The organism is Streptomyces polygonati (assembly GCF_042650325.1).
GTDB lineage: Bacteria > Actinomycetota > Actinomycetes > Streptomycetales > Streptomycetaceae > Actinacidiphila > Actinacidiphila polygonati.
In genome coordinates this window covers 37,999-95,669 of the sequence record NZ_JBHSBB010000012.1, presented here as the reverse complement: position 1 = coordinate 95,669, position 57,671 = coordinate 37,999, and the positions used below count along the sequence as shown (strand labels likewise).

Annotated in this window: 41 protein-coding genes and 3 pseudogenes (1 of these 44 running past the window's edge); 25 read left to right on the top strand and 19 right to left on the bottom strand. The window is 72.6% G+C overall.

The window, feature by feature from the left end; translation table 11 throughout:
- Nucleotides 1-270, bottom strand: partial view of a hypothetical protein gene (locus ACFO3J_RS17665; RefSeq protein ID WP_386430396.1) — the 5' portion only. It extends 129 nt beyond the left edge of the window; only the first 270 of its 399 coding nucleotides appear in the window; the start codon lies at nucleotides 268-270; the stop codon falls past the left edge of the window.
- 465 nt (nucleotides 271-735) lie between these two features.
- Between ACFO3J_RS17665 and ACFO3J_RS17660 the strand changes: the two genes are divergently transcribed.
- The 8 genes and pseudogenes from ACFO3J_RS17660 (at nucleotide 736) to ACFO3J_RS17625 (ending at nucleotide 11,983) form a co-directional block, all read left to right on the top strand.
- Nucleotides 736-1,902, top strand: a complete 1,167-nt coding sequence (locus ACFO3J_RS17660; RefSeq protein ID WP_386430395.1) for a DNA gyrase subunit B — start codon at nucleotides 736-738, stop codon at nucleotides 1,900-1,902.
- A 342-nt stretch (nucleotides 1,903-2,244) separates the two neighbouring features.
- Nucleotides 2,245-3,108, top strand: a pseudogene (locus tag ACFO3J_RS17655) (glycosyltransferase family 2 protein); the annotation flags it as partial.
- A gap of 623 nt (nucleotides 3,109-3,731) precedes the next feature.
- Nucleotides 3,732-4,274 carry a DUF308 domain-containing protein gene (locus tag ACFO3J_RS17650; protein WP_386430394.1) on the top strand — a complete coding sequence of 181 codons (543 nt, stop codon included), beginning with the start codon at nucleotides 3,732-3,734 and terminating at the stop codon, nucleotides 4,272-4,274.
- Between the two features lie 157 nt (nucleotides 4,275-4,431).
- Nucleotides 4,432-6,066: a tannase/feruloyl esterase family alpha/beta hydrolase gene (locus ACFO3J_RS17645; RefSeq protein WP_386430393.1), complete on the top strand. Its 1,635-nt coding sequence runs from the start codon at nucleotides 4,432-4,434 to the stop codon at nucleotides 6,064-6,066.
- Nucleotides 6,067-6,300: 234 nt separating this feature from the next.
- On the top strand, nucleotides 6,301-9,024 hold the full coding sequence (locus ACFO3J_RS17640) for an AAA family ATPase (RefSeq protein WP_386430392.1): 2,724 nt from the start codon (nucleotides 6,301-6,303) through the stop codon (nucleotides 9,022-9,024).
- 122 nt (nucleotides 9,025-9,146) lie between these two features.
- Nucleotides 9,147-9,590 carry a VOC family protein gene (locus ACFO3J_RS17635; RefSeq protein WP_386430505.1) on the top strand — a complete coding sequence of 148 codons (444 nt, stop codon included), beginning with the start codon at nucleotides 9,147-9,149 and terminating at the stop codon, nucleotides 9,588-9,590.
- Nucleotides 9,591-9,678: 88 nt separating this feature from the next.
- Nucleotides 9,679-10,737, top strand: a complete 1,059-nt coding sequence (locus ACFO3J_RS17630) for an alpha/beta fold hydrolase (RefSeq protein WP_386430391.1) — start codon at nucleotides 9,679-9,681, stop codon at nucleotides 10,735-10,737.
- Nucleotides 10,738-10,879: 142 nt separating this feature from the next.
- Complete coding sequence (locus tag ACFO3J_RS17625) at nucleotides 10,880-11,983, top strand: aldo/keto reductase (protein WP_386430390.1); 1,104 nt, start codon at nucleotides 10,880-10,882, stop codon at nucleotides 11,981-11,983.
- A 162-nt stretch (nucleotides 11,984-12,145) separates the two neighbouring features.
- Here ACFO3J_RS17625 and ACFO3J_RS17620 read toward each other — a convergent pair whose 3' ends face one another.
- Nucleotides 12,146-12,694: a TetR/AcrR family transcriptional regulator gene (locus ACFO3J_RS17620; protein ID WP_386430389.1), complete on the bottom strand. Its 549-nt coding sequence runs from the start codon at nucleotides 12,692-12,694 to the stop codon at nucleotides 12,146-12,148.
- 115 nt (nucleotides 12,695-12,809) lie between these two features.
- On the opposite strand from ACFO3J_RS17620, the gene ACFO3J_RS17615 reads away from it, so the two are divergent.
- Nucleotides 12,810-13,895, top strand: coding sequence for an amidohydrolase family protein (locus ACFO3J_RS17615; RefSeq protein WP_386430388.1), 1,086 nt, complete (start codon nucleotides 12,810-12,812; stop codon nucleotides 13,893-13,895).
- Nucleotides 13,896-13,941: 46 nt separating this feature from the next.
- On the opposite strand, the gene ACFO3J_RS17610 is transcribed toward ACFO3J_RS17615, so the two are convergent.
- Nucleotides 13,942-14,706: a GNAT family N-acetyltransferase gene (locus ACFO3J_RS17610; RefSeq protein ID WP_386430387.1), complete on the bottom strand. Its 765-nt coding sequence runs from the start codon at nucleotides 14,704-14,706 to the stop codon at nucleotides 13,942-13,944.
- 564 nt (nucleotides 14,707-15,270) lie between these two features.
- On the opposite strand from ACFO3J_RS17610, the gene ACFO3J_RS17605 reads away from it, so the two are divergent.
- A complete protein-coding gene (locus ACFO3J_RS17605; protein WP_386430386.1) occupies nucleotides 15,271-18,447 on the top strand; it encodes a discoidin domain-containing protein in 3,177 nt (1,058 codons plus the stop codon).
- A 71-nt stretch (nucleotides 18,448-18,518) separates the two neighbouring features.
- On the opposite strand, the gene lanL is transcribed toward ACFO3J_RS17605, so the two are convergent.
- Entirely contained in the window at nucleotides 18,519-21,269 is a 2,751-nt protein-coding gene (gene lanL, locus ACFO3J_RS17600; protein WP_386430385.1) for a class IV lanthionine synthetase LanL, read from the bottom strand.
- Nucleotides 21,270-21,282: 13 nt separating this feature from the next.
- Nucleotides 21,283-21,444 carry an SflA family class IV lanthipeptide gene (locus ACFO3J_RS17595; RefSeq protein WP_386430384.1) on the bottom strand — a complete coding sequence of 54 codons (162 nt, stop codon included), beginning with the start codon at nucleotides 21,442-21,444 and terminating at the stop codon, nucleotides 21,283-21,285.
- Between the two features lie 233 nt (nucleotides 21,445-21,677).
- Between ACFO3J_RS17595 and ACFO3J_RS17590 the strand changes: the two genes are divergently transcribed.
- Nucleotides 21,678-22,739: an aldo/keto reductase gene (locus ACFO3J_RS17590; RefSeq protein ID WP_386430383.1), complete on the top strand. Its 1,062-nt coding sequence runs from the start codon at nucleotides 21,678-21,680 to the stop codon at nucleotides 22,737-22,739.
- Between the two features lie 23 nt (nucleotides 22,740-22,762).
- Here the strand turns inward: ACFO3J_RS17590 and ACFO3J_RS17585 are convergent, their stop codons facing one another.
- Nucleotides 22,763-23,614: a helix-turn-helix transcriptional regulator gene (locus ACFO3J_RS17585; RefSeq protein WP_386430382.1), complete on the bottom strand. Its 852-nt coding sequence runs from the start codon at nucleotides 23,612-23,614 to the stop codon at nucleotides 22,763-22,765.
- 86 nt (nucleotides 23,615-23,700) lie between these two features.
- Between ACFO3J_RS17585 and ACFO3J_RS17580 the strand changes: the two genes are divergently transcribed.
- From ACFO3J_RS17580 to ACFO3J_RS17565, 4 genes are all read left to right on the top strand, one after another.
- On the top strand, nucleotides 23,701-24,483 hold the full coding sequence (locus tag ACFO3J_RS17580) for an SDR family NAD(P)-dependent oxidoreductase (RefSeq protein ID WP_386430381.1): 783 nt from the start codon (nucleotides 23,701-23,703) through the stop codon (nucleotides 24,481-24,483).
- A gap of 537 nt (nucleotides 24,484-25,020) precedes the next feature.
- A complete protein-coding gene (locus ACFO3J_RS17575) occupies nucleotides 25,021-27,177 on the top strand; it encodes an FUSC family protein (RefSeq protein ID WP_386430380.1) in 2,157 nt (718 codons plus the stop codon).
- Nucleotides 27,178-27,264: 87 nt separating this feature from the next.
- Nucleotides 27,265-27,432 (top strand): hypothetical protein, encoded by a 168-nt coding sequence (locus ACFO3J_RS17570; protein ID WP_386430379.1) that lies wholly within the window; start codon nucleotides 27,265-27,267, stop codon nucleotides 27,430-27,432.
- A 158-nt stretch (nucleotides 27,433-27,590) separates the two neighbouring features.
- The gene (locus ACFO3J_RS17565) at nucleotides 27,591-28,352 is read left to right on the top strand and encodes an SDR family oxidoreductase (RefSeq protein WP_386430378.1); all 762 of its coding nucleotides are present in this window, start codon (nucleotides 27,591-27,593) and stop codon (nucleotides 28,350-28,352) included.
- A 36-nt stretch (nucleotides 28,353-28,388) separates the two neighbouring features.
- Here ACFO3J_RS17565 and ACFO3J_RS17560 read toward each other — a convergent pair whose 3' ends face one another.
- The gene (locus ACFO3J_RS17560) at nucleotides 28,389-30,674 is read right to left on the bottom strand and encodes an ATP-binding SpoIIE family protein phosphatase (protein WP_386430377.1); all 2,286 of its coding nucleotides are present in this window, start codon (nucleotides 30,672-30,674) and stop codon (nucleotides 28,389-28,391) included.
- A 339-nt stretch (nucleotides 30,675-31,013) separates the two neighbouring features.
- Between ACFO3J_RS17560 and ACFO3J_RS17555 the strand changes: the two genes are divergently transcribed.
- The 5 genes from ACFO3J_RS17555 to ACFO3J_RS17535 all read left to right on the top strand — a co-directional run bounded on the left by ACFO3J_RS17555 (nucleotide 31,014) and on the right by ACFO3J_RS17535 (nucleotide 36,831).
- Nucleotides 31,014-32,426, top strand: a complete 1,413-nt coding sequence (locus ACFO3J_RS17555; protein ID WP_386430376.1) for a peptidase S8 — start codon at nucleotides 31,014-31,016, stop codon at nucleotides 32,424-32,426.
- Nucleotides 32,427-32,480: 54 nt separating this feature from the next.
- Complete coding sequence (locus ACFO3J_RS17550) at nucleotides 32,481-33,038, top strand: hypothetical protein (RefSeq protein ID WP_386430375.1); 558 nt, start codon at nucleotides 32,481-32,483, stop codon at nucleotides 33,036-33,038.
- A gap of 88 nt (nucleotides 33,039-33,126) precedes the next feature.
- Nucleotides 33,127-33,579 carry a VOC family protein gene (locus ACFO3J_RS17545; protein WP_386430374.1) on the top strand — a complete coding sequence of 151 codons (453 nt, stop codon included), beginning with the start codon at nucleotides 33,127-33,129 and terminating at the stop codon, nucleotides 33,577-33,579.
- Between the two features lie 185 nt (nucleotides 33,580-33,764).
- Nucleotides 33,765-35,306 carry a carboxylesterase/lipase family protein gene (locus ACFO3J_RS17540; protein WP_386430373.1) on the top strand — a complete coding sequence of 514 codons (1,542 nt, stop codon included), beginning with the start codon at nucleotides 33,765-33,767 and terminating at the stop codon, nucleotides 35,304-35,306.
- A 217-nt stretch (nucleotides 35,307-35,523) separates the two neighbouring features.
- Nucleotides 35,524-36,831 (top strand): family 16 glycosylhydrolase, encoded by a 1,308-nt coding sequence (locus ACFO3J_RS17535; protein WP_386430372.1) that lies wholly within the window; start codon nucleotides 35,524-35,526, stop codon nucleotides 36,829-36,831.
- 97 nt (nucleotides 36,832-36,928) lie between these two features.
- On the opposite strand, the gene ACFO3J_RS17530 is transcribed toward ACFO3J_RS17535, so the two are convergent.
- The 4 genes from ACFO3J_RS17530 to ACFO3J_RS17515 all read right to left on the bottom strand — a co-directional run bounded on the left by ACFO3J_RS17530 (nucleotide 36,929) and on the right by ACFO3J_RS17515 (nucleotide 42,494).
- On the bottom strand, nucleotides 36,929-39,085 hold the full coding sequence (locus ACFO3J_RS17530) for a beta-galactosidase (RefSeq protein ID WP_386430371.1): 2,157 nt from the start codon (nucleotides 39,083-39,085) through the stop codon (nucleotides 36,929-36,931).
- Between the two features lie 295 nt (nucleotides 39,086-39,380).
- The gene (locus tag ACFO3J_RS17525; protein ID WP_386430370.1) at nucleotides 39,381-40,199 is read right to left on the bottom strand and encodes an SAM-dependent methyltransferase; all 819 of its coding nucleotides are present in this window, start codon (nucleotides 40,197-40,199) and stop codon (nucleotides 39,381-39,383) included.
- 148 nt (nucleotides 40,200-40,347) lie between these two features.
- Nucleotides 40,348-41,190, bottom strand: coding sequence for a GH25 family lysozyme (locus tag ACFO3J_RS17520; RefSeq protein WP_386430369.1), 843 nt, complete (start codon nucleotides 41,188-41,190; stop codon nucleotides 40,348-40,350).
- 380 nt (nucleotides 41,191-41,570) lie between these two features.
- A complete protein-coding gene (locus ACFO3J_RS17515; protein WP_386430368.1) occupies nucleotides 41,571-42,494 on the bottom strand; it encodes a hypothetical protein in 924 nt (307 codons plus the stop codon).
- A gap of 437 nt (nucleotides 42,495-42,931) precedes the next feature.
- Here ACFO3J_RS17515 and ACFO3J_RS17510 point away from each other — a divergent pair, with 437 nt between their 5' ends.
- Entirely contained in the window at nucleotides 42,932-43,381 is a 450-nt protein-coding gene (locus ACFO3J_RS17510) for a hypothetical protein (RefSeq protein ID WP_386430367.1), read from the top strand.
- 61 nt (nucleotides 43,382-43,442) lie between these two features.
- Here the strand turns inward: ACFO3J_RS17510 and ACFO3J_RS17505 are convergent, their stop codons facing one another.
- The 6 genes and pseudogenes from ACFO3J_RS17505 to ACFO3J_RS17480 form a co-directional block, all read right to left on the bottom strand.
- On the bottom strand, nucleotides 43,443-44,030 hold the full coding sequence (locus ACFO3J_RS17505) for a DUF305 domain-containing protein (protein ID WP_386430366.1): 588 nt from the start codon (nucleotides 44,028-44,030) through the stop codon (nucleotides 43,443-43,445).
- Nucleotides 44,031-44,180: 150 nt separating this feature from the next.
- Nucleotides 44,181-45,015: pseudogene (locus ACFO3J_RS17500) on the bottom strand (DUF1996 domain-containing protein).
- Between the two features lie 38 nt (nucleotides 45,016-45,053).
- Nucleotides 45,054-45,491 (bottom strand): annotated as a pseudogene (locus tag ACFO3J_RS17495) (discoidin domain-containing protein); the annotation flags it as partial.
- A 507-nt stretch (nucleotides 45,492-45,998) separates the two neighbouring features.
- Nucleotides 45,999-47,015 carry an NADPH:quinone reductase gene (locus tag ACFO3J_RS17490; protein ID WP_386430365.1) on the bottom strand — a complete coding sequence of 339 codons (1,017 nt, stop codon included), beginning with the start codon at nucleotides 47,013-47,015 and terminating at the stop codon, nucleotides 45,999-46,001.
- Nucleotides 47,016-47,127: 112 nt separating this feature from the next.
- Nucleotides 47,128-48,021, bottom strand: a complete 894-nt coding sequence (locus ACFO3J_RS17485; protein ID WP_386430364.1) for an aldo/keto reductase — start codon at nucleotides 48,019-48,021, stop codon at nucleotides 47,128-47,130.
- Nucleotides 48,018-48,575, bottom strand: a complete 558-nt coding sequence (locus ACFO3J_RS17480; RefSeq protein ID WP_386430363.1) for a TetR/AcrR family transcriptional regulator — start codon at nucleotides 48,573-48,575, stop codon at nucleotides 48,018-48,020. The genes ACFO3J_RS17485 and ACFO3J_RS17480 overlap by 4 nt, the downstream gene beginning before the upstream one ends.
- 872 nt (nucleotides 48,576-49,447) lie before the next feature.
- On the opposite strand from ACFO3J_RS17480, the gene ACFO3J_RS17475 reads away from it, so the two are divergent.
- Entirely contained in the window at nucleotides 49,448-50,566 is a 1,119-nt protein-coding gene (locus ACFO3J_RS17475; protein ID WP_386430362.1) for a globin domain-containing protein, read from the top strand.
- A 189-nt stretch (nucleotides 50,567-50,755) separates the two neighbouring features.
- On the top strand, nucleotides 50,756-51,898 hold the full coding sequence (locus ACFO3J_RS17470; RefSeq protein WP_386430361.1) for a nitric oxide synthase oxygenase: 1,143 nt from the start codon (nucleotides 50,756-50,758) through the stop codon (nucleotides 51,896-51,898).
- 113 nt (nucleotides 51,899-52,011) lie between these two features.
- Here ACFO3J_RS17470 and ACFO3J_RS17465 read toward each other — a convergent pair whose 3' ends face one another.
- Nucleotides 52,012-52,230, bottom strand: coding sequence for a hypothetical protein (locus ACFO3J_RS17465; protein ID WP_386430360.1), 219 nt, complete (start codon nucleotides 52,228-52,230; stop codon nucleotides 52,012-52,014).
- A 586-nt stretch (nucleotides 52,231-52,816) separates the two neighbouring features.
- Between ACFO3J_RS17465 and ACFO3J_RS17460 the strand changes: the two genes are divergently transcribed.
- On the top strand, nucleotides 52,817-54,232 hold the full coding sequence (locus tag ACFO3J_RS17460; RefSeq protein WP_386430359.1) for a cellulose binding domain-containing protein: 1,416 nt from the start codon (nucleotides 52,817-52,819) through the stop codon (nucleotides 54,230-54,232).
- Between the two features lie 318 nt (nucleotides 54,233-54,550).
- Here ACFO3J_RS17460 and ACFO3J_RS17455 read toward each other — a convergent pair whose 3' ends face one another.
- Nucleotides 54,551-55,750 (bottom strand): cellulose-binding domain-containing protein, encoded by a 1,200-nt coding sequence (locus ACFO3J_RS17455; protein WP_386430358.1) that lies wholly within the window; start codon nucleotides 55,748-55,750, stop codon nucleotides 54,551-54,553.
- A 419-nt stretch (nucleotides 55,751-56,169) separates the two neighbouring features.
- On the opposite strand from ACFO3J_RS17455, the gene ACFO3J_RS17450 reads away from it, so the two are divergent.
- Nucleotides 56,170-57,651 carry a glycoside hydrolase family 6 protein gene (locus tag ACFO3J_RS17450; RefSeq protein ID WP_386430357.1) on the top strand — a complete coding sequence of 494 codons (1,482 nt, stop codon included), beginning with the start codon at nucleotides 56,170-56,172 and terminating at the stop codon, nucleotides 57,649-57,651.
- The last annotated feature ends 20 nt before the right edge of the window (nucleotides 57,652-57,671 follow it).

Here is a 57,671-nt window from a genome sequence, read left to right as displayed (position 1 = left end):
TTCCAGACGCGGCAGGATGGCAGCGCACTGGACAGGAGAGAGGTCTCCCTCGTCGTCCGGGTGATCGAGGAACGGTGCCAGAGTGGTGTCGACGTCGCTCCAGGGGCGCTGTCCGCCGAAGCCGATCATCCCGGAGAGGTCGAACCCCTCGGCCAGCGCCAGCCATCGCCGGAAGTCCCCGAAGCCGTTGTAGGACCAGGAGATGTCCGCGCTGGTGATGTCTCCGTCGTCCGGGAACAGATTGAGCCCCACCACGTCCTCCTCGGCCACCGAGTACGCAGCATCATCCGCGCTGCGGGGCGGTGGCAACTGAAATGATCTCCGTGTGGCTGGTGCGATCACCGGTGCGGAGCCTTCCTGGACACCCCGCCGGGCCCGTTCGCAGACGAAGTCACGCAGTTGCGAGGGCGTGAAGCGAGTGGTGAGCACGTCGTTGGGGGCCGGCCCGGCACGGGTCGCACCGGGTCGCTTCGGCGAATCGCTGTCACAGCCGAGTCCGGCGGCCGCGGTCCGCTCCTCGACCCCTACGATCGCTCGGTCCTGCCCGGCCCCGGAGGCGATCCTCCCGGAGGTCAGTGGGGAACACTCCGGCTCGCGGTTTGCGCGAGGACGAGGTCATGAAATCGGTCCCATTGGGAGCCAACGCCCCCGCCATACCCGATCTGACCTGGTGCCTTCCGAGGATTCACCTAGGCTGAGCAGCTGTGCCGTACACGTTCGGAGGGGGACTTCGTGATGAGTGACGCCAGCAAGTACGACACCACCCGAGCCACCGAGCTGCGCGGGATGGAGGCCATTCGGAAGCGGCCCGGAATGTGGGTGGGCTCGACCGATGGACGCGGCCTGCACCAAGTGGTGTTCGAGGTTGTGGGCCGGGCGGTGAACGAGGTCCTGGCCGGCTGCGCCGGTTCCGTCGACGTCACCCTCACGCCCGACGGTGGAGTGCGGGTCGCCGACGACGGACCGGGTGTCCCCGTCGAGGCCGCCGGCGACAGCGAAGGTCCCTGTCTGGAAGCCCTGTTGACTCGGCTGCACGCCGGGGTGGAGTCCGGGGGCCGCAACGTGGTCGCCATGGGTCGGGCCGTCACCGTCGAGCCCAGTATCACCAATGCCCTGTCGAGTCGCCTGACGGCCGAGGTTCGGCGCGACGGGGCCCGCTGGGTCCAGGAGTACGCGCGCGGGGTCGCGCTCATGCCACCCGCGAGGGTGGGGACGGCAGCGCGCAGCGGGACCGTCATCACCTTCCAGCCGGACCCCGACATCTTCGGGACCATCGAGTGCTCTTTCGCCGTGCTGGCGGAACACTTCAGGGAGCTGGCTTTCCTGAACCGGCGCCTGGACATCTCGCTGACCGACGTGCGGGCCTCCGGCGAGCCCCGATCGGTTCGCTTCCGGTTCCCGGGTGGAGTGCGGGACTTCGTCGCCTTCCTCGACGCACATGTGAGGACGCCCCTCCACCCTGACGTCATTGCCTTTGACATGGAGGACGAGCGGATGGAGGGAGCCGCGGAGGTCGCCCTGCGGTGGTGCACCTCCCGCGAGGAGCGGGTCCGCGGCTTCGCCAACAGCCGGCCCACCCACGGGGGCGGATCACACGTGGTCGGCTTTCTCGACGGGGTATCCGGCGCGGTCAACGAGTACGCCCGGAAGCGGCAGCTCCTGACGTCGGCAGACCCCCACCTCAGCCTCGAACGGATCAGTGAGGGCCTGACGGCGGTCGTGTCGGTGAAGCTGCACCGTCCCCAGTACGAGGGCGCCACCCACGGGATACTGGGCAACACCGCCGTGCACACCTGCGTCGGGGAAGCCGTCCGGCAGCGTCTCGGCGCATGGCTGGAGAACCACCCGGAGCAGGCCGCAGCCGTCCTCGGCCGGATCATCCGTGGCGCCGGCCGGGACTGAGCGGCGGCTGGACCGCCCCGCTGCCTTGCGGGAGACAGGTGGCGGAATGCTGAGCCAGGCTCGTCGTGAGTGTCGCGGCGCTGGTGATCGGGAAGCGCCGGAAACGCGCCGGGCCTGGCCGTCACCGGCAGGTGTCGGACGAGACGGGCACGGCGAACCAAGTCGTGCCCGATAAAGACGCGGTTACCTGGCATGGGAAGGAAATCGCTATACTTGCCGGACTCGGTGCGTTTCACCCGATTCACCGGAGCGCTTACCGGTCCATCATCTGATGACTGGGCAGGCGGCGGGCAGCCGGTTCGCGCGACGTCGGTGTGCTTCGGGTCGTGGGTGCCTCGGACGATGGGCGCGGGTAGCGTGAAACTGGGCGTGGCGATCCTGACCATGGGCACTAGGCCGGACGAACTGATCAGGCTGCTGGCCTCGATTGCGGCGCAGAGTGTCCCGGTGGCGCGGACCGTGGTGGTCGCCAATGGCTGCCGACTGCCGGAACTGCCGCATTGGGTGGAGACAGTGGAGCTGCCGGACAACCTCGGGGTCACCGGCGGCCGGAATGCCGCCCTCGGCCGGCTGCGGGACCTTGATTTGGTGCTCGATCTGGACGACGACGGCCTGCTGGTCGCCGACGACGTGGTCGAGCGGATCGCCGCGCTGTACGCGCGGCATGGGCGGCTGGGGATTGTCGGCTTCCGGATCGTGGACGAGACGGGGACGACCCAGCGCCGCCACGTCCCCCGCCTGGGAGCCGCCAGTCCTCTGCGCGGCGGCTACGTGACGGGCTTCCTCGGCGGGGCGCATGTCCTGTCGACCAGGATGCTGGAGGATGTCGGCGACTGGCCGGATCAGTTCTTCTTCGGCCACGAGGAGACCGACATGGCCTGGCGGGCGGTGAACGCGGGGTGGCGAGTGCTGTACGAGCCGGGGCTTGTGCTCCAGCACCCGAGGACCTCACCCACCCGGCACGCCTTCTTCCACCGGTTGAACGCCCGCAACCGGGTCTACTTGGCCCGCCGGCACCTGCCGGCGCCACTGGTACCAGTCTATCTGGGCACCTGGGTGGCACTCACGCTGGCCCGCACCCGCACGGCCGCTGGGCTGAGGGCGTGGTTCGGCAGGTTCGCGGAAGGCTGGCGCACACCCTGCGGACCCCGCCGGCCGATGCGCTGGCACACCGTGTGGGCACTGACCCGCCTGGGCCGTCCCCCCCGTGGTGTGACCGGTCGCAGCTTCGACGAGCCTCCACGCCGGGACCGCCTGCACACGTCTGCTGTTGCATGTCCGGGACGGCGGGCACCCCGTGGACGCCGGTCTGTACGGGACATACACCGAGCGCTGCGCCGATCAACCGGACGGCAGCCTCAACGCCGCCGAGGCGGTGCCCTCTCAGAGAGCGACTCGGCTCAGGGTGGCTGCCGACCCCGAGGTCACCTGGGCGGTTGCAGTCGGTTGGAACCATTCTGGGAATCATCCGCGATAGGGCTGCCGCAAGGCCGACGAAAGCCGTGTCTCGTATTCGCCCGCCGCACGGCCGGCGGATTCGGCCCTACTTCTTCTTCTCGGGCTCGCCCGCTCGCTCCCAGAAGCCGTGATGGCGCCTGCACAGCCCTTGACGGGCTGCACCGTAGCGGCAGTCGGCGACCCCCGGGCCGTCAGTTCGATCCTGCGAACCGGACCGGGGCCGGGATCGGCGGCGTCCAGGACGGCCATGGCGCGGGAGCGGCCTCCCTCGCCGGACCAGGGGTCCGCCCAGTGGTTTCCCCTGGGGTCCCGGGGCGGGGCGGGCGGGGAGAGTGGCTCGCGTACCCAGGGCTGAAAGAAGGCGAATCCCCATGTCCAACCTGCTGCGCATCCATCTTGTCCGCGGCCTTGCCGCGATCGCCTGGGCGGTGGGCTTCGCCACCGTGCGCGATTCCCTGTCCGCCGCGTCGGTCGTGCTGCTCATCGCCTATCCGCTGATCGACGTGGCGGCCTCACTGCTCGACGCGCGGGACGCTTCCGGCACCCCGGCCCGGACGCTTCAGCTGGTCAACACCGCGCTCAGCGCGGTGGCGGCCGTGGGCCTGGGCGTCGCGGCCGTCAGCGGCCAGGCCGCGGTGCTGTGCGCCTTCGGGGTCTGGGCCGTCGTCTCCGGCGCGGCGCAGTTCACGGTCGCGCTGCGCCGCCGGGGCTCCGAACTGGGCGGGCAGTGGCCGATGCTGATCGCCGGCGCGCTGTCGGTGATCGCGGGGGCGACGTACCTCGTCGCGGCGGCGGGGGAGCACCCGGACCTCGATGCCCTGATCACCTATACGGCCGCCGGCGGCACCTTCTTCGTCCTCCAGGCCGCGGCGTCCGCGTGGCGGCGGCGCCGGACGCGGGGCCTCCCGGCCTGAGCGAGCCCGCCGCCAGGGCTGCGCCGGGCCGAGACCCCGGTCGCCGAGATCCCCGCCGCGGCCGCGGCCCCAAGGACCCGCCGTCAGACCGCAGCACCCCCGAGCCGTGCGGCACCCCGCCCGGCCGGCCGACCATGCTCGAAACGTAGAGGGGACAATGAAACCACCACTCGTAGCCCTGATGTCCGCGCTGGCATTGTCCGTGCTGCTCCCCGTATCGGCGGGCGCCGTCACCCCGTCGCCGAAGCCGGCCGCGCACCCCGCTCAACACGGCTGCGCCCAGCCGCACGTCGCCGCCCCGGCCGGCGCCGTGGTCGAGTCCGTGACGGCCTCCCATCAGCCGGGCGGCACCGTGACCTTCCCCGCCGTACCGCCCCTGCCGGCCCCGCCCCCGGCGGAGGACGTCCCCGCGTACTGCGACATCACCGTCACCTTGACCCACCCGGGCGCCCACGACTACGAGCACCTCAGGATCTGGCTGCCGGACACCGGGTGGACCGGGCGCTTCCAGGCGGTCGGCGGCAGCGCCTACGCCGCGGGCGACTTCGGGTCCGGACTGGCCGCCGCGATCAAAGGCGGCTACGCCGCCGCGACGACCGACGCGGGCGTCACCCCGGCGTATCTGGATGTCGGCGCATGGGCGCTGGATCCCGACGGCACGGTGAACAAGCCCCTGCTCAAGGACTTCGCCTCCCGGTCCCAGCACGATCTGGCGGTCGTCGGCAAGGAAGTGACCGCCGAGGTGTACGGCCGCCCGGTCGGCTACTCCTACTTCAACGGCTGCTCGACCGGTGGCCGGCAGGGCTACATGGAGGCCCAGCGGTACGCCGGCGACTACGACGGCATCCTCGCCGACGCTCCCGGCACGAACTGGGACGAGTTCGAGGTGGCGACCCTGTGGCCGCAGGTGGTGATGAACCAGGAGCACACCTTCCCCACCTCCTGCGAGTTCAGCGCGTTCACCGACGCCGCGGTGAAGGCCTGTGACACGCTCGACGGAGCCCCCGACGGCCTGATCGCCGAGCCCGAGAACTGCGCCTTCGATCCCCGTCGGCTCATCGGCAGGACCGTCGTGTGCGACGGCGAAACGCTGCGGATCTCGGCGGCCGACGCCGAGGTCGTGCGGAAGATCTGGGACGGACCGACGAGTCCGTCTGGCAGGAGACTCTGGTACGGGATCCCGGTCGGAGCGAGCTTCGACGGGCTGGCCGGCACCCGGACGAACAGCGACGGCACCCGGTCCGGCACACCCTTCGACGTACCGGCCATCTGGGTCTCGACCTTTGTGGCGCACCAGCCCGCGTTCGACACCTCCGCCATCACGTACCGTCGGTTCGCGGAGATCTTCCGTCAGTCGCAGGAGCAGTACGACGGTGTCATCGGCACCGACGACCCGGACCTGTCCGCCTTCCGCGAGGCCGGCGGCAAGCTGCTCACTTACCACGGGGACGCCGACCAGTACATCCCCACGCAGGGGACCGTCGACTACCGCCGGCGGGTCGACCGGCTCATGGGCGGGACGAAGAAGGTCGACGACTTCTACCGGCTGTTCCTGGCGCCGGGTGTCGGCCACTGCGGCGAGAGCGGTACCGGTCCCGTGCCGACCGACCCGTTGGGCGCCCTGACGAACTGGGTGGAGCACGGCAAGGCGCCGGACACGCTGCCCGCCGCGACCACCGACGCCACCGGCCGGACGATCAGCCGTGACCTCTGCCGCTACCCGCTGATCTCCCGCTACGACGGGCACGGGGACCCGGCGGCGGCCACCAGCTACCGGTGCGCCGCTGCCTGAACCCCCGGGCGGAAACCGGCCGGCACCGGGCAGGACGGGGTGGCGGCTCCGGGCATACGGAGCCGCCACCCCGTCCGAGCCGTGCGCGACGAGCACTCGCGCCGCCGCACCAAGGGCGCTTGCGCACCAAGGGCGCGGCTGACCGGAGGGACTCCGCCGGTCGACTGATCTACGCTGGATCCTCCGCTGTGCCAGGTGGCCGGACGGCTCGCCCGGGGGAAGAGGATCGTGGACGTGGTGCGCACGAGGACCGGGGGCTTCGAGCTGCGCGGGCGCCGGCGGGAGCGGGACACGCTCGACCGCCTGCTGCGCGACGTACGCGACGGGCAGAGTCGTGTGCTGATCCTGCGGGGAGAGGCGGGCACCGGCAAGACCGCTCTGCTCGACTACCTGATCGAACGCGCACCGGCCGGCCGGGTGACCCGCACCGCGGGAGTCGAGCCGGAGTCCGAGATCGCGTACGCGGCGCTGCAACAGCTCTGCGCGCCGCTGATGGACCACCTCGACCCGTTGCCGGAGCCGCAGCGGCGCGCACTGTCCGTCGCCTTCGGGCTGACCGCCGGCGACCCGCCGGGAGCGCTGCTCATCGGCCTGGCCGTGCTCGGCCTGTTCGCCGAGGCCGCCGCGCGCGGACCCCTGGTCTGCGTGGTGGACGACGTGCAGTGGATCGACCGGATGTCCGAGGTCATCCTCACCTTCCTGGCGCGTCGGCTCGACGCCGAGTCGGTCGCCCTGGTGCTGGCGGCGCGCAGCCCGGGGGACGAGCAGGTGCTCACCGGCCTGCCGGAGCTGCGTGTCGGGGGGCTGCCCGACACGGACGCGCGCGCCCTGCTGGACACCGTGCTGACCGGGCCGGTCGACGCCCGGGTACGCGACCGGATCGTCGCCGAGACGCGCGGCAATCCGCTGGCGCTGATCGAGCTGCCGCGGGGCCTCACCCCGACCCAGCTGGCCTTCGGCTTCGGCGCGCGGAGCGCCGCGCCGCTGACCAGCCGGGTCGAGGAGGGCTTCCAGCGGCGGATCGCGGCCCTGCCCGCCGACACCCGCCGCCTGCTGCTCACCGCCGCCGTCGAGCCGGTCGGCGATGTGACCTTGCTGTGGCGCGCGCTCGACCGGCAGGGCATCGGACCGGAGGCCGTCGCGCCCGCCGAGGCCGCCGAGCTGATCGAGCTCGGCACCCGGGTCCGCTTCCGGCATCCGCTGGTGCGTTCCGCCGCGTGGCGGTCGGCCGGAGCGGCCCAACTGCGCGCGGCGCACGCCGCGCTCGCCGAGGTGACCGACGCGGAGCACGATCCCGACCGCCGCGCCTGGCACCGGGCGCATGCGGCGGTCGGACCCGACGAGGAGGTGGCCGGCGAACTCGAGCAGTCGGCCGACCGGGCCCTGGCCCGCGGCGGCCGCTACGCCGCGGCGAGTTTCCTGCAACGGGCCGCCGAACTGACCTCCGACCCGAGACGACGGGCCGCGCTGGCCCTCGCCGCCGCGCACGCCCGCTTCGCTGCCGGGTCCCCGGCCCTGGTGCCGGACCTGCTGGCCGCGGCCGAGCTGGGCCCGCTCGACGTACTCCAGCGGGCCGGCCTGGAGCGGCTGCGGGCCCAGGTCGCCTTCGCGCTCGATCCCGGACGGGGAGCCGGCCCGCCGCTGCTCGCGGCCGCCCGCCGGCTGGAGAGCCTGGATCCCGCGACCGCCAGGGAGACGTATCTGTCCGCGCTGGGCGCGGCCGTGCACGCCGGCCGGCTGGGCGGCGACCTGCGCCGGACGGCCGAGGCGTCCCGGGCGGTGCCGGCCGGCGAGGACGCGGCCGGTCTGCTGCTGACCGGGCTGGCGGACTGGAGCCTGGACGGGTACGCGCCGGCGGCGCCGACGCTGCGCCGGGCGCTGGAAGCGCTCACCTCGGACGAAGACCCGGGCCTGCTGTGGCTGGCCGGACCGGTGGCGCACGAGGTGTGGCAGAACGCGATCTGGCAGCGGCTCACCGAGCGGGCAGTGGAGTCCGCCCGCGCCACCGGGGCGCTGTCCCTGCTGCCCACCGCGCTGGTCTTCCGCGCCGGGGCGCTGGTCTTCGCCGGCCGGTTCGCCGACGCGTCGGACCTGCTCGACGAGGCCGACAGCCTGGAGCGGGCCACCGGCCTCGCCGCGCGCCCCTCCGCCCTGCTGACGCTGGCCGCCCACCGCGGCCGGGAACTGCCGGCGCTGGAGCTGATCGAGGCGACGGTCAAGGACGCCGAGGCACGTGGTGAGGGCCGGCTGCTCGGCCTGGCCGGCTATGCCAAGGCGGTGCTGTTCAACGGGCTGGGCCGCTATGCGGCGGCACTGGAGGCCGCCCGGCAGGCCACCGAGTACGAGGACCTCGCCCTCTGCAACTGGACGCTCGGCGAGCTGGTCGAGGCGGCGGCGCGCGCCGGGGAGCCCGCCGTCGCGGCGCGGGCGCGCGACCGACTGGCGGAGCGGACCGCGACCGCCGGGACGGACTGGGCCATGGGCGTCCAACGCCTCGCTGACGCGCTCGCCGGTCCGCCGGGACAGGCCGAGGAGCACTACCGCGAGGCCGTCGAGCGCTTGTCCTCCGAACGGCTCGGACTGCCGCTGGCCCGGACCCGCCTGCTCTACGGCGAGTGGCTGCGCCGGGAGAACCGCCGGGGCGACGCCCGAGCCCAACTTCGGCTCGCCCACCAGGAGTTCAGCACGATGGGCGCGGAGGGGTTCGCCGAGCGGGCCGGCCGGGAGCTGGCCGCCACCGGTGAGACCGTCAGCAAGCGGGTGCCGGGAGCGCGCGAGGAACTCACCCCGCAGGAACTGCAGATCGCCCGGCTGGCGATGGGCGGCCGGACCAATCCCGAGATCGGCGCCGTGATGTTCCTCAGCCCGCGCACCGTCGAATGGCATCTGCGCAAGCTCTTCATCAAGCTGGGCATCGGCTCGCGCCGCGAGCTCGCCGCGGCGCTGCTCGACCGGTGACCCCAGGGGCGGCGCCAGGGAGTCTCCCTGGGTCGACGGCCCGCTCCCTCAGCGATCGTTGGTCCCGGATGCCGGACGGCATCCGGGACCAACGACGAGAAGGGACACCGGGAATGGACACGCTGGAGTACAAACTCGAAGTGCTCGTGCTGCCGGTGGCGGATGTCGACCGGGCGAAGGACTTCTACGAGCGGATCGGCTTCCGGACCGACCTGGACCACACCGACGGTGCGGACTTCCGCGTCGTGCACGTCACCCCGCCCGGTTCGCCGTGTTCGATCGTCATCGGCACCGGGGTCACGACGGCCCGGCCGGGCTCGGTGCGGGATCTGCATCTGGTCGTGGCCGACATCGAGAAGGCACGGGCGGATCTGATCGGCCGCGGCGTCGAGGTGAGCGAGATCTTCCACGACGAGGGCGGCGTCTTCCACCACGCGGGGACCGAGAAGCGGGTACGCGGCCTCCAGCCCGAACGGCGCTCTTACGGCTCGTTCGCCTCGTTCAGCGACCCCGACGGCAATGGATTCCTCCTCCAGGAGATCACCGAGCGGCAGTCCGGCCGCTGAGCGGGAACGCGGGCGATCCGCCGCCGCGGGGACGCTCCCCGGCCCGAGCGGATCGCGATACGTCCAGGTGAAACGGAATACCGAAAGGGTGAGAACGATCGACAGGCGTACGTTTTCCCAGGTGATCACCGCCGGGGCGGCCGCGGTCGCGGTGCCCCTCGGCACCGCCGCCGAGGCCACCGCGGCGACCTCCCCGGGCGACCGTCCGGCGGCAGCCCGGCCCGAGCTCCTCCCCTCGGCCGACATCGCCTTCGGCACACTGAAGCGGCTCGACGCGGGGGAGTTGGAGATCGCGTACGTGGAGGCCGGTCCGCCGAACGGCCCGGTGGCCGTGCTGCTGCACGGCTTCCCCTACGACGTGCGGAGTTTCTCCGCGGTCACGCCGCTCCTCGCGGACGCCGGATACCGGGTGATCGTCCCCTACCTGCGCGGACACGGCCCGACGCGCTTCCGTTCGGACCGGACCTTCCGCAACGCCCAGCAAGCGGTCATCGCTCTCGACATCGTGGCGCTCCTGGACGCCCTGCGGATCCGCCGGGCGGTGCTGGCCGGTTTCGACTGGGGCTCCAGGACGGCCGACATCATCGCCGCGCTCTGGCCGGAACGCTGTACGGCGCTCGTTTCCGTCTCCGGCTATCTCGTCACCAACCGGGCGGCCAACGCGTCGCCGCTGCCGCCGGCCGCCGAACTCGCCTGGTGGTATCAGTACTACTTCGCCACCGAGAGGGGCGAACTCGGCCTGACCGAGTACACCCACGACTTCGCGAAACTCATCTGGACCAACGTCTCGCCGACCTGGCACTTCGACGACGCCACCTTCGAGCGCACCGCGGCGTCCTTCACGAACCCCGACTGGGTCCCGGTCGTCATCCACAACTACCGCTGGCGGCTCGGACTCGCCGCGGGCGACCCGCGCTACGACCGCCTGGAGAAGCGGCTGGCCGACCGCCCGAAGATCGCCCGGCCCACCATCGCTCTCGACGCCGCGGCGGACCCCTTCACCACGGCTCCCGGTGACGGGTCCGCCTACCGGGACCGATTCACCGGCCCGTACGCCCACCGGCGCTTGGCAGGCATCGGCCACAACGTCCCGCAGGAGGCCCCGGCGGCATTCGCCCAGGCCGTCCTCGACGTCACCGCGCTCTGATTCCCCGGCATTTCTGGACTTGCTGGTCCAAAAAATCCTCTTTACGGTGGCCGACGTCCGACCGTTTCCGCCGGCCGCGGAAACTCCCGCCGGCCGCGGCGGCGTCGGCGAGCGACAAGCATCCAGAAGGGGGCACCCAACCATGTCCATGGACACCTACTACCTGCTGGGACGGTCCGGCCTGCGCGTCAGCAGAATCGCGCTGGGCACGATGAATTTCGGTGTCGACGGTTTCCACGCCGCCTACGGAAAGACCGAGGAGGAAGCCCGCCAGATCTTCGGCCGCTACCTCGAAGCGGGCGGCAATTTCATCGACACGGCGGATTTCTACACGGCCGGCCAGAGCGAGATCATTCTCGGCGATCTCATGACGCGGGCCAAGGTCCGCGACCGGGTGGTGCTGACCACGAAATTCACCAACAGTGTGGACCCCGGCGACCCGAACGCGGGGGGTAACGGCCGCAAGCACATGATCAGGGCCGTCGAGGCGTCACTGCGCCGGCTGCGCACCGATTACATCGACCTGTTCATGCTGCACACCTGGGACCGGATCACCCCCGTCGAGGAAGTCATGCGGACCTTCGACGACCTCACCAGGGCGGGAAAGATCCGCTACGCCGGCCTGTCCGATGTGCCCGCCTGGTATGCCGCGCGCGCCCAGACATACGCCGAGGCACACTCCCTCGTACCGGTGATCAGCCTCCAGCTGCCCTACTCCCTCGTCGGCAGGACCATCGAGCAGGAGCACGTCGCGATGGGCCGGACGCTGGGGATGGGCATCACCGCGTGGAGTCCCCTCGGCGGCGGTTTCCTGACCGGCAAATACCGGCAGGCCGAGAAGGGGCTGACGGGCGAGGGCAGGCTCGGCGGCTCCGGAGCGTACGGGACCACCTGGGCGGACCGGGACTGGCGGCTGCTGAAGACACTCGAAGGCGTCGCCCGCGAGATGGGGGTGACGATGGCCCAGGTCGCCATCAACTGGGTCGCCACCCAGCCCGGAATCGCCTCCGCGATCATCGGGGCCAGCGGCGTGAGCCAGCTCGACTCCAACCTGGCCGCACTCGACTTCGAACTCCCCGCCGCGCTGCGCGCCTCCCTCGACGAGGCGAGCGCCGTGCCGCTGCGCCCGCAGTCGGTCTACGGAATGTTCACACCGGCCTACCAGAGCTGGCTGGTCAGCCCCGAGGCCAAGGTCGGGGACAAGCCCGCCGGATACGACCCCGCCGTGCTCAACTGGACGGCCTGACCCCGCTCCCGCCGGAATCCTCCGGGGTGGCGGTCGGCAGGGCGGCCCGCCGACCGCCCGGGATGCGGTCGGGCCGCAGGCCCGGCCCGCGCCCGCTGTCCGGGTCGGGCGGTGCCCCGGCGGATCCCGGCCGGGCCGGACCCGGCGGAGTGCGCGGGGCTGTCACCCGGAGGCGGGGTCGACTCCGGTGGTGACCCACGGCCGGGCGACACGGGCGATGTCGGCGTCGGAGGCGGCGGTGAACGCGTCGAGTTTCAGGAAGTGGCGGGCGATGGTCAGCCCGAGGATGCTGCTGACGATCAGCGCTGCCCGCAGTTCGGCATCCTCGCCGCCCATGGCGCGGCTCAAGTTGGCGACCCGCTCGTTCAGGAACGCGCTCATCGAGGCTTCCGCCTCGGGTGCGGTGAGCATCGACCGGACCAGGGCCCTGGTCTCCGGGGGCAGGGCGCCGAGACGGACGTCCAGGACATCGTGCAGATGGGCCTCGACCTCCTCCGGCGCGGACTCTCCCAGCTCGATGGCGACGGCGAAGAGGGCGGCCTTCGATCCGTAGTGCTGCATGACCAGGGACGGGTCCACGTTCGCACGCGCCGCGATCCGGCGGATGGTCGTCGCCTCCATACCGCGCTCCCCGAACTCCGCACGCGCCGCGTCCAGGATGCGCTGCGCGGTGGCGGCACGTTTCTCGGCTCTGCTCATCGGCTCGCTCACCCTCGTCACTCTACCTTCGCTCTACCCTTGTTGAGCGAATGATGTACGGTTGGCTCAACAAGCAATGAGCGAGATGTGCCGTGGGCGGTCCGCCGTCGGAGACCGAGGAGCGGCCGTGGCGGCACCCCGGCGACAGGACCGCTCCGATCGTCGGCGGATCGCGCGGCCGCACGCGCGGCACATCGGCCCCGCCAGTGACGCCTTGGAGAACACCGACGTGAAGATCATCGCCATCGAAGAACACTGGAACAGCGCCGCCGTCCGCGACGCGCTCGACCGCCTGCCCGAGGGGGCGCGAGACGAAAGCGTCGCCTTCAACACCATGGGCGACAACCAGGCCCGGCTGGAGGACATCGGCCAGGGCCGTATCGAGGCGATGGACGCCGCCGGGATCGACATCTCGATCCTGTCGGTCGTCACCCCCGCCACCCAGGCGCTCCCCGCCCCGGAGGCCGTCGCCCTGGCCAGGGAAGCCAACGACGAGGCCGCGGACGCCGTCCGCGCCCATCCGGCCCGCTTCCGCGCGTTCGCGACCCTGCCGACCGGCGATCCACAGGCCGCGGCCGCGGAACTCGAACGGTGCGCCACCCGGCTGGGGCACGTCGGCGCGATGATCCACGGCCGGACGGGCGCCCGCCCGCTGGACGATCCCGCCTACGACGACCTTTTCGCCACGGCGGCCCGCTTGCGCCAGCCGGTCTTCATCCACCCGCAGATCCCGTCGAACGAACTGCGCGACGCCGCCTACCGAGGGCTGGACCCACTGACCGACCTCGGGCTGGCGAGCTTCGGCTGGGGCTGGCACATGGACGCGGGTTTGTCCGCGCTGCGGCTGATCCTGCGCGGCACTTTCGACCGGCACCCCGATCTTCAGCTCGTCCTCGGTCACTGGGGGGAGATGCTGCTGTTCTGGATGGACCGGGTCGACAGCCTCTCCTCGGTCGCCAAGCACCTCGAACGCCGGGTCTCGGACTACATCACGACCAACATCCACATCACCAGCAGCGGGATGCTCCAGGAGCGGCTGCTGCGCCACACCCTCGACTTCACCAGCGCCGACCGGGTGCTGTTCTCCACCGACTACCCCTTCCACCGGCCCGACGCGGCGGCGGTCGCGCGGTTCTTCGACGCCGTCCCCGCCCCGTCGGACCGCTCCAGGATCGCTTCCGCCAACGCGGAGGCGTTGTTCCGGCTGGCGTAGTTCCGCCGCTGCGGGACGCCGGCAGGAGGCCCCTGCCCGGTGCGCCCTACTCCGGAGCGGCGAAGGACGTCAGCATCTCCGCGGTGCGGAAGCCCGCCGACGCGTACACGTGCTCAGCCGATCCGCTGGAGTAGAGGTACGCCGTGGTGGCGCCGATCTCCTGGCCCGCGCGGACGATCTCGGTCGTGATGGCCCGCCCGTGGCCCTGCCGGCGGTGGCCCGGCAGCACGGCGATGTTGTAGACACCCAGCAGATCACCGGAGACCGCGGCCATGCCCGTCCCCACGGGGACGCCGTCGACCCACGCCAGGTAGTAGGTGATCCCCTCCATGCCCGGCAGGCCCGGGGGGACGAGGGTGTCGAATACCTCGCGGGGCGCCTCGAAACCCTCCGCGAGCGTGGTGACGTAGAGGTCGAACTCGTCATCACGCAGGGGGACCACCCGCGGGGAGCCACCCGTCGTCCGGGCCGGCACTCCCGCGTCCGGCCGCCTGATCATGAGCGGCTGCGTGGTGACGCGGGTCAGGCCGTGCCGGTACGCCACCTCCGTGACGCGCTGTCCCGGCACGCCGCGCACCTTGATGCTCCAGGGAAGGCCCGTCGGTCCGGCGCCGGCGGCCAGCTCCTCGATCACATCGGGGTCCGGGTCGAGGTCCGGGCTGATGACCGCGTTCAGCGCGGCGGCGGGCGCTCCCGAGACGGCCAGGACGGTGCCGTCGCGGTCGCGTATGCAGCTGCCGGTCGCAGTGGCCGACAGGGCCTCGCAGACGGCCGTGTACGCATACACGACCGGCCGGAGGGGGTCGTTCATCGGTGTCATCGATCGCTTTCGGGAAGGGGAGTGCCGCGCGGCGCGCGGCGCGGACCGGCCGCGACGCGGGTGGGAGGAGCGCCTTGCGGCGGGACGAATGTGTTCGCCCGGGCATCAGGGCTGCGGACGGCGCCTCCTCGACGGTCCCTGGCGGGAGCATGCCGTCCCGCGTCTCGACGCGGATCCTGCCCGGTCCGGGCCCGGTCGGCGCTGACGCGCGCGTCGGCCCACCGGTCGCCGGCCGTGCCCGCGGACCACGCTCCGACCACGGCCCGTCAGCAGCGCGGAGGCCGAGCGGAGATGCCGACCGCCCACACACCCTACCGGCCCGTTCCCGGGCAGTCCCGATGAACACCCGTATCAGCAGGCGCCGTTGTAGCCAGCGGCTGCGGCAGGGATCCCGCGGTGACTCACCGAGCCCGCCACCGAACTCGACATACCGGCCGCCGGCCTGCTCGTTGTCGCGGGCCACCCGGAAGATCCCGGCCGGATGCTTGACCGGTACACGGATCTGCGAGAACAATGACCAGGCCTGACAACGTTGTCGGATTGAGAGGTCCTCCCGTGTCCCACGACTCCGCCGGTCTCGGCAGACGCCGCTTCGCCCAACTGGCCGCCCTCACCGCCCTCGGCACCGCCGCACCGCTCTCGCTCGGCGCCGGACGGGCCGCCGCCGCCCCCGCGGACCAGGAACGCGGCCCGGGGCGCGGCCACGGCCACGGGCAGCCGCACCCCGACGCCGTGGCCGCGGCCTACTACCAGGCGCTCCTCACGCACACCAAGTGGGCCGAGGCCCAGTGGGACGCCGCCGCGGGCCACTACGCGGCGGCCGACTTCAACTTCGCGGTCGTCCTCGGCAACGCCGTGCTGCTGACCCGCGGGACCTACGACGCGGAGCAGGCCGGCGTCGACCTGGAGACGCTGCGCGCCCATACGCTGGCGACGGTGCGGCACTTCGCCGCCTCCAACCGGCTGACCGGCGGCACCGAATGGGGCAGGACCCTCTTCTTCGACACCACCTTCCAGCTGTACTTCGTCCTCGCCGCCCGCCTGCTCTGGGACCAGTTGGACCCGGCCACCCGGCAGGCCGTCGACACCCTTGTACGCGAACAGGCCGCGTACACCGTCTCGTTGGGCACCGCCGCCGACCCGCTGTCGGCCGGCTGGACCACCAACGGCCTCAAGGGCGGCTTCGTCGGCGACACCAAGCTGGAGGAGATGGGGGTCTACGCGCAGTCCCTCGCCCCCGCTCTCGCCTGGGCCGCCGACGACCCGCGACACGCCGACTGGGCCGCCTCGTACGGGGTGTGGAGCCGCAACGAGACCGGCCTGCCCGCGGCCGACCTGGCCAACCCGGCGCTGGTGGACGGCGTCCCGGTGAGCGCGAACACCGCGCAGAACCTGTACGACACCTTCCTCGTGGAGAACCACAACTCCTTCGGCCCGCACTACCAGGAGGAGTTGTGGCGCACGTCCGGCCGCAACGCCATCCACTTCATCACCGCGGGCAGGCCGCTGCCGGAGGTCCTCACCGCCCAGCCGAACGCCGACCGGCTCTGGCGCACCATCCGGATGGTGATGAGCGACGCGGGCGAACCGCTGATGCCGATGGTGGCCGACCGCGAGCACCTCTACGGCCGCGATGTCATCCCGCTCGCCTTCCTCGCCCAGGTCGGCGGCGACCGCGCCGCCGCATGGGCCGAGGCCGCCATGGCCGCCCGGCTCGCGCCGTATCAGGCGTACCCCCCGCTCTACCAGCTGGCGAAGTTCTCCGGCGAGGCGAAGTACGAGCCCGAGGCCCGGGCCGAGGTCGCCATCAGCTACCTGCTGCACGAGTGGCGGGCCGCGCACGGCGGTGTCGTCCAGCCGCTGTCGGACCGCGAGATGTTCGACCAGGCGTCCGGCGTACGGGACTTCGGCACCGGCCCGGGGCTGGTCGCCCACCAGACGCCCGGCGCCTGGGCGGCGGCGGTCACCAAGCCGGGCTTCGTGAAGTTCGCCTGGCAACCCGCCCACGACGACTGGCTGTTCGCGCTCAGCGGCGCCACCCCGATGTTCCTGCCCACCGTGGGGGCCAAGGTGCTCACCCGCCGTGCCACCCTGCAACGCACCGCCCGCGACGGCCTCGACACCAGCGCCACCCTGCTCACCCTGGACACCGGGTACGCCGGGTTCACCACCCTCCCCTCCGGCGCGGTGGTCTACGCGACCACCGGCACCGCCCCCGGCGAGGGCCACCTCCAGGTACAGAACCTCACCATGCCCGGGGTCGCCGGACTCGACGGCAGCCGGACCTACACGGCCGCCGAGGGCCACGCCTCGGTCGCCTCCCAGGACAGCGGCAACGCCGGCGTCGGCCCCGGCCCCCGGGTCGACACCGTCACTTTCCCGCGCGCCAGCTGGCGCCACGTCCGGATGCAGGGCGTCGCCGGGCACCCGCAATACGGCTACTCCCTCTATGCCCTCGAGGTCCGGGACGGCGAAGGCGGCGCCGACCTCGCTCAGGGCGCGGCCGCCACCGCCTCCTCCGCCGACACCGGCAAGGGCCCCGAACTGGCCGTCGACGGCAACGGCGCCACCCGCTGGGCGGTCGCCGTCGCCCAGCGGACCCGGCCCGACAGCTGGCTCGCCGCGGACCTCGGCGCCGACCGCTCCTTCGACCGGGTCACCCTGCGCTGGGAGACCGCGGCGGGCAGTGCCTACCGCGTCCAGGGCTCGGCCGACGGACTGACCTGGACCGACCTCGTCCGCTTCCCCGAGGCGGACCTCACCAGCACCGGCGGCTGGCTGAGCGTCGACGGGCGCGCCGGCCTGGTCGTACGCGGCGCCGCGAACCCGCTGTCCGTCTACGGCGACCTGGTGGTCCTCTCCGACGGGCCGGCCGAGCCGCTGCTCATCGAGGGACTGCCCTCCGGCGACCCGAAGAGCCTCGCCGCCGCGGCACGGCGGCCCGGTCCGAGCGCGGCGCACGCGGCCGTCGCGGCGAGCACCGCGGGCGGCCACCTCAGCCTGTTCAACCTCTCCGGCGGCGCGGTCACCACGACCGTGTCCGTCCCCCAGGACCGCTCCCGCCTCACGCTCTTCGCCGGCGCCCAAGTGGTGACCGCCGACGGCACCGACTGCACCGCGGTGCTCGACGCCGCCTCCGCCCAGGTCGCCGCCGCCCGGTTCACCGTGCGGCCGGCCGCGGGCGGCCGCGTCCCCACCGGGGTGCGGGCCGAGGTCGTCGACGCGGCGACCGTACGGCTCGGCGGGCCGCGCACCCGGCTGATCCTCACCACACCGGACGGGCGGGCCGTGACCGCCGACATACGGCCGGGCCGCACGACCGAGGTCACGGTGCCGCACACCACGCCCTATCCGCTCCCCGACGCGGCGATCGGGCGGGACACCTTCCCGTCCGCGCCGCTGCCGCCGGGGATGAGCGACCCCGCCGCCGCGGTGGACGGGAACCCCGCCACCTCGTGGCGGCCCGGCCCGGGCGGCCGGATGGTGGTGGACCTGGGGGCACCCACCGCGCTCAGCGAGATCCGCACCGAGTGGACCGGCTCCCGGGTCCCCGACGCCTCGATCGCCCTCAGCACTGACGGCCTCGCCTACCAGGACGCGGGAAGCCTGCGCGGCCACGGCCGCACGGCGTCGCTCACCACCGCCGCCACAGCCCGCTATGTCGCACTCACCGTCTCCACCCGCCGCGTCCCCGATGCCCGGCTGACCACCCTGACGGTGACGCCCGCCTAGAAAGCGCGCGCCGATCCCGGGGCCCGGTCCTGCCGCCCGAGCGGCAGGACCGGGCCGCCGAGGAGTGCCCGTCACCGTCCGAAGGACGACTGGGCCGCGGGCGGCGCGCTGTCGGTCCACAGGCGCGGGCCGCCGCGGTCGCGCAGGCGGCGCAGGAAGGACAGGACGCCCGCGCTGCCGGTCGCCCATCCCAGTCCCGACGCCGCGAGGGTGTTGTCGGGGAACAGGGGGCGCCGCAGGGTGCCGCCGCTGCGGGTGAGGATCAGCCCCGCCACGTCCTGGGCGGCGCGGTACAGCGTGTCGTCGCCGGTCGACGCCGCGGCGTCGATGAGCAGTTCGCCGACGCCGGACAGTCCGCAGCACTGGGAGACCGGGCTCATCCGGGGCGCGAGGTCGCGGCACGCCCGGGCGCAGCGCACCCCCAGGTCGATCGTCCGCGGGTCGTCCTCGTGCCCGCCGGCCTCGATCAGCAGGGTCCCGATCCCGGCGAGTCCGCGGCACCAGGAACCGTAGCGCCGGTGTGCCTCGGGGCGAGCCGCCAGAGCGAGCAGTCGCGGGGTGTGCGAGACGAGTCCGGCCAGGCCCCGGCGGGCGGCCGCGCCGGCGGCCGGGTCATGGGTGAACCGGTGGTAGCTGTGCAGGAAGTGGACGACGCCCGCCCGGCCGTGGGCGAAGCCGAAGGCGAACGCCGCCTCGGACGCCGCCGCCGAACCCGGCGGTTCCGGGTGCTCCCGCTCGCCGTCGGCGGCCAGCAACGCGCGGACGCACTCGCCCGCCGCGGCCAGTCGGGCGTCGGCTTCCTCCGTCCGTCCCGCCGCGTAGGCGCGCCGGGCCAGCGCCAGCAGCCCGGTCCCGGCGCCCGCCGCGCCGCTGATCTGGTCACCGGTGTCGTCGTACGGGCGCGGACGCGGGCCCGGACCCGGCGATGGCGGAGGCGGGGGCGGGAACGTACCGAGCGCGGCGGCCGAGTCGAGGAAGAGGTCGACGCCGGTGCGGCCGATGTGGAGCGCGGCGGTCAGGCTCGGCAGGGCGGGGTGGCGGGCGGTGCGACGGGCGAGGCCGGCCACGGCCTGGCGGACGCCCGGCTGCTCCATGTGGTGCAGGAGTTCCAGGCCCAGACCGGCCGCACCGTCGTAGAGCGTCAGCCCGAAGTGCTGCTGCCCGGGCGCGGGCCGCGGTCCCGCGGGCAGCTCGGCGGCGGCGGTCGCGCAGGTCGCGGCGGTGTGCGTGATCAGCTCGTCGAGCAGGCCGGGGGTGATCCTCGGCGGCGCCGGGAGCCGGCGCGCCGGGGCCGCCGGGGACTCCTGGTTCCGCCACCGCTGGGCGCAGGCGGCCCGCCGTACGGGGTCGGCGTCCAGGAGTCCGGCGACGAGTTCGCGGGCCGGCCGGTGCGCGGCGCCGGGGAGCGCGGCGGCCAGGCAGGCAAGTGTGCGCTCGCGGTTGACGGCGTGGTCGCGGTCGACGACCACCGGGTCCATGCCGGTCAGCGCGAAGTGCAGGGTCGCACCGAGCGCGTACAGGTCGTCGGCCGGTCCGGGGGGTCCGCCGGCGCGATACACCGGCATCGAGTAGCCCGGGGTCGCGCCCGCCGGCCGGTCACCGTGCAGTGCGCTGATCCCGAAGTCCACGAGGTAGGCGGTGCCGTCGCCGAGCACCACATTGGACGGCTTGAGGTCGCCCACCACGACACCGCGGGCGTGCACATCGTCGAGCACGGCCAGCAAACGGCCTGCCAGCGCGGTGATCCCACGGCTGGTGGTGACCCCGTCGGCCGTTCCGGAGCGGCTGGGGGCGGGCGTGACATCGGACTGGTACGGCCCGTGGCCGAGGACATCGCGGCGCAGGTCCTGAGGACCGCAGTCGGTGGTGACCAGATACTCGTCGTCGCCGTGCCGGAGGTGTTCGCGGACCCGGGGGACCCCGTCGACACCGGACAGAGCGGCCAGCACGGCGTGCTCATGGCGCAGGCGGCCGCGGGCGTCGACACCGTCGGCGTCCTCACCGGCGTAGGCCCTCGCCTGTTTGACGATCATCCGCTCACCGGAAGCGTCCACGGCGCGGTAGACATCACCGTGCGGGGAACGGGCGATGCCCGCGGTGATCCGGTAGCGACCGCCGATCAGACGGGCCGCGCGTTCCACAGGTGGCGCGGCCGTCCGGAACGGGTCGGCCGCCCACGGCGGCTGACGGTAGCGGGTGCCCGCGCGCCCGGGAAAGCGCACCCCGTCGAGGCCGGTCATCACCAGCGCGGCCTCGTCGGCGCCCGAGACCCGGAACGGTCCGTAGCGGTAGTAGACGGGGGCGTCGGGCCGGATCCGCCGGTCGCTGAGCACCCGGGGGCCCGGCCAGCCGGCCAGCAGCTCGGCGAGTTCACCGCCCAGTGCCGTCACGTCCTCCGGGCGCGGATAGACGGTGACGGCCTTCCCGACGAGCGCCGCGTCCCGTTCGCCGGCGTTCATCGCCCGCAGCTCCGAGGCGCCGCGGGCGAACTTGGCGTCGCAGGCGTACCGCAGCAGTACGGGGACGACCAGGTCCACGACCCGTGACAGATCCTCCGCGCGGGCGGAGACATGCAGCTTCCAGCCGTGGCCGGGGAGTTCGCCGGCGGAAGGCCCGGCGGCGAAAAGGCACAGCCACGGATCGTCGGCGACCAGACGCCGCCCGCCGCCCGCGATCAGCCTCTCGAGCCGCTCCTCAAGGCCGCGTTCGGGGCCGGGCGCCGCGGTCTCCCGCCCGCCGGACCTGACACGGCCCGCGCCGTGCGGTCCCGAACCGCGCACAGCGGACCCGTCCTCGTCGGCCGGGCCGGGTCCGGTGCTCACGCGAGGTTCCCGCCTACTCGCAGGCGACCCGGGTCGTCGCCGTCGGCCAGGGCTCGGGCAGACACGCCTCGATACGGCGACCCGGGTCGATGTCGTCCTCGAACGTGATCTCTTCTTCCTCCACGGCCACTTCGAGTGGGCCGGCGTCACGGATCTGCAGTGCCAGGGGGCTCATGGCGGTCCTTTCGTTACGAAGAAGGGGAATTCATCCTTGCCCTGGTGCCGGAGTCGTCGTCCTCCGCCAGTCTCGCCAGGGCCGGTCACGGGGACAAGAGCGCCTTTTTGGACATACGGCAGAACGCCGCCGGGGCGGTCGCGTTGTCGTATGTCGAGGCGGGCTATCCGCCCCGGGTCACGCTAGGTTGTGGACGATCAGTCCGTCCGCCCGACCGAGGAAGGCAGAAAGCATTGGGACTCGACTCCTATCGCACCCTGGGCCGCTCAGGCCTGCGGATCAGCCCGCTCACCTTGGGGACGATGACATTCGGTGACGCCAGCTGGGGCGCCGACACCGACACCTCCCACCGCATCATCGACCGCTATGTGGAGGCGGGCGGGAATTTCCTCGACAGCGCCAACGGATACAACGGCGGCAAGTCCGAGGAAACCATCGGCAGTTACCTCGCCCAGCACCCCGGCCTGCGGGACCGCCTGGTTCTGGCCACGAAGTTCGGCGGGAACATGTTCCCCGGCGATCCCAACGGCGGCGGCGCGGGCCGCAAAGCGATCATGCAGCAGGTCGAGGCGTCACTGCGCCGCCTCGGCACGGACTACATCGACCTCTACTGGCAGCACAACTTCGACCGCCACACCCCGATCGAAGAGACCATGTCGGCCCTGCACGACCTGGTGCGCGCCGGCAAGATCCGCTACATCGGGCTCTCGGACACCCACGCCTGGGAAGTCGCCCGCGCCGGCACCATCGCCGAATTCCGCGGCTGGGCACCCGTGACCGCGATCCAGGTCGAATACTCCCTGCTCCGGCGCACGGTCGAAGGCGAACTCTTCGGCGTCGCCCGCGAACTCGGCCTCGGCGTCACCCCCTGGAGTCCGCTGGCCAGCGGCGTGCTGTCCGGTAAGTACTCGCGGAGCAACCCCGCGCCCGAAGGCTCCGGCCGCGCCCAGTGGGCCGCCGCGCACCTCTCCGAGGACACCTTCACGCTGCTGGACGTCCTGCAGCGCGTCGCCGACGAGCTGAACGCCTCGGTCGCCGCGGTGGCGCTGGCCTGGGTGCGGGCCAGGGCGGAGATCACCTCCACCATCATCGGCGCCCGTACGGTGAAGCAGCTCGACGACAATCTGGCCTCCCTGGACGTCACCGTCCCGGACGAGCAGCTGGCCGAACTCAGCTCACTCACCGCGCCGAAGCTCGACTTCCCGGCGGATTTCGTCATCGAGACGGCGATCCCCTGGCAGCAGGGCGGAACCACCGTCAACGGAGTGCCGTCCGAGCCGTTCGGCCGCGGTTGACCGGCACCCTCATGACCGCCCCGCTACCGCGGACAATGACCGGCCTCCGCTCCGATCACCTGCAGAAGAGCCAGCGCCTCGGCATCGCGTGATCCCGGTGGCGCGCTGTAGAGCACGAGGTGTTGGTCGCGTTCCGTGAGCGCGAGCGAGTCGCAGTCGACGGTGATCTCCCCGACGACCGGGTGGCGGAAGGTCTTCGTGAGCATCGGGGCGGCCTGCACGTCGTGCCGCTCCCAGAGCCGGGCGAACTCGGGACTGGCGCTCCGGAGCTCGGCGACGAGGCCGGCCACCCTTGGATCCGCCGGGTAGCGGGCGACGGTGGCACGCAGTTCCATGACGACATGGTGGCGGAACTCCGCGGCGTCGGAGATCCCGTACAGCGCCGGGCCCGGCCCGGCCGGCCCGAGGAAGGCCCGGCGCGCGAGATTGCGGTCGTCCGGGGCGAGTTCGGCGAAGTCCTCCATGAGCGCGGCCGCGAGGTCGTTCCACGCGAGCACCTCGAACGCGGCGGACGTCACGAACGCCGCCGTCTGCGGCAGCCGGTCGAGGAGCGCGAGGATGCTCGGGCGGACCTCGCGCCGGAGCAGCCGGGTGCGGGTCGGCGCGGTCCCCGCGAGGACGTGGAGGTGATCGGACTCGGCGTCCGTGAGGCGCAGCGAGGCCGCGATCCCGGCGAGGACCTCGCCCGAAGGCCGCGGCGCCCTGCCCTGCTCGAGCCGGACGTAGTACTCCGTGGAGATGTGCGCGAGGACGGCGGCCTCCTCACGGCGCAGACCGGGTGTCCGGCGGCGTGGTCCGGACGGAAGGCCGACGTCCTCCGGCCGGAGCCGCTCGCGACGGCTGCGGAGGAACGCCCCGAGCTCCTGCTTGTTCATACCCCGAGTCTGCACCCTGCTCGGCGACGGATCCTGGTACCGCCTGTGCCTGTATCCGGTCCGGAGGGCGGACCGACACTTCCGGCATGACGAACGACACCGACATCGCACCCATCGGCCTGCTCACCGGCAAGGTCGTGTTCATCACCGGCGCCAGCCGCGGCATCGGGGCGGCCGCGGCCCGGCTCTTCGCCCGCGAGGGCGCCGCCGTCGTGCTCGCCGCCCGCAGCACCGACGCCCTCCAGCGGATCGTCACCGAGGTCCGCGCCGACGGAGGCGTCGCCGACGCCGTCACCCTGGACCTCGCCGACCGTGCGAGCGTCCGCGCGGCGGTCGACCGTGTCGGGGAGCTGCACGGGCGGCTCGACGGCGCGTTCAACAACGGCGCGGTGATCCAGCAGCCCGGCCCGCTCGACACGACGAGCGACGAGGACATCGACGAGCAGTTCGAGGTGAATTTCCGCTCGCACTGGACCGCCATGACCGCCCAGGCCGCACTCATGCGACGCAACGGCGGCGGGGCCATCGTCAACACCTCGAGCATCGGCAGCCGCCGTGCGAACCCCGCCCTCCCGGCATACGGCGCGATGAAGCGCGCCCTCAACAGCATCACCGAGACCGCGGCCGTGACCTGGGGCCGTGAGGGCATCCGGGTGAACGCCATCACCCCCGGCGGCACCGCCACGGAGATGATCGAGGCGTGGGAGGCGCGGTCCCCGGGCATCATCGAGCGCAACAAGGCGGCGACTCCGCTCGGCCGCATGGCCGACCCCCGCGAGGTGGCCGAGGCGGCCGCATGGCTGCTCAGCGACCGCGCCTCGATGGTGACCGGCGCGATCGTGCCGGTCGACGGTGGCGCCGGGGCCTGAAGGACGGAGCCCGGGCGGGAACCGGACCGGATCCTCCCCGGCTCGGCCCGGCTCGGCCCGGCTCGGCCCGGCCCGGGCCGGGCCGGGCCGAGCACCCGTGCGTCTCCCTGGCCGACGCACCTCCCGCGTCACCCAGCTCGCCGGGCTCGTGCGGAAACGCCCACGGCATGGTGAATCCGGCACCGGGATACACGGCGGCTGATCGGATCGGGCTCCCACACCGGCGCGATTCCCCTCTGGAGGAGACGTGCGCAACCGCACCACGCGCGGTACTACCGGCGCCGCCGCCGTTCCTGGCCGCTGCCGCGGTCTCGGCAGGGGCGCGGTGCGCGCTTCGACCTCTCCTCCGCCGAGCTCCGTCCGCCCGCACCCCTGGCAGGACAGCGCCGCCGGGGATGACGGATTCCCCTGGCGGTGAATCGCCGCACCGGCCGGCCAGGTACTCAAGGGGCGGCTCCGCGCCCTGCCCTGCGGTGGCTCCAGGGGCGGGACCCCGGGCTGTCGTCGCTGCGCCGGGCGCTTCGCGCCGCGATCATCATGCCCGGGCTCTTCGCCCTCGCGGAGAAGGTCCTCGACAATCCGACGCTTGCCGTCTTCGCGGCGTTCGGTCCGCTGGTGATGATGCTGTTCGTGGACTTCGGCGGTCCGCTGCGTCAGCGAGTGGCGGCCCAGATCGCCCTCGTGCTGGCCAGCGCGGTCCTGGTGGTGCTGGGCACACTGGCCGCCCAGGTCGTCTGGGTCGCCGCGGTCGGCACGCTGGTGGTGTCGTTCGCCGTGCTCTTCGTGGGGGTGGTCAGCTCGGTGCTCGCCGGGGCGACGACCACCCTCCTCATCAGCTTCGTGCTGCCGGTCTCGCTGCTCGGTCCGGTGAGTTCGGTTCCGGACCGGCTGGCCGGCTGGCTGCTCGCCGGCGCCGCGTCGGTGATCGCGGTCGCCTTCCTGTGGCCGGCGCCGACGCGTGAGCCGCTGCGGCTGGCGACGGCCCGCGCGTGCGTGCTGCTCGCCCGGCGGCTGCGGGCCGAGGTCGAGGTCGCCCGCGACATCTTCGGACCTCAGCGGGCGGAGCTGCTGCGGCCCGCGTCACAGCAGGCAGCCGACGGCGTGGCAGCGCTGCGCCGGTCGTTCTTCGGAACGTTCCAGAGGCCCACCGGACTGTCGACGGCGGCGCGCACCCTCGTACGGCTGGTCGATCAGATGGTCTGGCTCGCCGCCGTCATCGAACGAACCCCCTCCGCCCGCCCGGCTCCCTCCACGGAGGCGGCGGTGTACGAGGCGAAGCTGGCGTCACTGACGCTGCTGGAGCGAGGCGCGGAACTGCTGGAGTCGGCGTCGGGCGATCCCGGCCGGCTGGCCCCGGACGTACGCAGGCTGTGGCAGGCCCACGAGGCTCTGGAGCAGGCGGTGACCACCGTCATCCCGCAACGCCCCCAACTCCCCCAACGCCCGCACGGGGCCGCCGAGTCGCGGCCTGCTCCGGAGGACGCCTCCGGCGCGCGGGCGGCGGAGTTCATCGGCTCGCTGGAGCCGAGCTTCCGGGCGAAGGAGATGGGCTTCGCGATCTCGGCCGTCGCCGAGAACATCGGACTCACGGTCGCCGCCCGGCAGCGCGGCTGGTGGCAGCGGGTGCTGGGCCACCATCCCGCGGACGTGGCCTCGGCCCTGATGTCCGCCCGCGAGCGGGCGGGCGCCCACCTGGAACGGGATTCGGTGTGGCTGCACAACAGCCTGCGCGGAGCGGTCGCGTTGAGCCTGGCGGTGCTGGTGGCCCGGCTGACCGGGGTGCAGCATTCCTTCTGGGTGGTGTTCGGCACCCTCGCGGTGCTGCGGTCCAACGCGGTGAACACCGGTCAGACCACGGTGCGCGCCCTGTCCGGGACCGTGGCCGGCTTCATCATCGGCATCGCGCTCATCCTCGCCATCGGCGACCACACCACTGTCTTCTGGGTGCTGCTGCCGGTGACGGTCGCCTTCATCGGCCTGGAACCGGCTGTCACCTCGTTCACCGGGGGACAGGCGGGATTCACGATCGTCCTGCTGATCCTGTTCAGCATCATCCAGCCCGCCGGCCTGGAACTCGGTCTCGCCCGGGTCGAGGACATGGGCATCGGCTGCGGGGTGGCCCTGCTGGTGGGCCTGCTGTTCTGGCCGCGGGGAGCGGGGTCGGCACTGGGCCGCACTCTCAGCGAGGCCCTCACCGAGAGCGCCCGGTATCTCGGCGGCGCCGTCGCCTTCGGGCTCACGCGGTGCGACCAGGCTGTGTCCGCCGCGCCCGCCCCGGATGAGGAAGCCCGGCGGGCCGCGGCGGCGGCCGGCCGACTCGACGACGCCTTCCGGGAGTTCCTGGCCGAACGCGGCACCAAGCACCTCTCCTTGGAACATGTGACGGGGCTGGTCAACGCGGTCGCCGTCGTCCGGCTCACCGCCGACGCCGTGCTCCGGCTCTGGGCGCGCCAGGATCCCGCAGCGGCCGGTGACCGCGCCGCGGCACGCCAGGAGATCCTCGACGTCGCAGCGCCGCTCGTTACCTGGTTCGAGACGACGGCCCACGCCTTGACAGGTCCGGACCGGGTGCCCGGCCGGCAGGAACGCGGCGCCGACGCGGAAGCGGCGATCCTCGGCACCGTCCGCCGCGACCTCACCGGCGCGGGGGGGCGAGGGCACCGCGACGGCGGTACGGGTGATCTGGACCGCTGACTACCTCGATCAGGTCCGCCGACTGCAAGCCGGCATCGTCGGCCCCGCCGAGGCTGCGGCGAGGGCGACCCGCGGCCCATCACGCCTGTGGCCGAGCCGGAGATGACCCGGGAGCTGTTCATCCACCGATTGCTCGGTGGCGGTGTCCCTCGCGCCGACGGGATCGCCGGTACGCCGTTCACGATCTACCACGGTGAGGTGAGCGGGGACAGCGACGGCCCGGTCGAGGTCGGGATCGGCGCCCCGTTCGCCTGAGCGTCTCAGCAGCGGCGCCCCCGGTGCCTCCCGGCCGAGAGGCGGACATCGGGTCGGGGCGTGAGGATGGGACTGGAGTTCGGCCCCTTGGAGGTAAGGATGACAGGCAGCACACCGGATCGCCGCCTCCCGGCGACCGCCGACCGGGCAGGCGCGCGGTGAGCGCCGATCGAGGAGTCCCGGGGACGCCGCGCCCGGCCGGCATCGCCGGCCAGACCGTGGTGGTGATCGGGGCCAGCGCGGGAATCGGGCGGGAGACGGCCCGGCAGGTGCGGGCCGGCGGCGGGCAGGTGGTTCTGGTCGGACGGAACGCCGAACGCCTTCAGGACGCGGCACGCGAACTGGAGCCGGTCGCCACGGCCGCGTTCGACGCCGGCGACACCGGCCGCCTCCTGCGGTTCTTCGAGGAACTGCCCGGTCCGGTCGACCATGTGCTGCTCACCGCCGGCAGCCCGGCCTACATGCCACTGGACGGCATGGACCTGGCAGCCGCGACTCAGGCCTTCGCCCAGCGCATGTCGATGACCCTGGCGGTCGCTCTCGGTAGTCGCGACAAGGTGCGGGCCGGCGGCACACTCCTCTTCGTCGGGGGTACCGGCGGCCTGCGACCGGGTGTCGGCCTGTCCGTCATGACCGCCATGACCGCGGCCCTGCCCGCCCTCACCGCCAACCTCGCCGTCGAACTCGCGCCGATCCGGGCGAACCTCATCGCGCCAGGATTCGTCGACACGCCCTTGTCCGCCTCGCTCCTCGGCGACCAGCTGGAGCAGCGACGCGAGGAACTGCGCAGGACCCTGCCCATCCGCCGGGTCGTCGGCCCGGAGGATGTGGCCGCCCTGGCCCTCCACATCATGTGCAACGAGGCGCTCACCGGCGCGACCTACGCGGTCGACGGCGGCCAGCAATTCGTCGCGCCCTGACCGCGTCCCCCAGGCCGTTTTCCGGTGCGCGGTGCCCTACGCCGTCCCCGCCGGCTGCTCCGCCCAGACGGTCTTCCCCCGCGCGTGGAAGCGGGTGCCCCACTGGTCCGCGAGAGTCGCCATGATGAACAGCCCCCGGCCGGTCTCGTCGACGGTGCGGGCGTGCTGCACGTGCGGGGCGCTGGTCGCGCCGTCGCTGACCTCGCAGGTCAGCATCTTCCCGAGGATGAGGCGCAGGCGCAGTGGCGGTGCGCCGTGCCGGACGGCGTTGCCGACGAGTTCGCTGACGATGAGTTCGCTGGTGAACGCGGTCTCCTCGTCCACTCCCCACTGGTCCAGCTGGTCGCGGGTCGCCTTCCGGGCGATCGGTGCGGCCTCGGGGTCCGCGGGCAGGGCGAGCGTCAGAACGTGGTCGCGGGGCAGCGCCTTGGTCCGCGCGAGGAGCAGCAGCGGCTCGCCAGCGCGGTGGCCGGCGTCCAGCTCGGGGCCGATGGTGTCGCACAGGTCCTGCAACGGCCTGGTGGCGGCGCCGTCCAGAAGGGGGCGCAGCGGACCGGACGGTGCCAGCAGCTCATGGGCGACGACGGCGGTGCCCAGGGCCAGGACGCTCCCTTCCGGGAGGTCGACGGTCGCCGCGGGGAACGGGGCCCTGCCCGGATCGGCGAGCGGGGGCCCCGGCGGGACGGACAGGTTGGCGGAGGTGCCGTCGGGGAAGACGGCCAGCGGTTCCGCGATCCCGGCGCAGGCGACCGTACAGGTGAGATCGACCGGATCGTAGATCGCGACGGCGCAACTGGCGGTCAGGGGTTCCTGGTCCGGGAGATCCCCGGGGGCGTAGCCGGCGGCGAGGCGGGTCGCGGTGTCGTTGAGGCGCGCCAGCAGTTCGTCGGGCCGCAGGTCCATGGCGGCGAGGGTGTGGATGGCCGTCCGCAGGAGTCCCATCGTGATCGCCGCGATGATGCCCTCCCCCGCCACGTCACCGACGACCAGTGCGGTCCGTGCGCCGGGCAGGGCGATCGTGTCGAACCAGGCGCCGCCGCCGTCGGGGTGCGGAAGATGCAGCGAGGAGACGTCCAGGGCGGGCTGTGCGGCCGGTTCCTGGGGGAGCAGCCGGCGCTGCACGGTCTGCGCGACGACCCACTCGCGCATGTAGCGGGTCACGTTGTCGACGCACAGTGCGGCATGGGCGCAGCTGCCGGACGCCACGGTGAGGTCGTCCTCGTCGAAGGGGTCCACCCGCCGGTCGCGGTAGAAGCTGACCACGCCCAGCGCCAGGCCGCGCAGGACCAGCGGTGCCACGATCAGCGAGCGGGCGCCGCACCGTCTGATGATCTCGGCGCGGGCCGGATCGGCGTCCAGCCACGGAGTGTCGTCCTCGATCGCGAGCAGGCGCGGCCGGAGATCGGCGAGGACGTACGAGAAAGGGGTGTCGGCCGGCATCGGGCGCACCTCTCCGACCGGGTAGGCCGGATCGGGGCCCTGGAAGGCCGCCCGGCGCAGGAGGACATCCTGCCGGACCGGTACGGCAGGCGGCTCCTCACCCCGCACGATGTCCTCGATCACTTCGACGACGGCGGTGGTCGCGAAGGAGGGCACCATCGCTGCCACCAGCTCCCGGCAGACGGCCGCGAGGTTCAGCCCGTGTCCCACCCGGGCGCGGACCGCGTCCAGGAGCGCCAGGCGACGCTGCGCGTTCTCGCGCTGGGTGACGTCCATCTCGGAGGCCATCAGCCCGCGCACATCGCCGTCCGGGCCCTCCAGGCGGAAGTAGGAGACCGAATGCGTACGGTGTCCGGGCTTGCCCGGCACCCGCACGCCCCGGACGAGCCGGTTCACCACCGGCTGACCGCTCTCCAGGACCCCGCGTGCGACCGCGGTCTCCGCCTCGGAGCCCTCTCGCTCGAACAGCTCGGTGAAACGACTGCCCACCGGATGCCCCGCGGGCAGATAGGGCCGGCCGCGGGTGGCGGTACTCCGGCGGACCACCCGCAGCTCCTCGTCGAGGACGTGCAGTCCCACCGGGGACGGTGCGAAGAGGACATTCAAGATCGCCACGTCCCGCCCCGGCACGGAGTCCTCCGCCACGAGCACCCGCCACACCACGGACGCACCGAGCAGTATCGGCTTGACCAGCACCGACGTGGCTTCCGGGAACCCTTCCCCGCGCAGTTCGTCGTCGGCCGCGGCCTCCGGCAGCAGCGCCGTCACCTCCCGGCCGACGGCCTCCTCGGCTGACCACCCGAGCAGCGCCTCGGCCGGAGGCCCCCACTCGATCACCCGGCCGTCCTCATCGACGAGTACGAGCACGTCACCGCTGGGCATGCGCAGCCACCTCCGCCTCCATCCCTGCCCGCCGCGCCCGGACGCCAGGCCCGCGCACCGGACACCTGCACCGATCGGCTCAGTCCGCCGCTGCGGCGATACGCACCCGGTGACGACCGCACGCCGCCGGGGCTCCGGTCGCCGCCACGCACCAACTCCTCCCGGCCAAAGACCCGTTGAGCGACAGGCGTGATCACCGTCACATAACCGGGTGGTGCTGCCGTACGTCATGGGTTCGACACCCCGGGCCGCTCGGCGGCTTCGGCTCTTCGCGCTTCACCGGGGGCGTCCCCGCAGGGAAGAAACACCCCCGCCAGGGAAGAAAGGAAGCACGAACAAGTGAACGACATACGGTCGATCCGTGCGGTACGGAGGTCCGGCCAGCGGTCCCGGCGCGCCCGCGGCCTCGCTGCCGCGGCACTCGCCGCCGCCTCGATGGCCCTCCCCACCGCCGCGGCGGCGGCCCCCGCTCCGCCCCCCTCGCACGCGGCGGACGGCGCCGCCGGCACCACCAGCGCCGCCGGTACCGCCAACACCGGCGAGAGCGTCACCGCCCTGCACCAGCAGATCCGGGCCGGATCGCTCCTCCGTTCCCACGGCACCGCCGCCGTCTGCCCCCGGTGCGACGCCCGCGTCGTCACCACCGGGGTCGGGGACACGACCCCGCTGCGCGCCGCCGCGCCGGCCGGCTACGGCCCCGCCGACCTGAGCCAGGCGTACGGACTGCCCGCGGCCTCGAAGAGCACCGGCACCATCGCCATCATCGACGCGGGTGTCTACGGCACCCTTGAGCACGACCTCACCGCCTACCGGAAGAAGTTCGGCCTTCCGGCCTGCACGACCGCGTCCGGCTGCCTGACGCTGAAGGACTACACCGGCGGCGCCCAGCCGACGCCGCAGCCCACCGGACAGGGCGCTTTCGTCGAGGAGGAGGTGGCGGTCGAGACCGCCCTCGACCTGGACATGGCCTCCGCGGCGTGCCCCTCGTGCCACCTCCTGGAGATCTCCGTCCCGTGGCAGGACGCCCAGGACGACAACGACGTCTCCACCGGCGACTTCGCCCAGGCCGTCAACACCGCCGTGGCGAGCGACGCGTCGGCGGTCAGCATCAGTTACGGCTACAGCGCGGACGTCACCAACACCCGGGGCTCCATCCTGGCGGCGCTGAACCACAAGGGCGTCGCCATCGCCGCGTCCACCGGTGACTCGGGCTTCAACGGCGGCGTCCACCAGTCGTGGCCGTCCGACCTCCCGTCCGTGATAAGCGTCGGCGGTGTGACGCTGCCCGCCACCGGCGACCCGACCGCCTGGTGGAGCGGCGGCAGCGGCTGCGAGACCGACTTCGCCGCCGCCACCGGGCAGCCCGCCGCGGTGACGGCCGCCTGCGGGCACCACCGGGCCGCCGCGGACGTGTCCGCCGACGCCGACCCGGCGACCGGGGTGTCGGTCTACGACACCTACGCGCCGAGCGACCACGAGCCCGGCAAGTGGCTCGTCGTGGGCGGTACGAGCGCCTCCGCGCCGTACATCGCGGGACTCTTCGTCCGGGCCGGGCACCTCGCACGGGTGAACGGGCCGAAGTCGCTGTACGGCGCCCCCGCGGCCGACTTCACCGACATCGTGTCGGGCGACAACGAGAGCTACCACCTGTGCGCCGACTACAGCGGCGTCAGCGCGTCCCTCTGCACGGCGGGACCCGGCTGGGACGGACCCACGGGCCTGGGCATGCCCCACGGCCTGGGCGCGTTCTGACCCGTCCGACGGCGATCGATCCGCACACCACCACACCATGAGGAAGGGACTCCCATGCGGAAAACCCGTACCGCGGCGCTGACCGCCGCGGCCGTCGCCGCGCTCGGCACGGCGACACTCGTCGGCCTCGGGCCGGCCAGCGCCGCACCCGCGGCCGACACGAAAGCCACCGCCGGCGCCGTCGCCCGGCCGTGCGGTGTCAACGACGTGTCGTTCTACTTCGGCGGCCTGAGCGCCGGACTCGGCCAGCGCAGCTTCCAGATCACCCTGCTCGCGCACGACGGCGTGACCTGCGCGCTGACCGACACCCCCCTGGTGTCGGTCAGCGGCCCCCCGGACCAGAAGAAGCCGATTCCGGTGACCGTGAACGGCCGCGGCGGCACGCTCGTGCTGCGCACCAACTCCCCCCTGCACACCACGGTCTTCTACTCCGCGCCGGACACCACCGAGCACACCCTCAAGGTCACCACACTGACCCTCGCCATGCCGGACGGGACGAGCCGCTCGGTGAACTTCCTGTTCCCCGGCGAGACCGACATCTACTCGGGCGGCGTCTCCCTCACCTCATGGACCACCGGGATCGGCCTCGGCGAGGGCGAAGAGGCGTTCTGACCCCCGGCTCGGCCCGAGTGCCCGGACCCGACACGGACATCCCGCCGGGTCCGGGCCGCCGGGCCGAGGCCCGGATATAACCGGCGGCATGCCACTGAACTGGAAGCTGGTAGTCGACAGCAGGAACGCGCCCGCGCTCGCGGACTTCTGGGCGGCCGCGCTGGAGTACGAGGTGGAGGACGCGAGTGTCCTCATCGGCCGGTTGCTGGCCGCGGGCCGGATCGGCGAGGAGGCCGTGGCCGAGCACCGGGGACGGCGGAATTTTCGCGGCTACGCCGCGATCCGGCACCCGGACGATCCGTTCGACGAGGTCAGTGGAGTCGGCGGCGGCCGGCGTCTGCTCTTCCAGGAGGTGCCCGAGGAGAAGACCGTCAAGAACCGCCTGCACATGGACCTCCACAGCGAGCCCGGCGGCCGCGACGCCCTGGTGAACCGGCTGGAAGCCCTGGGCGCGACCCGGGTCCGCGAGATGGACCAGGGCCCGGCGGGACATTGGTGGATCATGCGGGACCCGGAGGGCAATGAGTTCTGCGCGAGCTAGCCACCATGGAGCGGCCGAGGTTCCGTCCGTTCAAAATCGGGTGGCCGTCGCGCCGGTGGGGTGGCATGCTCCGCGAGCCGGGTCGTTCGAGCCCGCGGTGAGGGTGTGCCGCCGGCCGCGCCATGGCGCGCGTCCGCGCGGACGAGGCAGCGGACCGCGCATCACCTGCCGGAGAGGAAGCAGCAGTGAGCCCAGCCCTGTCGAGGCCGTCGGAGTCGGAGTCGGAGCCGGAAGTCCGTACGGCCGCCGGAGTCGTGCGCGGCAGCCGGGAGGCAGGGGTCGCGGTCTTCCGCGGTATCCCCTTCGCCGAACCGCCGGTCGGTCCGCTCCGGTTCGCCGCGCCGCGGCCGGTGCGGAGTTGGGACGGCGTCCGGACGGCGGTGTCGTACGGACCGCCTCCTCCGCAGCCGAGCGTCCTCGGCATGGGCGCGCGGGAAGAAGACGCGGCCGGGGACAACTGGTTGACGGTCAACGTCTGGTCGCCCGAGCCGGCCCCGGGAGCGGGTCTGCCCGTGATGGTGTGGATCCCCGGTGGCGGATATGTGATCGGCGCGTCCAGCCTCCCTGAGTTCGACGGACGACGGCTGGCCCTGGGCGGAGCCGTCGTGGTGACCCTCAACTACCGCCTCGGCGCGGAGGGTTTCGCACTGATCGAAGGGGCGCCCGCCAACCGGGGACTGCTCGACCAGGTCGCCGCCCTGGAGTGGGTGCGTGACAACGCCGTCGCGTTCGGCGGCGATCCGGACCGGGTCACGGTCTTCGGCCAGTCGGCGGGCGGCGGTTCGGTCGCCGCGCTGCTGGCCGTGCCGCGGGCGGCCGGGCTCTTCCGCCGGGCGGTCGCGCAGTCCGCGCCGGGCACGTTCTTCTCGCCGGAGCTGGCTGCCGAGATCGCCGCCGCCTGCGCCGCCGAATTGGGGAAGCTGCCCACGGTGGCCGACCTGTCCGAGGTGGATCCCTGGCTGCTGCCCACGGCGGGCCAGGCCGTCTCCTCGAAGATCGGCCAGTGGCGGGAACGCTGGGGGCAGATCACGCACCGGCCCATCGTGTTCGCACCCGTCGTCGACGGCGACGTGCTGCCCGCCACTCCCTGGCAGGCCCTGGCCGACGGCGCCGGCCGTCACATCGAGCTCCTGATCGGCCACACCCGCGACGAGCACCGCCTGTTCAGCCTGATCGACGGTCTGCTCGGCCAGGTGACGCAGGAGCAGGCCGACACGGCCCTGGAGCAGCTCGCCCCGGGGCCGGACGGCGCACGGCGCTACCGCGAGGGCTTCCCCACCGCCGGACCGGAGGAACTCTACGAACTGGTCAACGGCGACTGGCTGTTCCGCATGCCGAGCCTCCACCTGGCGCAGGCACACAGCGCGGCCGGCGGCCGGACCCATGTCTACGAGCTGACCTGGCCCGCCCCGGGCCTGGGAGGCACCCTCGGAGCCTGCCACGGCCTCGACGTGCCCCTCGTCTTCGGCAACCTGACCAGCGGGCAGCCCGCCCTCCTGATCGGCGAACCCCCTTCCCCGGAGGCGGACGCGCTGTCCACGCGACTCCGCGCCGCCTGGATCGCGTTCGCCACCGATGGCGACCCCGGCTGGCCCGCGTACGACACCGGCCGGCGTCTCGTCCAGCTCTTCGACACCCGGCCGGCGGTCACCGCCTACCCGGAGGAGACCTCCCGGCTGCTGTGGCGGCACCACACCTTCGCGGCCCTTCCGCTGATCGGCGGGTAGGCCGCGGACAGGGAACGCACCGGCGGGACACAGGCGGTACACAGTCGGACAAAGGTACAGACCTTTGCCCGAGGCATTGACGGGCAGCGGCTCCGCCATTTAAATCACGTCCTGAACTAAGACCCAAAGGAAGTAGCGGGCGCGAGGCGTCCGCCTTCCTCCAGCGGTACGACCGCTTCCGGTGTCCTGCCCTCTTCGAGCAAGGAGCCCCGTTTCCATGTCGGCATCTCCCCCCACCCGACGTATCCGCCCCTTCGCGCTGGCCGCCGCGGCCGCCCTCCTGCTGGGCGGCCTGCTCCAGCAGACCGCGTTCGCCGGCCCGGCGTCCACCACCGCCACCACCGCCAACGTCGCGGTGGCCGCCGTGCAGCCCGCGGCGGCCACCGCGACGTTCACCGACGACTTCAACGGTTCGGCCGGCAGCGCCGTCGACAGCTCCAAATGGGGCTACGAGACCGGCGACAACGTCAACAACCACGAGCGCGAGTACTACACCAGCGGCAACCACAACGCCGCGCTCGACGGCCAGGGCGACCTGGTCATCACTGCCCGCAAGGAAAACCCGTCCAATTACCAGTGCTGGTACGGCACCTGCCAGTACACCTCGGCCCGGCTGTCCACGCCGCAGAAGTTCACCCAGGCGTACGGGCACTTCGAGGCGCGGATGAAGCTGCCGCGCGGTCAGGGCATGTGGCCCGCCTTCTGGCTGCTCGGCAACAACATCGGCAGCGTCGGCTGGCCCAACAGCGGCGAGATCGACATCATGGAGAACGTCGGCTTCGAGCCGGGCAGCGTGCACGGCACCATCCACGGCCCCGGCTACTCCGGTTCGGACGGCATCGGCGCCGGATACACCCTGCCGAACGGCCAGAGCTTCTCCGACGCCTTCCACACCTTCGCCATCGACTGGTCGCCGAACTCGATCTCCTGGTCGGTCGACGGCCAGGTCTACGAAACCCGCACCCCGGCCGATCTCAACGGCCACACCTGGGTCTACGACCACCCCTTCTACATCATCCTCAACCTCGCGGTCGGCGGTTACTGGCCCGGCGACCCGAACTCCGGCACGACCTTCCCGCAGCAGCTCGTGGTGGACTACGTCCACGTCACCACCGGCGGCACCGGCGGCGGCACGGGCGGGGGCACCGCCCACCCGATCACCGGCCTGGCCGGCAAGTGCGTGGACGTGGCGGGCGCCAACACCGCCAACAGCACCCCTGTGGACCTCTACGACTGCAACGGCACCGCCGCCCAGTCCTGGACGGTGGGCTCGGACGGCACCATCCGCGCGCTGGGCAAGTGCCTGGACGTCGCCAGCGCCGGCACCGCCGACGGCAGCAAGGTCCAGCTCTACGACTGCAACGGGACCTCGGCCCAGAAATGGACCGTCTCCGCGGCACACGACATCGTCAACACCGGCGCCAACAAGTGCCTGGACGTCACCGGCAACACCTCCGCCAACGGCACCCGCCTGCAGATCTGGACGTGCGGCGGCGGCGCCAACCAGAAGTGGACGGTGAGCTGACGCAGCCGCACACCGGCCCCCGCCCGGGACCAACCGGGCGGGGGCCGGAGCGGGGAGCCACCCTCCAGGAGGGCGGCTCCCCGCTGTGGTCAGACGGTCAGTGGCCGCCGGTGCCGGTGGACCACAGGGCGGCCCCGGTCGCACTGGTGATGACCACGTTGCCGTCGTTGCCGACGACCAGCTTCGCGCCCGCGTTGCCCGCGGTGTTGCTCGCCCAGACCGGCGCGCCGGCGGCGGTGTAGACGACGAAGTTGCCGTCGCCCTGGAGGATCGCGCGGGTGCCCGACGTGCCCGAGGTGTTGGAGGCCCACAGCGCCGTGCCGCCCTGGTAGAGCACGAGGTTGGCGTCACCCTGCAGGATCAGGTCGAACCGGCCGTCGCACGAGTACAGCGACTGGTTGACGGCGAGGGACTGATTGGCCGTCAGGGTCCCGCAGGGCGTGGGCACGGAGGCGGCGCAGTTGCCCGGGGCCGGGGTGCCGGACGGGATCGCCCCGGCGACCAGGTGCCATTCGGCCAGTGAGGCGGGTTGGAGGCTCGCGGCGGCGCACAGACCGCCGGACACGGCCTGCTGCGGCACCGCCGCACCGGCGGCGTTCACCAGGTGGTAGCTGCCCGACGCCACGCCCAGACCGTTGTAGTGGAAGGTGATGCTGCTGTTGTACGCCGTGCCGGAGGTGACATCGGCCAGGGTGATCGCCGCGCTGTTGCCGGCGCCGGAGATCGTGGGCACCACCTGGAGCACACCGCTGTTGGCGAGGGTGGCGTACGGCGGGGCGTACTGGGACAGCTGGGAGCCGGCGGTCAGCAGTGTTCCGCCCGCCTTCTGGTAGGCGGTCAGGTTGGCGTCGGTGCCGTTCACCGGGAACACCGCCTTGTAGCTGGAGAGTTTGACCACCCCGGCGTTGACCTCCTGGCTGGTGACGACCGCGAAGCCCGCCTGGTTCGCGTCCCACAGGCTGGTGATCGCGTCCTCGGGGCTGCCGAGGTTGCCGCCGGAGGCGTTGCCGTACGCCTGGGAGAAGTCGATGTAGACGGCGGCCGGCTGCTGCGGATAGGAGCCGGAGAGTCCTTGCAGATTGCTCACCCAGCCGGTGTAGATCGGCCAGCCGACGGTGTCCTTCTGGGTGCCGTCGTGGATGAAGAAGTCCTCACCCCCGCCTTGGGGCAGCCCGATCCCGTAGTTGGAGATCCACCGCACCGCCTCCGCGGCCAGCTGGGTGCTGTCGCTCGGGGCGGTCCACTCCTGGGCCAGCTTGACGCCGTACGCCCGTGCCAGGCTGCCGAAGGTCAGCGTGAGGCCGGGGGATCCGGCCGCGTCCTCGATGACCGTGACGTTGTACTGCTTGGCCAGGGCGAAGAAGACGTCCGGGATGTTCGCGTAGTTGACCGCGTTCCCGATGTGGCCGCCGAAGTAGTAGTAGAGCGGCGTGCTGGTCACCGCCCGCACGTCGGCGGTCAGCGCGGCGTAGGTGGTCTGCACGCTCCAGACCCGGAACTTCTGGTAGACGGAGGCCAGCGGCTGGCCGGGCGCGGCCGCGGGCACCTGGCCGAAGGACGTGTACGTCGTCCCGTTCGCCGTGTTGAACGCGGCGATGGTGCCGTAGGTCTGCGGCAGGTAGGCGGTGTGGAACTTGTCGATGTCCGCCTGCGCCCAGCCCGACGCGCCGCCCGCGTCGTCCCACTGGGCGTCCAGGAAGCCGTAGTCCAGGATGCTGCCACCGTAACCGGCGGCGCCGGCGATGTGCTTGACCGTGTCGGTCACGTAGGTGAGGTACGCGGGCTCGGTGACGGGGTCCCACCAGACCGGGGCCGGGCTCTGCACCCCGGTGCTGCTGACCTCGCGGCTGGTCACCCAGGAGGCGGGACTGCCGCCCCAGCCGGAGGACCAGAAGATCGGCACCAGATGGATGCCGGCCGCCCCGGCGTTGGCCACTTCCTGGTCCAGCTCGGTGAAGTCGAACGTGCCCTGGGAGGGCTCGATCGTGTTCCAGGGCATGTCGATCTCGGCGGTGTCCAGGCCTTTGGCCTTCAGCGCGGCGAAGCTGGCCTCGGACCAGGGCGTGCCGTTGTTGTCGAAGTCCAGCTGCGTGGACCACAGCGTCCCGGGTGTGGTCGCGGCGGGCCGGGCCGCGGCTGCGGAGCGGGCAGGGGCCTGGCGGGGGGATCCGGCGGCGATGGCAGTGGGGGCCGACAGCGCGGTGATCACCCCCAGGGCCAGCAGGCCGGCGGCGCAGTTGCGAAGACGGTGCATGGAATGTGTCCTCTCGAAGGGGCCCCGTGCCGTGGGGGACAGGGGCGGACACGACAGACGTGCGGGTTCGCGCCCGGTGGTGACCGGGCGGGCGGGGAAGCTCTGTTTGCCGGAAGCCAATCGCTCTGAGCCGGTACACGTCAAGGCAGCGACCGGACATTGCAAGAACCCGGCTCATTTTTTGCAACTCTGATACGGCCGCCCGGATATGGCCTCGCGGCGGATCAGCGGCGGCCGGTGCACTCCGCTGCGACGGCGCGGGGCGTCGGCGCGCGCGGTGGGTGCGGCCGGGGTGTCAGAGCTTGATGCCGACACCGCCGTAGAAGCCGACACGCGCCATTTCCCGCTCCGTCGGCACCGGGCCGTCGGGACGCCAGAGCGGCGGTTGGACCAGTCCGGGCTCGGCCAGCTCGAAGCCGTCGAAGAAGCCCAGCACCTCTTCGTGGGACCGCAGGGTGAGCGTGGCGGTGGCGCCCTTGTCCCGGTAGACGTCCCGGGCTTCCCCCGCGTCGCCGTCCAGCCGGTGGAAGTCGCCGGTCGTATGGCTGAGGATCAGGTGGCTGCCGGCGGGCAGCGCTTCCCGGTAGGCGGCGACCAGCCCCGCGGGGTCCTCGTCATCCCGGACGAAGTGCAGGACGGCGGCCAGCATCAGCCCGACCGGCCGGCCGAAGTCGATCAGTTCCCCGATGGCCGGATGCCCCAGGATGCGCTCCGGGTCGCGCAGATCACCGAGCAGGAAGCCGGTGTTCCCCGCGCCCAGCAGATGCGCCCCGGCGTACGTCGCCACGATCGGATCGTTGTCCACGTACACGACACGGACCTCGGGCGACACCTCGTGCGCCACATGGTGGGTGTTGGGCGCGGTGGGAATGCCGGTGCCGATGTCGATGATCTGCCGGACACCGCTCTCCACCACGAAGCGCACCGCCCGGTGGATGAACTCCCGGTTGCCCCGGGCCATGGGCACGATGTCCGGGAACAGGTCGATCACGCGCTGCGCGGCCTCGCGGTCGACCTGGTAGTTGTCCTTCCCGCCGAGGTAGTAGTCGTACATACGGGCCGGATGGGGCCTGGTGGTGTCGATCTCCTCGACGGGGAATCCCTGGTCGGTCAACGCCGTCCTCCCGTTCCTTCCAGGTGCCCTGCCGGGTCGTTGGATCCGCGCGGCACAGGTGCCCGTAGGCTACCGCGCGGTCTCCCCGGCCCGGCCCCGGGCGCCGGTGCGGCGGCCGGGGCGCGGACGGTCCTGGAGGCGCGGTGCGTCAGGGGGTGTTGTTGGCCAGGGCCACCAGGCGGGAGCTGTCGGCGCTGAACCGGTCGCGGTCCACCGCGCCCGAGATGCCGCTCACCGATCCGGAGTCGGTGTACTGCCAGAAGGTCCAGTACGGGAAGCCGCTCGGGATGGAGGGGCTGGCCGCCGTCGTCCAGTTCGCCACGACCAGCGGGCTCTTGGAGTACATCCCGCTCCAGCCGCCCGTGCAGGAGTTCCACCAGCTGGGGCTGGTGTAGATGAGGATGTCGCGGCCCGTCTTCGCCTTGTACGTGGTGTAGAAGTCGAGGATCCACGACTGCATCGCGGAGGTGGACTTGCCGTAGCAGCCGCCTTCGAGGTCGAGCATCCCCGGCAGCGTCAGGCCGTCGGCCGACCAGGCGCCGCCGTTCGCGGCGAAGTACGTCGCCTGCGTCGCGCCACTGGAGAGGTCGGGGCGGGCGAAGTGGTACGCCCCGCGGATCACCTTGGCGTTGTAGGCGTTCAGGTAGTTCGCGCTGAAATCGGGGTCCTTGTACGTGGTGCTCTCGGTCGCCTTGATGAAGGCGAACTGGATGCCCGCGGACTTCACCGACGTCCAGTTGATCGTCCCCTGGTAGTGCGAGACGTCGATCCCCGCGGGATAGGTCACGTTCGGTGACGCGATCCCCTGGGCGTCGAGCTGGAGGTGGCGCGTGTCCGGCGCGAAGCTCTTGCCGTCCTGGAGATAGCCGGCGCCCATGTATCCCTGGCCGAGGGGGATGGCGCCGTCCCGTGCCGTCGCCCGGGCGGAGGCCGTACCCGCGGAGACCGTCGCGGCGAGCGCCAGGCTCGCGGCGAGGACTCCGGCCGTCATCAGTTTCCGCTGCACAGCCCTGGTGGTTCGTATTCGGGAGAACAAGGCTTTCCTCCTGGCGCGTGGTGGTGGGGTGGGGAGTGCTCTCCGGCTGGTGCTCTACTCGCGTAGCCCTCGTGCGGCCGGGCGCCCGTGTCTGCCGGGGAGGGCGGGGCACGGGTGCGCCGGGCGGTTCAGTATCCAGCGGTGGCGCTGGTGCGGGCGAGGTGCTTGATGTGCACGCGCCATGAGTGACGCATGAACGACCCCTGAACGTAAAGGGGTTGCGTCGGCCGCTGTGGTTCGGTCCGATTCGCACCCTGGACAGGGTCTAATAACAGGCCCCAGGCGCCCTTGTCCGCCGCCACGACAGAGGACCTGGCAGCAGCGTGGACCGGGCTTCACGGGATGTTCAGGTGCTCGGCGGTCGCGCGGCGGAGCTGTTCCAGTTTGGGCGGGAGCAGGTGGGCGAGTTCGTAGCGGTGGCGTCCGGTGGCGTAGGCGCGGGCGAGACCGCGTTCTTCGAGGGGGAGGCCGGGTGGGCGCATGCTGGTGCGGCCCTGGTCGTCGGGCAGGCCGGTGTGGTTGGCGCGCAGGCTCACCCACAGGGCTGTGGCGCTGCCCTGGAGACCGGCGGTGAGCCGCTGACGGGCGGACAGCCACTGCCGCAGGGCGGTGGTGGTCAGCAGCGACAGCGGCAGTACGTCCCGGATCGCGGTGGTGGTCGGGGCGGTGCCGTGCTGCGGCCATCGGCGTACGTCCACGTGGAGCAGGTCCTCGTCCAGGTCGTCGAGTCGCTGGGCGGCCAGTTCGCCGGCGCGGGCGGCGGTGTCGAGGACCATGGCGATCATCGCGGTGAAGCGGGCCCGGCCGGGGTCGAGGGGTGAAGGCAGGGCGGTGCCCAGTCGCCGCCGCAGTGCGGCGAGTTCGCCGGCGCTCGGGGTGGGCCGCAGGGCGACGGCCGGCCGGGTGTCCGGCTGCCGTCCCCAGGGACGGGTGGCGGGTTGCAGTCGGGGGCGCCCGGCCGCGGTGAGCATGATGTCGACGCAGTCGCGCCGGGCCTGGTTGGTCGCCGGGCTGGTCGGGGGTCTGCCGCCGTGGACGAGCCGTTCCCTGAGCGCGCCGGACTCGGCGATCTCGAAGTAGCGCCGCAGCAGGGTGTGGTCGAGCAGAACGGTCAGGTCGCCGCGGGCCGGGTGGAAGCCGTCGAGGTCGAGGGCGCGGGAGAGTTCGCCGCGGAACGCGCCGAGCTGGCGCCGCCGTGCGGAGCCGGCGGCCGGCAGGGAGCCGAGCAGGTCGTCGAGTGCGCGGATCGAGGCGTACACCCGGTGATTCTCCCGCACCCGCCGATCACGCGGGGCCGTCCGGTCGGCGGGCCGTACGGGTGCACGCGTTCGGGCGGCTGGTCCGGTGGCCACGCCCGGCGGACCGAGCGGGGAGCCCCCTCCTCCGCTGCCCGGCGGATCGCGGAACCGGCCGGTCGGCGCTTGCGTCCAAGGGACATCGCGCCGGCGCCGGGGGGAGACGGACGGCTGTCCCGTCGCCGCCTGCCGAGGAGGAGAGTGCCATGAACGTCCTTCGCAGCTCAGCCGCTCTGATCGTCTGTACGGCCGCGGCCGCGGCCGCTCTGACCGGGTGCGCCGATCCCACACCACAGCACCGTCCGGCGCGTATCGGGGGCGCCTCGCCCAGCCCTCCGTCCGCCGCGCTGTCCGCGGCGGCCTGTCCGTCGGGCGACGGGTGGCGGAACCGACCGGAGCCGGTGCGGAGCACACCCGGAGCCCAGGCCCTCGCCGTGGCGCTCGACCCGCACTCGTACCCCGAGTACGCCGCCACGTACGGCAGTCTGGTGGTCGACCAGCCGGTCGGACGCGTCGCGCTGTGCTTCACCGACCCGGCCGCCGGTCGGCGGATGGCCGAGGCGGCCAAGAGGGCCCACCCCGGCATCGACCTCGGCCGCCTGGACGTCTACCGCTGCCGCTACTCCGAGCGCGCCCTTGTGCGGGTGGTGGACGCGATGAGCGAGAAGACCACCGTCGCCGGCTTCCCCGTGTACACCTTGGGCCCCGCCCCCGACGCCTCGGGCATCGATGTCACCACCACCGCCGAGGGTGCCCGGTCGGCCGCCCTGCTCGACGACCTGAGCATCCTCGCGGACGGTGTTCCGGTCCACGTCACGGAAGGCGGCCCGGCGGAGTTGGCGTCGGACTGACCTTGCCGGCGCCGATGGATCGTCAGGACCGGTCAAGCCCCCGGCGGCAGGCCGGCGGTGGTCAGCCGCCCGCCCTGGTGACCTCGGCCAGCTGCTCGGTTCGGGCCTCGGCGATCGTCCGGGCGAGCGCCCGGGCCGACGGGTCGCTGCCCGCCTGGCTCTCCGAGGCGGCGAGCCGGGCGGCCTGCTCCCCGTGCTCGCGCAGGCGCCGCAGGAAGAGCCGGTCGAAGGCGGCCCCCTTGCTCTCGCCCAGTGACGTGAACTCCTCGGCGGTCATCATCCCGGGCATGTGGTGGCCTTCATGGATGTTGACGGCGGGATCCTGGCCGGCGCTCCTCAGCAGCCCGTCCAGGGAGGTGAGTTCGGCGGCGCAATCGGGGGAGACCCGCCGCGCCAGCTGCCGGACGGCGGCGGTCGCGGCGTGGCTCGGGGCCAGCTCGACCATGGCCATGACCTGCTCGTCCATCGGTTTGAGCAGCTGGGCCCAGGCCAGATCGGTGGGGTTGAGCTGCCCGGTGCCCCCCGTACCCGCGGCGGAGGCCGGGGCGGCGGTGGCGCCCCGGGGGGCCGGCGCTGAGCCGGACTCGGCCGAGCATCCCGCGGCGAGGATCGCGGCGAGCAGGACGGCGGCGACGGTAGGGGCTCTCATCTGCTGCACTCCAGGGGTGCGCTTCCGGTGGCTCCCGGGCGCGCCGACCGCACGGCGGCCACGGGCGGCGGCAGGAGCGTGGATGGGTGGACCGGCGGGGACGGGACCGGTGGCCGGTCCCGTCCCCGCCGGGTGGATGGCGCGGCTGGGTCAGGGACGACCGTCGGCCCCGCACTTGACGATCGGGTTGATGCAGTCGTGCACCCGGCGTGCCAGTTCGGCTTCCGGCCATACGTTGAAGAAGTCACCGTGCATGGTGTAGCCGCCGCCCGAGGCGAGCCGGAAGCGCGACGGGTCCCCGTTCACCGGGTAGCGCAGCACCTGGCGGAGCTTGGGCACCGGCACCGGGTGGGTGGCCGGGCATTCGCCCTTCACCGGGTACGCCATGTGGCTCTTGTGGTCGGCGGAGTCCAGGTCACGGCCGTTCCAGCACTGCGGGAAGTCGAGGTAGGACTCCAGCATGGTGCCGGCCGGGCAGTTGACGAAGTCGTGCGACGCGCCGGCCTCGTTGGCGTGCAGGCAGGACCAGCGCGCGATGGTGTTGTCGTTGACACCGGTCGCCTTGGCGTTGCCCGCCACGATCCGCAGACCCCGGGGGAAGGGCTGGATCCGCGCGATCACATCGTCGCGGACGCCTTCACCGAGGTAGTAGAAAGTCGTGCCGGTGGGCTCGACCGCGACATTGTCCGCGTACAGGGTCGGTACCCAGTACGACGAGATGTCGATCGCCGGGTTGCAGGAGCCGCCGGAGACTTCCAGGCTGCTGAGCGTGGAGGCGGCATTGGTCGAGTTGTTGCCGAAGAAGCTGTGCATGTGCGAGGCGCCCGGCAGGTTCGGCAGCACGATGGGATCGTCGGGCAGCCGGTGGGTGTACGGGCATTCGGCCAGGAATTCGGCCACTCTGACGGCGCCGGGCGGAATGGTCGGCGTGGTGGTGGCACCGCCTTCGCCGAACACCTGGAACTCCCAGAGCGAGACGCCCCATTGCGTGGCGCGCTGGGTGGCCAGCACCCGGACGTACCGTCCGCTGCCGGAGACGTCCAGCGTCTGGTTGCCGCCGGTGCCGTTGGTGGTGGTCTGGATGGTGGTCCAGGCCGTGCCGTTGGCCGAGGTCTGGATCTGGAAGCCCTTGGCGTAGGCCGCCTCCCAGTTGAGCACGACCCGGTTCACGGTGGCGGTCGCGCCCAGGTCGACCTGGAGCCACTGGCCGTCGGCGGCGGCGCTGGACCACCGGGTGCCGAGGTTGCCGTCGACGGCCGACGAGGCGGGGGTGCCGCCGTTCTCGGTCGTCGAGGAGGTGGCCGTGTGGCCCTGGGAGATCAGCGTGGGTGCTGCCTGCGCGGCTGTGGAGCCGACGTAGAGGGTGGATGCGGTGACGCCTGCCAACGCGAAGCCGATGAGCAGGTTCCGCCATCGGCGCGCGGGGCGCCCATGGCGGCGGATACGGGTGCGCGTGATCACAACTCTCCTTGTGGGGGGAGGACTTGTCGTCCTGGTGAGGGTGGTCGATCAGAAGAGAGCGCTCTCAGAATTCAGAAGGTAAAGGGATGTTCAGGTCTCGTCAATAGAAGCGTCAAAACCCTGAGCGGGGACTTGCGAACCTGGGATAGAGCCTCGCGAGAACCGGCCACGGCGTGGGACGAACGCGGGCCGGGCGGTGACTCGTTCGCGCCGGTGCGGGGGGACCGCGGTGTGTCCCGGGCGTTCGGCCGCGGTGTTCGCGGGAGGGGGACGGCCCCGGCACGGCGGGGGCGACCGCCGACCGCCGGTGGCGCCCTCGTCCGAACCACGTGCCTCCGAACCACGTGCCTCCGAACCACGTGCCTCAACTCGGTGTCAGCGCGCCGCGGACGCCGAACCGGAGCCGGCGGACGGGCGGCGGCTCCCGGCCGCCCGCCGAAGAGGGCTGGAGGCCAGCGGCCCCGCAGGTCGCAGACTCCCGCGGGGCGCGAAGAATGCCGGCCCGCCTTACGGGGCGACGTCGACCAGGACCTTGCCGACCGCGCCGCTCTCCACCGCCCGGTGGGCGTCGGCCGTGCGGTCGAGCGGGAAGCGGACCAGGGGCAGGCCGTGCTCCTCGCCGACCGGCAGGGCGCCGTCGCGGAGCGCGGTGGCGACGTCCTCGACCGCCGCGGCCCGTGCCTGCGGTCCGGCCGTGTAGAGCACCAGGAACTGGAAGCGCGCGTTGAGCACCATCGCCCGCAGCGTGTCCAGTCCGACGGGCTTGCCGCCGTCGTTGGCGTAGGCCGAGATCGTGCCGCGGGGCCGCAGTACCGCCAGGTCCAGCGCCAGATTCGCGCCGAGTGCGACTTCGGCGACGATGTCGACACCGTCCGGGGCGATCGCGCGGATCCCGGCGGCCGGGTCGCCCTCGCGGTAGTTGACGACGTGGTGGGCGCCCGCGGCGGTGGCCAGGCGGGCTTTGGCCGGACCGCTGACGGTCGCGACGACCCTGGCGCCCGCCCACCGGGCGAGCTGGATCACCGCGTGCCCGACCGCCCCCGCCCCGCCCGCCGCGAGCACCACCTTGCCGTCGAGCGCTCCGGGCCCAAGGCGGCTCGGTCCGTCCTCGGCGACGCTGAGCGCGCGGTGAGCGGTGAGCGCGGGCACGCCGAGCGAGGCGCCGATGTCGAATCCGGCCTCGTCGGGCAGCGGCAGCGCCCGGTCGGCGGGTACGACGGTGAACTCGGCGGCGGTGCCGGTGGGTCGCCCGGCCGCGGCCATGAACAGCCATACGCGCGAGCCGATCCGGTTCCGGTCCACTCCCTCGCCGACCGCGTCGATCACTCCGGCGCCGTCCAGATGCGGGGTCGCCTCGTCCCACCGCCCGGGGTGGGCGCCCGAACGAGCCTGCCAGTCCGTCGGGTTGACGCCGGAGACGGCGACCCGGACCCGGACCTCGCCGGCCGCGGGCTCGGGCACTGCGCGGTCGACGAACCGCAGAACGTCGGGGCCGCCTGTCTCGCGGTGAACAATGGCCTTCATGATCCGTCCTCGGGAGCCTTGCTGATGGGGATGGGTCGTGTGGCGCCGTCCGGAGGCCGACGGGGGTGGGCGCGTCGCGGGCACGGCCCGCTGGCGCTCCGGTGGCTTCGGGTCAGCCGATGGGGAGTTCGCCGGAGCGGGACTCGACGGCGTCGAGGGCCGTGAGGGCCGCGGCATCGAGACGGATCTCTGCCGCCGCCCAGTTGGCCGCGAGGTGGCCGGCGTCGGCGGTGCCCGGGATGAGCAGCACGTTCGGGGCGTGGTGCAGCAGCCATGCCAGGCCGACTTGGGCGGGCGTGACGCCCAGGGACTCGGCCACGGCGTGCACCGCCGGCTCGTCGGTGACCTTGGGCAGTCCCGGGAAGGCCCCGCCGAGCGGGAAGAACGGCACCCAGGCGATGCCCTCGGCCGCGCACAGCGCGAGCATGTCCTCGTCGTCGCGGGAGACCAGGCTGTACGCGTTCTGTACGCAGACGATGCCCGCCGGCAGGGCGCGGCGCAGGCCGTCGGCGGTGACGCTGCCCAGGCCGATCGCGCCGATCTTGCCCTCGTCGCGCAGGGCGGTCATCATCGCGAGCTGGTCGTCGAGGTCGACGATCTGGTCGCCCTCGGGACGCAGCCCGGGGCCGGAGTCGAGGCGGCGCAGGTTGACCACCGGGAGCCGCTCGACGCCGAGGCCGCGCAAGTTGTCCTCGACGGCCGCGCGCAGCTGCTCGGGCCGCTGCGCCAGACGCAGCGGCAGCGGTCCGCCGGGATCGGGGGCAGCGCCGACCTTGGTGACGACGAGGAGTCCGTCCTGATCGCGCAGCACCTCGCGGATCACGTCATTGACGAAACCGAAGCCGTAGAACTCGGCGGTGTCCACGTGGTCGACGCCGAGCTCGACCGCGCGCCGCAGCAGCGCGACGGCCTCCTCGCGGCGGTCGTGCAGGCGCTCGAGCTGCAACGCGCCGTAGCCGATGCGGGAGACGGCGCGGCCGGCGAGCACCGCCTTCAGGGCGGTCATCGCGCGGCCGTCCCGGCGGGGGAGCGCAGCGCGGCGTGCAGCAGTTCGGCCTGGTAGAGCGCCGATACGCGGCGGGCGACGGGCGCGGCCGACTCCCGGGCCCGCGCGGGCTCTTGGTGCTCGACCTTGACCAGCCAGGCCGTGACGCAGTCGTGCAGCATCGCGCCCATCCGGTCGATCATGTCGACGACGATGTCGTGCACCTCCGGGTCGGTGGTGGCCTCACCCCAGGTCTGTACGCCGACCCGGGCCTCGACGGGGTCGATCGCGGCGACCAGGCGGGCGAGCAGCTCGTCGGGGTCGGGCGGGGCCTCGCTGGCGGCGTACTCGCCGAGGACGTCGGCGCGCCTGGCGAGCACGTCGCGGGCGGCGGCCCGGACCAGGTCGGCCTTGTTGCGGTAGTGGGCGTAGATCGAACCCGCCGAGAGGCCGGACTCGGCGGTGATGTCGGCGATGGAGGTCCGCTCCAGGCCGGTGCGACCGAAGCAGCGCACGGCCGCCTCGGCGATCTGGGCGCGCCGCAGGTCCTTGCGCGCGTCGGTGAGGCGGGGCATGGCACCCTCCACAAAAAGAATGGACGTTCTGCTTGTGGGGCAGCATAACCCAGAACCGCGGTTCTGTTTGTGGCGGCCTCCCGGAGCGCCCGACCCGGCCCGCGCACCCCGCGCCCTGCCGTGACCGCCCGCGTCCCGGCGTGCGCATGTCCGAAGGTGAAGCACGACTTCTGCCCCGGAATCGCGATCCCGCCGCCTCGCGGCAATCACCGTGATACACGGCTAAATCGGGAAGGCCGCCCATTGGCGGGGCCTGGCCCTAATCGCCCCGCGTTGACACATGAAGTTGACCCACTAAGGTAGCCGGGGCCGTATCGTTCGGGTCCGACCGTCGAATATCCGAGGAGTCCTCCTGCCCATGCGGGATCTGATCGCATGCCAGTGCTTTGCGGCGCTGTCGCACTGCTCTGCTGAGGTCGGCCGGCCGGTGCGGCGGACTAAGGGCGACAGACAAGGACGAGGACTGCGCATGTCATAGCTTGCCCGGACACCCCCCGCGGTCGTGAGTACCGGCCGGCGGACCTGGACGGACCCGCATGGGCCGGGCCACCTGCGGCCCGGCGCGGCGGCGACCCTCGTCGTGGCGCCTCACCCCGTCGTCAGACCCGCCTGTCCGCAAGGCTCTTACCCTTTCTTTGGTGACGATGATGCAGAGCAAAAACGAGGTGTGCTGAGTGAGATTTTCCACACGCGCATCTCGCCCCGGAGGCAGACAGCAGCGCCCTTCGGACGGTGATGAATCCACCCGGATATCCTTACCGCCCGAATCATCGGGGGCACCAATGCCGCCACCCGCGGTAACACTTACCCCGCCGGTCCTGGTTCCGCTGGCAGATGACGAGATCGCTCTGCTGCGAGCCAGCGTCGCCGTCGTGAGCCCCTTCGCCGGGGACATGACCGTCTACTTCTACGCCATCTTGTTCACCCGCTATCCTCAGGTACGGCACCTGTTCCCGGAGAATATGGATGTGCAGCGCGACCGGCTGCTGCGCGGTCTGCTCCGGATCGTCGACCTGGTCGATGATCCGGACAACCTGATCCGGTTCTGCAGCCGCCTGGGCCGCGACCACCGCAAGTTCGGCGCCCTCAGCGGCCACTACCCCGCGGTCGGCGAGTGCCTGCTGGCCTCCTTGGAGCGGTACGCCGGGCCGGCCTGGAGCCCGGAGCTGGCGGAGGTGTGGACCAGGGCGTACGGGCTGGTCGCCGCGGTGATGTCGTACGCCGCCGAGCAGGACGCCCTGGTGGCCCCGGCGGTATGGCCGGCCGAGGTCATCCACCATGTGCAGCGCGGCCACGGCATCGCGGAGATCACCGTGCGCCCCGATACCCCGTACCCGTACACCGCGGGCCAGTACGCCGGCCTGGAGACGCCCTGGCAGCCCAGGGCGTGGCGCTACTACTCGCCCGCGCACGCCCCCCGCCCGGACAATACGATCACCTTCCACGTACGGGCGGTGCCCGGCGGGCAGGTGAGTCCGGCGCTGGTGCACCGGGCCAAGCCCGGGGACCGGGTGCAACTGGGGCCGACCCAGGGCGATATGACGCTCGACCCGAGCAGCGACCGCGACTTGGTGTGCGTGGCCGGGGGGACCGGCATGGCCCCGATCCGCGCGCTGGTAGAGCAGGCCGCCCGCAACGGCATCCGGCGCTACGTCGACGTCTTCGTCGGCGCGCGTACCGCCGACGAGCTCTACGGGCTCGACGACATGCTCAGGATGTCGCAGCGCCATCACTGGCTCTCGGTGCGCGCCGCCGTCTCCCACGAGCGCATCGTCGGTCTGGAAGGCACGCTGCCGCAGGTGCTGCAGGAGTTCGGGCCGTGGTATCAGCACGAGGCGTTCCTGTCGGGTCCGGTCGAGATGGTCACCCAGGCCGCGAACACCCTGCTACGGCAGGGGGTTCCCCAGGAACGCATCCACCACGACCCGTTCGACGTCCCCGCGCTGGAGGCCGCGCTGCTGCCCAAGCGCGGCCAGGAGGACACCCGGTGACGTCGCGGGCCCGGCCGCTGCCGCGCGGGTCGCCGGCGGAGCGACGACACCCGGGGCCCCGGCCGCCGCATGCCGGCCGGGGGCCCGGCTTCCCACGTCGGATTCGTCTCGGGGGAACGAGTCGAAGCATCCAGCCGCACGTGCCGGCGCCGGGCGCGCCCGGGACCCGACCAGGAGAGAACCCCACCCGTGTCCTTCCACCACCCACGTGCCGCCTCGGCCCGCCGCCACGCTCCTGAGCACAGCGCCCTCCTGGAGGCCGCCGAGGTCTTCGTCCGCCAGTTCGCCGCCGAGGAGCCCGACGGGAGTGACGTCCGGCGAAGGATCGAGCAGATCACCGCGCAGGTGGCCGCTTCCGGCACGTACGAGCACACGCCGGCGGAACTCGCCTACGGCGCCCGGGTGGCGTGGCGCAACTCCGCGCGCTGCATCGGCCGTCTGTACTGGAACAACCTGACCGTCCGCGACCTGCGGCACCTGGACCACCCGGACGACATCGCCCACGAATGCTTCGAGCACCTGCGGATCGCCACGAACAACGGCCGGATACGCCCGGTGATCAGCGTCTTCGCCCCGGACCGCCCCGGCCGGCCCGCGCCCCGGCTGCTGGGCGAGCAACTGGTGCGCTACGCGGACGACCCCCGCAGCGTCCAGCGGGTCGCGATGGCCAAGGAGTTGGGCTGGAAAGGCGGCGAGAGCGCCTTCGAGGTGCTGCCGCTGATGGTCCAAGCCGCCCCGAACCGGCCGCCGGAGCTCTACGAGGTACCGGAGGACGCGGTCCTGGAGGTGCCCCTGACGCATCCGCAGCACCCGGACTTCGCGCGACTCGGCCTGCGCTGGTACGCGGTGCCGGCCGTCAGCGACATGTCCCTGGAGATCGGCGGGATCACCTATCCGGCCGCGCCCTTCAACGGCTGGTACATGGGAACCGAGATCGGCTCCCGCAACCTGGGGGACACCGACCGCTACAACCTGCTGCCGGCCGTCGCCGCCCTGTTCGGCCTCGACACCAGCAGCGAGCGCACCCTGTGGCGCGACCGCGCCCTGGTCGAGCTGAATCTGGCCGTCCTGCACTCCTACAGCGCCGCGGGAGTGACCATGGCCGACCACCACACCGAGTCCACCCGTTTCCTGGCGCACATCGAGCGCGAGAGCAGGCACCAGCGCCCGGTCCCGACGGACTGGAGCTGGATCGTGCCACCCCTGTCCGGCTCGGCGACCGCGGTGTTCCACCGCTACTACGACCTGCCGGACGAGCGGCTGCGCCCGGCCTTCGTCCACCGCGGCACCCCGCCGCGCGTCGACAACGCCTGCCCCTATCGGCCCGCTTGAGGCTACGGACGCGGCCCACGACACCGACCGCCGGTCCCGCCGTGCGTCCACTGGTCCGACCACGGCGGGACCGACAGGCCGCCGGCGCGGGCCGGCCGGGTCCGCCGGGCGTGTCAGTCGTCGGAGCTGGGCGCGGCGGCGGGGGCGCTCTGGGCGCTGCAGCTGATTCGCGCGGGGTTGAGGACGTTGACGGGGACGGTGAGGACACCGGAGGTGCTGCCGCAGCTCACCGAACCGGACAGGTCGTCGTCGGCGGCGGCGATGCCCGCGGTTCCGGCGGTCAACAGGGCTACCGCGGTGAGGGACACAGCCGCGTACATGATCTTGCGCATAAGAGGTGGTTCTCCTTCAGTGGGTCGAGAGCCCATATCTCCCCCGCCCGGACCGCTCCGGCCGGCACCACCCCGGAAGAGTCACCCGGAAGCGGACCCGCGCCACCCGTCGGACCCAGTCGTCGTACCGGTGGGGCGATTGGCGTGCAGTTGCCGGTGGCCGGCGGGTCTTCGGGTGGGTACGGTTGCTCGCCGGTAGCCGGCGCGGCCGTCGGGAAGACGGTGGAGTCGATCAGGGGCGGTTCGGCGGTTCCGGTGCGGTCGAGGCCGAAGGCGCAGGTCCCGGACCACGCCGAAGTACCGTTCATCGGGCCGGTCGCGCCGGCCTTCCAGGGCCGTCAAGGGTGCGCGTCGGCAGGGCGGTCGGCCGCGACAGCGTCAGCGTCCAGCCGTCCTTCACGCACGGCAGCAGCGGACCGCCGCTGCCACCGGAGAATGTCATCGCCACGGTGGCCGGGCCCGGTGCTGGGGGCGGTGCCGGCAGTCGTACCACTGCTGCGGCTGCCCTGGACACGGGGGAGGGGCGAAGGCACGATGGGAGCGCTCCCATGGCCATCGAGACCCCCCACACTCTCCGGAGACATCGATGCGTTCTCTTCCCCTGCCCAGCGGCCCGCGCAGGTCCCGCAGCCCGGTCGGCGGCCGCCGCGAAGCCGGCCGCCGCCTGAGGCGGTCGGCGGCTGTCCTCGGCGCCCTGCTCGGCGCTGCGGTGCTCTGCGCCACGACCATGCTCGCCGCGCCCGCGGCGACCCTTGCCCCGCAGGCCGACACGGTCGGCAACGCGACCCACTTCGACGGGCTCGGCCAGCCCTACGGCGGCTGCGGCGTTCCGCAGTCCGAACTCGGCACCCCGGACTTCGTCGCCCTCAACGTCTTCAACACCCCGGGCGACTACGCCAGTTACCCCCGCCCGGTGCCGGCCGGCCAGGCCGCGCGGATGGGTGCCTGGGAGAACGGCCGCAACTGCGGCCGCTGGGTGAAGGTGTCGATCGGCGACTACTGCACGGGCACCAACGACGGCGCTCCCGGCCAGCCGTTCTGCCGCAACGGGTCCTGGACGGCCGACGCGTACAACGGCGCCACCTTGACCATGCTCGTCGCCGACAGCTGCGCCGACGCCAATGCCTGGTGCCGCGACGACCCCGGTCACCTCGACCTCGCCACCTCCTCGCTCGGCCGCTTCGCCCGCGGCGGCGTCCCCGTCACGGGTCTCGCCGACCACTGGAACAACCGCCATGTGGCGTGGAGTTACGTGCCCGCGCCCGACTACACCGGGGACATCCGGATCGGCTTCCTGCAGGGCGCGCAGCGCTGGTGGCCGGCGATCTCCGTCGCGCACCTGCCCAACGGCGTGCACGGCGTGGAGTATCTGGCCGACGGCGGGTGGCACGACGCGCAGATGGACAGCGACATGGGCCAGGCGTTCGTCCTGGCACCGTCGACCTCGGGCGGCACCGACTTCACCGTCCGGGTCAAGGACGCCTCCGACGCCTACCTCTTCGGCGGCCGGACCTACCACTTCACGCTCCCGGCGTCCTGCGCGAGCACCTGCTCGGGGGCCTTCACCGCCGTCGCGTACACGACGCAGGACGGCACGACGCCGCCGCCCACCACGACCCCGACCACGCCGCCAACGGCGACGCCAACGACCACCCCGCCAACGACGCCGACCGTCGCGCCCACCACGCCCCCCGCGCCCGGCTGCCAGGCGATGCTCGCCGTCACCAACCAGTGGCCCGGAGGCTTCCAGGCCGAGGTGAAGGTGCTCAACCCCAGTGGCAGCAGGGCGATCAGCGGATGGTCGGTAGGGCTGCCGCTGCCGGCCGGAATGACCCTCGGCCAGGTGTGGAACGCGGCCGTCGACACCGGCGGCCCGCCGCTGACACTGCGCAACGCCTCGTACAACGGGTCGCTGGCGCCGGCCGCGTCGACGACCTTCGGGATGACGCTGAACGGCAGTGCCGCCGGGCTCCCGGCCCTCACCTGCGCGGCCACGACCTAGGAGGGTGCTGAAGATCTATGCCGGGCTCCCGACGCCCGGCACCGCCATCTGCCGCGTTGGCCGGGTGCCCGGACAGAAAAGCACTATCCGGGCATCCGTCCGCCTTGCAGCTGACCGCACCGGACGCCGCTCGCTGATCCGGCCAAGATCTTCAGCACCCTCCTAGCCGCCGTCAGACCCGTCGTCCCACTCGTCGGCCGAGGGGCCGGCGCCGATGCCACTGGCCGGACCGCTGACCATCCGCGGCCCGGCCACCGGCATCTGACGTACCGTCACCTAGGGCGGATCACGAATGGAGCGGCCCGGCGGCCGGCCGGTTCAGCAGCCGATCGGCGAGGAGCCGACGGCGACATCGTCGAACCAGAGTGTGTCGTCGCCCGTGGCGTAGCTCTCCCAGCCCAGCCGGAGCGCCGTCGGCCTGGGCGGGGTGGTGCGGACGAGCCACTGCTGGTCGATGTCCTGCGTCGGCACGCCGTCCACATGCAGCCCCGGCACCTCCTGATCGTTCAGCCAGGTGTCCAGGCGCGGCGCCGAAGTGTCGACGGCGAACCGGACGCACTGCCAACTCCCGGTCGGCAGCGGCTTGCTCATCGCCACGCCGGCCGGGCTCTGCGCGGGCAGCGTGGCGTCGTCGCTCTCGCGATTCCACTGCAGGGCGCCGTTCTGTCCGCCGAATCGCAGTGCCCGTCCCGCCTGCGAGGAGTCGGGCAGAGAGACGAACGCGACGTGGGAGGAGGGCAGCGCGGTGGTGTGCCGTACCCAGAACCGGCCGTACAGCACGGGCCCGACGGCCGACAGATTCTGGGTGTTCGCCACGAACGCGTGGTTGCAGTAGCCGGCCTTGCCGTCGACCCGGAGCGACCGGGAGCCGCCGTGCGCGACGGAGGAGTCGATGGAGACGGCGCCGGTGCCCTGGCAGTCGGGTGCGCTGAACTGCCAGGCGCCGGAGGGGGCGGTGCCGGTCTGGTCCTCGAAGTCCGAGCAGATCACGGCGTTGCCGCACGCTGCGGGCGGCGTGGTGGGCGGCGGCGTTGTAGGCGGAGGTGTCGTGGGCGGAGGGGTGGTGGGGGGCGTGGTCGGGGGCGTAGTGGGCTCCCCGCCGCACAGGACGCCGTTGAGCGTGAAGGCGGTGGGCGTGGGATCGGCCGACTGCCAGCTGCCCTGCACCCCGAAGTCGGCCGAACCGCCGGTGGCCACCGAGCCGTTGTACGCGGCGTTGGTGGCGACGACCGCGTTGCCGGTCTGGGTGACCGTCGCGTTCCAGGCCGAGGTGATGTGCTGGTCGCCGCCGTAGGTCCAGCCGAGCTGCCAACCGCTCAGGGCGGGGCCGAGGTTGGTGACCTTGATCTGCGCGGTGTAGCCGCCGGACCACTGGTTGACCGTGTAGTCGACGGAGCAGCCGGACGTCGCACCGCCGGCGGGCGACGCCACCACGGCGGGTACGGCCAGTGCCGACGCCGCGAGCAGCAGCGGCCAGAGCCGCCAGGCCCGGACCCGGCGGGAGAGAAGGTTCCGCATGTACGCCTCCAGATACGTGGGGGGATGGGAGCGCTCCCATCATCAGAAGCGAGACGCTGACGCCGTGTCAATGGATCGCACCCTGTCCCGTCCGGAAATATGACGCGGCGCCGTGGCCTGCGCGTTTGCCGATTCCCGGCGGCGCGGCCTCGACCGGCCCGCTGGGCGGCGGGCCGGACCCGGTCGGCCGAGTCCTGGCGGCCCCGCGAAAAGCGTTCCCAAGGGCGGCCCACAAGGGCGGGGACGACCAGCCCTGCACGCAAGCGCTTCCATGGAGGCGAAGAAGGCGAAAATGCGTCCCGCGCAGGGGATTACGCACTCTCGTCATGCTGGCTAAGCTCAGCCCGATGCATGGGAGCGCTCCCATGAGTGCCCGCCCGCATCCGCCCTCTCCCCCCACGAGAGCACGGAGGACAACTGTGACACCCCCCATCCGCACACCGCGCCCGGCCGGCGCGGCCGGGCCCCCCACGCGCGGGTCGCGGCTGCGCAAGGCCCTGGCGCTCGGCCTGGCCACTGGCCTCGCCGCCGCCGGTATCGCGCTGAGCACCGAGATGACCGCGGGCGCCGCGGCGCAGGGCAGTCTTCCCGCCGGGACCCAGCTCTACAAGGACCCCAACTCCCAGGTGGCCCGCTGGGTCGCCGCCAATCCCGGCGACTCCCGCCAGCCGGTCATCGCCCGGCGGATCGCTTCCCAGCCGCAGGCGATCTGGTTCTCCAACTACCGCCCCACCACCGTCACCAGTGACGTCAGGGCGGTCACCGCGGCCGCGGCCGCCGCCGGACAGGTGCCGGTGCTGGCCGTGTACGAGATCCCCAATCGCGACTGCGGCGGCGCCTCCGCCGGTGGCGCGCCGGACCTGGCCTCGTACGACACCTGGGTGCGCAACTTCGCCGCCGGGCTCGGCAGCGGCCAGTCGATCATCGTGCTGGAGCCCGACTCCATCGCCCTGACCACCTGCTTGTCGGCGCAGCAGCAGACCGACCGGTTCGCCTCGCTCTCCCGGGCGGGTGCCGCCATCCACGCCGCCGCGCCCAACGCCAAGGTCTACCTGGACGGCGGCCACTCGGCCTGGAACAGCGCCTCGGAGCAGGCCAACCGGCTGCGCAGTGCGGGGATCCTGACCAATGCCGACGGCCTCTTCACCAATGTCTCCAACTTCAACACCACGGCGAACGAGGTCAATTTCGCCAAGAACGTGCTGACCGCGCTGGGCAACCCGGGCAATCTGCATGCCGTGGTGGACACCAGCCGCAACGGCAACGGCCCGGCCGGCGGCGGGGCATGGTGCGACCCGTCCGGCCGGGCGATCGGCGCCTACCCCACGACCAACACGGGGGACCCGGCGATCGACGCCTTCCTCTGGGTGAAGCCGCCGGGTGAGGCGGACGGCTGCGCCGGCGCCGCGGGCACCTTCCTGCCGGACGTCGCCTACGCGCTGGCGTCCGCCGGAGCGTCGGATCCCGCTCCGCCGACCACCCCGCCGACCACGACTCCGCCCACCACGACTCCGCCGACGACCACTCCGCCCACGACGCCCCCGCCGACCACCACCCCGCCCCCGAGCACCCCGCCGGCAAGCGCGGCCTGCGCGGTCAGCTACAAGGTCGCCAGCGCCTGGAGCGGCGGCTTCACCGCGGACGTGACCGTGCGCAACACCGGCAGCGCCGCCGTCAACGGCTGGTCGCTCAAGTGGACGTTCCCAGCCGACCAGAAGATCACCAGCGCGTGGAATGCCAGGACCACCCAGTCCGGCGCGAGCGTGACGGCCACGGACCTGGGCTACAACGCGACCGTCCCGGCAGGCGGGTCCACCGGCTTCGGTTTCCAGGGGACGGGCTCCGGCACCTCCTCGCCCACCGCCTTCACCCTCAACGGTGCCGCCTGCACCGTGTCCTGACGCGCCACCGGTTCGACGGC

Bases quoted from the DNA above. Each gene is read 5' to 3' on its own strand.
- ACFO3J_RS17660 (WP_386430395.1), top strand. From the start codon at position 736: ATGAGTGACGCCAGCAAGTACGACACCACCCGAGCCACCGAGCTGCGC.
- ACFO3J_RS17650 (WP_386430394.1), top strand. From the start codon at position 3,732: ATGTCCAACCTGCTGCGCATCCATCTTGTCCGCGGCCTTGCCGCGATC.
- ACFO3J_RS17645 (WP_386430393.1), top strand. From the start codon at position 4,432: ATGAAACCACCACTCGTAGCCCTGATGTCCGCGCTGGCATTGTCCGTG.
- ACFO3J_RS17625 (WP_386430390.1), top strand. From the start codon at position 10,880: ATGTCCATGGACACCTACTACCTGCTGGGACGGTCCGGCCTGCGCGTC.
- ACFO3J_RS17610 (WP_386430387.1), bottom strand. From the start codon at position 14,706: ATGAACGACCCCCTCCGGCCGGTCGTGTATGCGTACACGGCCGTCTGC.
- ACFO3J_RS17595 (WP_386430384.1), bottom strand. From the start codon at position 21,444: ATGAGCCCCCTGGCACTGCAGATCCGTGACGCCGGCCCACTCGAAGTG.
- ACFO3J_RS17585 (WP_386430382.1), bottom strand. From the start codon at position 23,614: ATGAACAAGCAGGAGCTCGGGGCGTTCCTCCGCAGCCGTCGCGAGCGG.
- ACFO3J_RS17580 (WP_386430381.1), top strand. From the start codon at position 23,701: ATGACGAACGACACCGACATCGCACCCATCGGCCTGCTCACCGGCAAG.
- ACFO3J_RS17575 (WP_386430380.1), top strand. From the start codon at position 25,021: ATGCCCGGGCTCTTCGCCCTCGCGGAGAAGGTCCTCGACAATCCGACG.
- ACFO3J_RS17560 (WP_386430377.1), bottom strand. From the start codon at position 30,674: ATGCCCAGCGGTGACGTGCTCGTACTCGTCGATGAGGACGGCCGGGTG.
- ACFO3J_RS17550 (WP_386430375.1), top strand. From the start codon at position 32,481: ATGCGGAAAACCCGTACCGCGGCGCTGACCGCCGCGGCCGTCGCCGCG.
- ACFO3J_RS17545 (WP_386430374.1), top strand. From the start codon at position 33,127: ATGCCACTGAACTGGAAGCTGGTAGTCGACAGCAGGAACGCGCCCGCG.
- ACFO3J_RS17535 (WP_386430372.1), top strand. From the start codon at position 35,524: ATGTCGGCATCTCCCCCCACCCGACGTATCCGCCCCTTCGCGCTGGCC.
- ACFO3J_RS17530 (WP_386430371.1), bottom strand. From the start codon at position 39,085: ATGCACCGTCTTCGCAACTGCGCCGCCGGCCTGCTGGCCCTGGGGGTG.
- ACFO3J_RS17520 (WP_386430369.1), bottom strand. From the start codon at position 41,190: ATGACGGCCGGAGTCCTCGCCGCGAGCCTGGCGCTCGCCGCGACGGTC.
- ACFO3J_RS17505 (WP_386430366.1), bottom strand. From the start codon at position 44,030: ATGAGAGCCCCTACCGTCGCCGCCGTCCTGCTCGCCGCGATCCTCGCC.
- ACFO3J_RS17490 (WP_386430365.1), bottom strand. From the start codon at position 47,015: ATGAAGGCCATTGTTCACCGCGAGACAGGCGGCCCCGACGTTCTGCGG.
- ACFO3J_RS17485 (WP_386430364.1), bottom strand. From the start codon at position 48,021: ATGACCGCCCTGAAGGCGGTGCTCGCCGGCCGCGCCGTCTCCCGCATC.
- ACFO3J_RS17480 (WP_386430363.1), bottom strand. From the start codon at position 48,575: ATGCCCCGCCTCACCGACGCGCGCAAGGACCTGCGGCGCGCCCAGATC.
- ACFO3J_RS17465 (WP_386430360.1), bottom strand. From the start codon at position 52,230: ATGCGCAAGATCATGTACGCGGCTGTGTCCCTCACCGCGGTAGCCCTG.
- ACFO3J_RS17460 (WP_386430359.1), top strand. From the start codon at position 52,817: ATGCGTTCTCTTCCCCTGCCCAGCGGCCCGCGCAGGTCCCGCAGCCCG.
- ACFO3J_RS17455 (WP_386430358.1), bottom strand. From the start codon at position 55,750: ATGCGGAACCTTCTCTCCCGCCGGGTCCGGGCCTGGCGGCTCTGGCCG.